Below are 56,599 nucleotides of genomic sequence, written 5' to 3' on the forward strand. Positions count from 1 at the left end.
CAGGAAGAATGTCGCGGGCCACCGCTTCGAGCACCGGCTCGCCAGGTGGACGCTCGTGGTCCAGCTTTTCGAGCGATTCGCGCCACCAGGCCAGCCGGATGCGGCTGATCATCGGCTCCCGACCGGTGGCGAGCACCGCGGCAAGCGCGGCATCAAGACGCCACAACGCCCCAAGCGCCGGACGCCGCGGTGCGGGGATGTAAGCGAGCGAAAGCTGCACCTCGGGATCGAGGTCCGGGATCATGGTTGCGAGAACACGGCCAGGCGATTCTCCCTGACTTTGTCATAGCGCGCAGGCCGGATCCCGACCGATCGGGCCCGTCCTTGTGCGCGGTGAGGTCGGAGAGAAGAGTCGGGAACGAAGACGCCCTGCGCCCTAGCGATAGCAGACCTTCTTCGCGGCCGCGACGACGTCCTCCGCCATGATCAGCGCCATCTTCTCGAGATTGGCGGCATAAGGCAGCGGCACGTCCTTGTCGGTGACCCTAAGGACCGGCGCATCCAGATCGTCGAAGCCTTCCTCCATTGCCACCGCCATCAGCTCCGAGGAGATCGAGCAGGCTGGCCAGCCTTCCTCCACGCAAACCATCCGGTTCGTCTTGGCGAGGCTTTTCAGCACCGTCGCCTTGTCGAGCGGCCGCAGAGTGCGAAGATCAATCACCTCGGCGTCGATGCCCTCTGCTGCGAGCGTCTCGGCGGCATCGAGCGCGACCCCGACACCGATCGAATAGCTGACCAGGGTCACGTCGCGGCCTTCGCGGGCGACCCGCGCCTTTCCGATCGGGAGGACATAGTCGTCGAGCTTCGGCACGTCGAAGCTCTGGCCGTAGAGCAATTCATTCTCGAGGAAGACGACCGGGTCCTCAGAGCGGATCGCCGCCTTGAGGAGCCCCTTTGCGTCCGCGGCCGAATAAGGCGCGATGACGACGAGGCCCGGGACCGAGGCATACCACGGACCGTAATTCTGGCTGTGCTGCGCGGCGACGCGAGCCGCTGCGCCGTTGGGGCCGCGGAAAACGATCGGGCAACGCATCTGGCCGCCCGACATGTAATTGGTCTTCGCCGCAGAATTGATGATGTGATCGATCGCCTGCATGGCGAAGTTGAAGGTCATGAATTCGACGATCGGCTTGAGCCCGCCCATTGCGGCGCCCGTGCCGACGCCGGCGAAGCCATATTCGGTGATCGGCGTATCGATGACACGGCGGTCGCCGAACTCGTCGAGGAGGCCCTGAGTCACCTTATAGGCGCCCTGATACTCGGCCACCTCCTCGCCCATCACGAAGACGCGTTCGTCGCGGCGCATCTCCTCGGCCATGGCATCGCGAAGCGCCTCGCGTACCGTCATTCGTACGAGTTCGGTGCCCTCGGGCACCTCCGGCTGGACTTGGCTATTCTCGGCAGAGGCGACGAGGTCGCGCGCACCGGTGTCCATCTGCTTCTGCGTCGCCTGCGACTCCGCCTCGGGCTCGGTCTTCTGATCGCTCGGCTGCTCGACCTTGCCGGTTTCGGCCTTCTCTTCCGACGGGGCGGCAGTGCCGTCCCCGTCAGTGGCCCCGGCGCTCTCGCCTTCTCCGGCGATGAGCGCGATGACGGTGCCGACCTTCACTTCGTCAGTGCCTTCGGGAACGAGGATCTTCGCGATCGTGCCTTCGTCGATCGACTCGAATTCCATGGTTGCCTTGTCGGTCTCGATCTCGGCCAGGATATCGCCGGAGGAGACGGTGTCCCCCTCCTTCACCAGCCATTTGGCGAGAGTCCCCTCCTCCATCGTCGGCGACAAAGCGGGCATCTTCAGTTCGATCGGCATCAGTAGCTCTCGACCAATACGTCGGTGTACAGTTCGGAAGGATCGGGCTCGGGCGCCTGCTCGGCGAAGTCGGCGGCCTCGGCGACGATCGCCTTGATCTCCTTGTCGATCGCCTTGAGCTCGTCCTCGCCCGCGCCCATCGCTTCCAGCTCGCGCTTGGCATGCTCGATCGGGTCCGACTTCTCGCGAACCGCCTGCACTTCCTCGCGCGACCGGTACTTAGCCGGATCAGACATGGAATGGCCGCGATAGCGGTAGGTCTTCAGCTCGAGCAGCACCGGGCCCTTGCCCGACCGAACCCAGTCGATCACGGTCTCGGCGGCACCGCGGACGGCAAGCACGTCCATGCCGTCGACCTGGATGCCGGGAATGCGGAAGCTCTCGCCGCGACGGTAGAGCTGGTCCTCGGCCGAGGAGCGGTTGACGCTCGTGCCCATCGCATATTGATTATTCTCGATCACGTAGATGATCGGCAGCTTCCAGAGCTCCGCCATGTTGAAGCTCTCATAGACCTGGCCCTGGTTGGCGGCGCCGTCGCCGAAATAGGCGAGGCAGACGCCTCCGTCATTCTCATATTTATGCTTGAAGGCGAGGCCGGTGCCGAGGCTGACCTGAGCCCCGACGATGCCGTGGCCGCCATAGAATTTATGGTCGACCGAGAACATGTGCATCGAGCCGCCCTTGCCTTTCGAGATTCCGGCGGCGCGCCCGGTCAGCTCGGCCATGATCACCTTGGGATCGAGCCCGTAAGCGAGCATGTGACCATGGTCGCGATAGCCGGTGATCACCGAATCCTTGTCGGTGTCGAGTGCCGACTGGAGCCCGACGGCGACTGCCTCCTGGCCGATATAGAGGTGGCAGAAGCCGCCGATCAGGCCGAGCCCGTAGAGCTGGCCGGCGCGTTCCTCGAAGCGGCGGATGAGCAGCATCTGCTTGTAGAGTTCAAGCAGTTCCTCGCGCGAGGCCTTGTAGCGCTCGGGCTCCGGCGGACGTTCGCGGTTCGGCCGGGCGGGCGTGGGCGCCGGGGCCGACTCCGTCTTCTTCCTGGGTGCGCGTGGGGACGCTGGCTTGGCCACTCTTCCCAACCCTTTCTTTTTGCGAGGCGACTGGCAGGCGGCTCTATGGCGGCAAACCGGCCGGGGTGCAACGGGGGCGGATCCTTCGGTCGTGAACGGTGAACTTGGGGCGTCCTTCGTCGTTTGCGGGAAGGAATCCGGCCCACCCTCATCGAGGGAAGGCTCGGGCTCGAGCCGGGCGAGCGGTCCCGATGTGCCGTAAATAGAACCAAACGGCCATTGGCGCAGCGAATGCAGAACGGCGCACGCCAGCGGCCGCGGCGAAAGCGGTCAGTGGCCTCCCGGCGGCGCCGGATCGTCGATTTCGATGATCACCTCGTCCGGCCGGACGAGCCCCAGCTCGCGCCGGACCAGCTCCTCGGCCAGGTCGGGATCGGCATGACGCGGATCGAGCAAGCTGGCGCGATGGGCGAGCCGCTCGCGCTCCGCCTCGAGCTGGGCCAGCTCGACCGCCCGCTCGGCCTTGATCCGGCGATAATCGCCCCAGGAAAGAACCCCGTTGTCGCCGACGATCGCATAACCCAGGAAGTTCGCGATCACGAGCAGGCCGAGCGCCGGCAGAGCCGCGCGCCGCATCAAGGCCAAAGGACTGTGAACCCCCGTCATCGCGCGCCGACAGAATCAGTAAAACAGCGGCGAATCAAGCCTTTTGCGCCGAGAGATGCAAAAATCCGGCAGTGCGCCCGCGCGATGCGACGGAAACTGCGACGGACCGTCAGCGCAGGGCGCCGCTGCCGGCGTAGCGGGCCACCTCGCCCAGCTCCTCCTCGATCCGCAGCAGCTGGTTGTATTTCGCCAGCCGGTCCGAACGCGCCAGGCTTCCGGTCTTGATCTGCCCGCAATTGGTGGCGACGGCGAGATCGGCGATCGTCGTGTCCTCGGTTTCGCCGGATCGGTGTGACATGACCGAGGTGTAACCGGCGCGATGGGCCGTTTCGACCGCCTCGAGCGTCTCTGACAGCGTCCCGATCTGGTTGACCTTGATCAGGATCGAGTTGGCAAGACCCCGTTCGATTCCCATCCGGAGCCGCTTCGGATTGGTGACGAAAAGATCGTCGCCGACCAGCTGGACCTTGCCGCCGATCCGGTCGGTCAGCGCCTTCCAGCCGTCGAGATCGTCCTCGGCCATGCCGTCTTCGATGGAACGGATCGGATATTCGCCGGCAAGCTGCGCCAGATAACTCGCCATCTCGTCCGGCGAGAGAGTGCGCCCCTCCCCCTCCATCCGATAAGCGCCGTCGCGATAGAATTCGGTCGCCGCGCAATCGAGGGCGAGGACAACCTCGTCGCCTGGCCGATAGCCGGCCTGCTCGACCGACTTCATGATGAAGTCCAGCGCATCGCGCGCCGAGGCGAGGTTGGGCGCGAAGCCGCCTTCGTCGCCGACCGCGGTCGACAGGCCGGCCTCGGCCAGTCCCTTCTTCAGCGTGTGGAAAATCTCGGCGCCGCAGCGCAGGGCCTCGGCGAAGGTCGGGGCGCCGATCGGCATCACCATGAATTCCTGGAAGTCGATCGGATTGTCGGCATGGGCGCCGCCATTGAGAATGTTCATCATCGGCACGGGCAAGGTGGCGGCCGCGACCCCGCCGACATAGCGATAGAGCGGCAGCCCGCGCGCCTCGGCGGCGGCCTTGGCCGCGGCCAGGCTCACGCCGAGAATAGCATTGGCCCCGAGGCGCGACTTGTTGTCGGTGCCGTCGAGCGCGATCAGGGCGGCGTCGATTTCGCTCTGGTCCTCGGCCTCCATGCCGACGATCGCCTCGGCGATTTCGCCGCGCACCGCCTCGACGGCTGCCTCTACACCTTTGCCGAGCCAGCGGGACTGGTCGCCGTCACGCTTTTCCACGGCCTCGTGGGCGCCGGTCGACGCGCCGGACGGGACGGCGGCGCGGCCAAGGCTACCGTCCTCGAGCAGGGCCTCGACCTCGACGGTGGGATTGCCGCGGCTGTCGAGAATCTGCCGTGCATGGAGGTGGACGATGGCGGTCATTTTGTTGCGGCCCCGATATGAGTTATGGGAAAGGTCACCGGCCGATTATCGGTCCCGGCAGGCGCATGCAACTTTCCCTTTCCGGCCTCGGAACGCATGCCGCAGGCCGGTGTTCTCGTCGGAGGAAGTTCATGTTTCCGACCAACAGTGGAGATGCATATGCCCCCGCGTGATCCCCAGCTGCCGGAAGGCACCGATACGATCGTCAATGGCGCTTCGGCCGAGGAAGGTGGCGGCGGCGAAAGCGGCGGCTTCGTCGGCAGTGGCAGCGGCGGCGGGAGCAGCCGCGGCAGCAGCACGTCGGGCGGAGCTGCGACGGACAAGCTGGTGAGCCAGGTCCGCGAGCATGCGGCGAGCCTTCGCGGCCAGGCAACCGACAAATTGCGCAGCGTCGCCGACGATGGCAAGGGCCGAGCGACCGGCCTGCTCGAAGAGATTGCCGGGATCATCGACGATGCCGCGCGCTCGATCGACGAGCGGCTCGGCGGAGAATATGGCGATTATGCGCATCGCGCGTCGGGCGCGGTCTCCTCTTTTGCCGGGCGGGTGCGCGAGAAGAGCGTCGAGGAGCTGGTCGACGACACGCGCGATCTCGTCCGCAAGAGCCCAACGGTGGCGCTCGCCGCCGCAGCGGTCGTCGGATTCGCGCTGATGCGGGTGGTCCGCACCGGCATGGAAGATGTCGGCGCATCCAATCGCACGAGCGACCGCGGGAACGGCGGCGCCCGGCGTAAGCCCAATGCGGACACGACCGCGGGCGGCGGGGCCTGACCCTTGGACTCACCGGCGCACGACCCGCGCGACGAAGCGATTGCCGATCTTCTGGGACGGCTGGTCGAGGATGGGCGCAACTATGCCCGGGCCGAAGTCGACCTTCTCAAGCGGATCGCCCGCCATCGCGCCGGCCGAGCCCGCAACGGACTGATCGTCGTTGCGGCAGGCGCCGTATTCCTTCTCTCCTCCCTTACGGCTCTGCTCCTCGGCCTGGTGCTCGGCCTCGCCGCGCTTATCGGCCCGGTGCTGGCCGGACTCGCCATCGCCGCCCTGCTGGCGGGGATCGGCTACTTGCTCATCCGCTCCGGCGCAGCAGGACTGCGTGCGCTTGGCGGCGACGAGGAGGAGCGACAGGCCCTATTGCGAGGCGAGACGATGCCATGAGCCTCGCGGAACTCGAGCAGGGCAAGCGCGAAGTCGCAGCGGCGCGGCGGCGGCTGGAGAGCACGCTCGGTGCGATTCAGCTTCGCCTTCAGCCCGCCAATCTCGCGGGTGAAGCCTGGGGCGGAGTCAAGGAGAAGGGCGCCGAGCTCGCCGACGGCGCGCTGACCGCGGTGAGGCAGCGGCCGGCCGCCGTCGGCGTGGCGCTCGGAGCGTTCGCGCTCTTCCTGGCGCGCGAGCCGCTCAAGCGGGCGATGACCCGACTGGTAGCGGGTGAGGAAGAGGATGCCGACGAAGGCATGATCGTCACCCGGATCGAAACCGATGATTCGAAGTTTACCGCGTCGGCGCCGATCGTCGATGCGGCCCTGACCGAAGGAGTGAAGTAATGGTTGCGAACAGTGAAACCGGCACCGCCACCGGCGACGGCGCGGCGCGCGGCGGCCGCGCCGCGGAAGCCTATCGGGCGGCGCGGGAACGGACCTACTCGGCTTATGAAACTGCGCGCGAGCGTGCAGCGGGAGTGACTCGCCAGGCGACCGACCAGATTGCGGTCTATCCGGTCGGCGCGGTTATCGGCGGGTTGGCAGTCGGCGCGCTGCTTGGATTCCTGCTTCCCGCGACCCGGCGGGAAGCTCAGCTTCTGGCGCCGACGGGGCGCAAGGTCACCGGCGCGGCGCGGGAGGCGGCGCAGCGCGGCCTCGATGCCGGAAAGCAGCAGATCGAAGAGATACGCAATCGCGCGACCCAGAAGGTCGGCGAGGCGGTCGTCGAGGCGGTCAGCGGCGGCGGCAAGGATTGAACGTGGTCGCGGCGCGTCCCTTCCGGGGGTTGCGCGCCGCGGCGATTCCCGCTTTGGGCAGGCGACGCCAGATCAGGAATATCGCCCGCTCATGACCAAATTGCATTTCGTTTTCGGCGGCCGCGTCAAGGATCCGCGCGGCCTCGAGTTCGACCTCTCGACCATCCACATGGTCGGCCTCTATCCGAATTATGCCAGCGCCTACGACGCCTGGCGCACCCATGCCCAGCGCACCGTCGACGATGCCGAGATGAAATATGTCGTCGTGCACCTTCATCGCCTGCTCGAGCCGGAGATGGACTCGGAGACGGAGTAAGGCTTGCAGGGATGGCCGCTGGAACGCGGTTGGTCCGTTCCGGGGTCTTCCAATCTCTATGCTTAACGAGGGCAGGCTGAGCGGCGAAGCCGACCATCGGTCATCCCGGTCGAGAACCCCGCTGGCGGCAACGGCGTCAGCGGGTCAAGCCCGCCTGTACCTCAGCAGCAGCAGCGGATTGGCGAGCAGCACGCCGACCAGGAAACCGCCGATATGGGCGCCGAAAGCGACCCCGATCGCCATGCTGGCGGCAGCGAAGCCCACGATAACGTTGAGCACGACCCAGGCGACCATCAGCCACAAGGCATTCAACCAGAGCGCCACCGTCGGGTGCGCAACCTTCACCTTGTTGCGGCCGAAAAGAATCGCATAGGCGCCGAGCACTGCGGAGATCGCGCCGCTCGCACCAACCATCGGCAGCACCGAGGCGGGAAAGAGAAGATAGTGGACCGCCGCCGCCGCATAGGCGCCCACGACATAAAGGATGCCGAATCCGACCGGCCCGACCACCGCCTCGGTCGGTCTCCCGCAGAACACCAGGATGATCAGATTGAAGATGACGTGGATCGGATTGCCGGCGTGAACCAGAGTGGCCGTGAGCGGTGTCAGCCAAACCGGCGCACCGGACGTATCTACCCCGGCGTCCACCCGCGCCGGGACGAAACCGGCCCAGACGATCGCCCAGTCGTTCAACCGGAGCAAGGCAAGCAGGATCCAAATCCCGCCCGTAACCAGCGTGAGAGCGAGCGTGACGCGCGCGGTGGCCCAGCTTTCGGGAGGACGCATGGGTCCAGCTACCCGACGGCCGGATTCAAATGAACTCGATCTTGGCGATCTCGAAATATTTGTCGCCCGACGGTGCCGAGAACTCCACCTCGTCGCCCACCGATCGGCCGATCAAGGCCCTACCCAGCGGCGAATTGTAGCTGATCCGGCCCGCCTTGGCATCGGCCTCGGTCTCACCGACGATCTGGTATTTGATGGGCTTGTCGTTCTCGTCCAGGAGGTGGACCGTCGCGCCGAACACGACCCGGTCTCCGGACAGCGTCGTCGGATCGATCACCATGGCGCGGCTCAGCCGGTCTTCGAGATCGGCGATCTGCGCTTCGACATGGCCCTGCCGCTCCTTTGCGGCATGGTATTCGGCATTTTCCGAAAGGTCGCCGTGGCCGCGGGCTTCCTCGATCGCGTCGATGATCGCCGGCCGCTCCACCATCTTCAGGTGGCGGACTTCGTTCTGAAGCTTCTGATAGCCTTCGGCCAGCATGGGGTGCTTGTCGACCGTCGCCATTCGCTTGTGCCTTTCGTCAAAACCCGGCTTGGGGCGATCCTCGCCGGGTCTCGCCTCACATCGTCTCGCGTTGTTCAGGATGGTGTTTCGGAAGCTGAGTAATAGTCCTGCAACGCCCGCACTTCAAGGCTGTGCTCCCTGCTGGCCGAGATGGCGCGCACCACGGCGGCGCTCGACGCCGCGGTCGTGAAGTAGGGAACCTTGAGGCTCACCGCCGAAGCACGGATCGAGGCGGAGTCGCGGTGGCTCTGCCAACCTTCGGTGGTGTTGAAGATAAGGTCGATCCCCCCGTCCTTGATCTTGTCGACGATATGCGGGCGGCCCTGTGCCACCTTGTTGACGCGCTCGACCTCCAGGCCCTGGGCGAGCAGATATTCGGCGGTGCCGCCGGTCGCGACGACCTTGTAGCCGAGGCCGAGCAGCACCCGGACGGGAGCGACGATCGCCGGCTTGTCGCTGTCCTTGACCGAGACGAACAGGCAGCCGCCTTCGGGCAATTCGACCCCGCCGCCTTGCTGTGACTTCAGGAATGCGGTGGCGAAGTCCTTCGCAATTCCCATTACTTCGCCGGTAGACTTCATCTCCGGTGACAATACCGGATCGATGCCGGGGAAGCGGGCGAAGGGGAAAACCGCTTCCTTGACGGCCACGTGCCCGAAGTCCCGCCGGATCGGCGGGAACGGAGCCTGCGCGGCGGCCAGCGTATCGCCCGCCATTACCCGGGCCGCGATCTTGGCGATCGGCGAGCCGATAGCCTTGGCAACGAACGGAACGGTTCGGCTGGCCCTCGGATTGACTTCGATCAAATAGACGACATCGTCCTTGACCGCGAACTGCACGTTCATCAGCCCCTTGACCTTCAGGGCCTTGGCGAGCGCCTTCGCCTGCCGCTCGATCTCGGCGATCGTCTCTTCTTCGAGGCTGTAGGGCGGAAGCGAGCAGGCGCTGTCGCCGGAATGGACGCCCGCCTCCTCAATATGCTGCATGACGCCGGCGATGACCACGTCCTTGCCGTCCGACAGGGCATCGACGTCGACTTCGATCGCATCCCTGAGATACTGATCGATGAGCACCGGGCTGTCGCCGGAGACCTGAACGGCGGTTTCGATATAATTTTCGAGCTGGCTCGGTGAATCGACGATTTCCATGGCCCGGCCGCCGAGCACGTAGCTCGGCCGCGTGAGCACCGGATAGCCGATCCGGTCGGCCACCGCGAGCGCTTCTTCCCGGCTGCGTGCAATGCCGTTGGCGGGCTGTCTCAGGCCCAGCCGGTCGACCAGGCCCGCGAAACGCTCGCGATCCTCGGCCAGGTCGATCGCGTCGGGCGAGGTGCCGAGGATCGGAATTCCGGCTTTCTCCAGCGCGGCGGCGAGCTTCAAGGGCGTCTGGCCGCCGAACTGGACGATGACTCCGACCAACTCGCCGCGCGACTTCTCGACATGCAGGATCTCGAGCACGTCCTCGACGGTCAACGGCTCGAAATAGAGCCGATCGGAGGTGTCGTAGTCGGTGCTCACCGTCTCCGGGTTGCAGTTGACCATGATCGTCTCGAATCCGGCATCGCCGAGCGCGAAGCAAGCGTGGCAGCAGCAATAGTCGAACTCGATCCCCTGGCCGATCCGGTTCGGGCCGCCGCCCAGGATGACGATCTTGCGGCGGTCGGAAGGCTGGCTCTCGTCCTCGGGCTCGCCGAACGACGGCGCCTCGTAGGTCGAGTACATATAGGGCGTCTTGGCTTCGAACTCGGCGGCGCAGGTATCGATCCGTTTGAACACGGGACGGACGCCGAGCCGATGGCGCAACGCCCTCACCTCCTCCTCCGTCGTGGCGCCGATCATCGCCTTCACGGCATCGTGGAGCAGACCGTGCGAGCGGGTCCGCATCTTGACCCCGCCGCCCGCGACGTTCGCGGACTTGAGCGCGAGCTCGGCGAGTCGGCGATCGGAGAATCCCATCGCCTTCAGCCGGCGCATGCCTTGCGCGTCGCGCGGCAGACCGTCGCGGCAAATCTCCTCCTCGACCTCGACAATCTCGCGAATCCGCTCGAGGAACCACGGGTCATAGCGGGTGATGGCGTGGATCTCGTCGACCGTGAGTCCTTCGCGCAGCGCCTGTGCGGCCACGAGCAGGCGATCGGGGCTGGGCCGGGCGAGCGCTTCCTCGATCTGGGCGCGCGGCGCCCCGTAGAGCGCTTTGATCCCGTCGAGGCCGATCAGGCCCGTTTCGAGGCCGCGTAGCGCCTTTTGCAGGCTCTCATGGAAGCTGCGGCCGATCGCCATCACCTCACCGACCGATTTCATTGCGGTGGTGAGCAGAGCCGGCGTGTCCTTGAACTTCTCGAAGGCGAAGCGCGGAATCTTGGTGACGACATAGTCGATCGTCGGCTCGAAGCTCGCCGGAGTGACGCCGGTAATGTCGTTCTGAATCTCGTCGAGCGTGTAGCCGACGGCCAGCTTCGCGGCGACCTTGGCGATCGGGAAGCCCGTCGCCTTCGACGCGAGCGCAGAGGAACGGCTTACGCGGGGATTCATCTCGATGACGACGAGGCGGCCGTCGTCGGGATTGACCGCGAACTGTACGTTGGATCCGCCCGTTTCCACGCCGATTTCACGCAGGCAAGCAATGCTTGCGTTGCGCATGATTTGATATTCCTTGTCGGTCAGGGTCAGCGCCGGCGCCACGGTGATCGAATCGCCCGTATGGATGCCCATCGGGTCGACATTCTCGATCGAGCAGATGATGATGCAATTGTCCGCTTTGTCGCGGACCACCTCCATCTCATATTCCTTCCACCCCAGCACCGATTCCTCGATCAGCACCTCGGTGGTCGGCGAGGCCTCGAGCCCGCCAGTGACGATGTCGAGGAATTCCTCGCGATTATAAGCGATGCCGCCGCCGGTTCCGCCGAGAGTGAAGCTCGGGCGGATGATCGCGGGCAGACCGATCGCATCGAGTGCCGCCATGGCGTCATCCACGCTGTGGGCGATCGCCGACCGCGGCGATTCGAGGCCGATCTTGTCCATCGCCTCGCGGAATTTGAGCCGGTCCTCGGCCTTTTCGATCGCCGCCGCGTCGGCGCCGATCATCTTTACCCCGAACTTTTCCAGGGTGCCGTCCTTGAAGAGGGCCAGCGCGGTGTTGAGCGCGGTCTGGCCGCCCATTGTCGGAAGCACGGCATCCGGCCGTTCCTTCTCGATGATCTTGGCGACATATTCGGGTGTGATCGGCTCGACATAGGTCGCGTCGGCCATCTCCGGATCGGTCATGATCGTCGCCGGATTGGAGTTGACCAAGACGATCCTATAGCCCTCCGCCTTGAGCGCCTTGGCCGCCTGCGTGCCCGAATAATCGAACTCCGCCGCTTGACCGATGACGATCGGGCCGGCGCCGATGATGAGGATGGAGGAGATGTCAGTACGCTTGGGCATGCTCAGTCCGAATCAGAGGGCGACGCAGCGAATCCAACCGGGGCTCCGGTGTGATCGGCCCAGTCGAGGAGACAACGAAACTGAGAATAGGTCGCACCCCTGTCGAGCAGGGTCGCACGGACGCCTCTATCGGTCTGAAAGGTCCATTCCAGATCCCGTTCCGGGTCGAGGCTGCAGGCCCGCGCCTTGGCGTCGACGACCTCCCGGCTCGCGCTGCGGCCATCGGGCCAGAGGAACAGGTGTCGGCTATTGGCCATCGCCCAGCGTTCCACGCAGTGGAGCCGCTCGGCGCCGAGACGTTCCTCGGTCCCATCGCGCATATGGATGAACGTGGTTCCCTCGATGTCGTGGGTCCAAAAAAAGTCGTCGAACGTGGCGCCGCATTGGCGCAGGCTTTGCTCGACCGGCGAGACTTCACCGACCGGCTGGGCTACGGCAGCAGCGGACCAGGCCAAAATGAGCGTGGCCGCCAGGCTGAACGCCTTCACCGGCTCTTCTCCAGCTGATCCACGAACTTTCCGAACAAGTAGACGCTGTCCTGCGGCCCCGGGCTCGCCTCGGGGTGGTATTGGACGCTGAACGCCGGCCGGTCGGTGAGCTCCATGCCGCAATTGCTGCCGTCGAACAGGCTGATATGGGTCTCGCGCACGTTCGCCGGCAGGCTCTCCTTCTCGACCGCGAAGCCGTGATTCATGCTGGTGATCTCGACATGGCCGTCCGCCAGCCGCTTGACCGGGTGGTTGGCGCCGCGATGCCCCTGGTGCATCTTCGAGGTCCGGCCGCCGACGGCGAGGCCGAGCAGCTGGTGGCCGAGGCATATCCCGAACAGGGGCTTGCCGGTGTCGAGCAGTTTGCGGATCACCGGCACCGCATATTCTCCGGTCGCCGCCGGATCGCCGGGGCCGTTGGACAGGAAGATCCCATCAGGCCGGTGCGCCATCACCTCGTCGAAGCTCGACGTCGCGGGAAGCACGGTGACCCGGGCACCGGCATCGGCGAGGTTGCGGAAGATGTTGCGCTTGGAGCCATAGTCGATCGCGACGACATGGGGCAGAGCCTCGTCATGCGGCCGCTCGGCATAGCCCTCGCCCAGGCTCCAGCGCCCACCCGACCAGCGGTACATCTGCCGGCAGGACACGTCTTTCGCCAGGTCCATGCCCTCGAGCCCGGGCCATTCGCGCGCCTTGCGCAGCAGCGCCTCGACGTCGAAGCGGCCCCGCGAATCGTAGGCGATCACGCCGTTCGGAGCACCTTCCGTACGAATCTTGCGGGTCAGCGCGCGCGTGTCGACGCCGGACAGGCCGACCCGATCGTTGGCCTGCATCCATTCGACGAAGGTCTGGACCGCGCGGAAATTGCTGGGCTCGGTGACATCCTGCCGGACGACGCAGCCCAGCGCCCAGGGATTGTCGGCCTCCAGATCCTCATAATTGGCGCCGACATTGCCGATGTGCGGGAAGGTGAAGGTGACGATCTGGCTCGCATAAGAGGGATCGGTCATGACTTCCTGATAGCCGGTCATCGAGGTGTTGAAGCAGACCTCGCCGACGGCTTCGCCCTCGGCGCCGAATCCCCTGCCCCAGATCACGCTCCCGTCGGCCAGGACCAATACGCCCGTCGCTCCATTCGGCGCGGGCGAGGCTTTGGCGTCGGCCATGTTGGCTGGCACTCCTTCGGGTGGTCTGGCGATGTCGCTAAGGCTCGTCCGCTAGTGCGCCGCCGAGGCACCGTCAATCTGTTAAAGACGCCGGCACGGCACTAAGTATCCCCGTTCCGGCAACGCCATCTCGTGAGAGCCCCATGATTCGCGACCAGATCAAGTCGGCGCTGACCGGCGCCATGAAGTCGGGCGACAAGCCCCGCACGGCCACCCTCAGGCTCGTCCAGTCGGCGATCAAGAATCGCGACATCGAGCTTCGTGGCGGCGCCGCGCCCAAGGACGACGACGCGATGGTGACCGAGGTGCTCCAGAAGATGATCAAGCAGCGCCGCGAGTCGATCGACATGTACAAGAAGGGCGGCCGCGAGGAGTTGGCCGCCGCCGAGGCGGCGGAAGTCGAAGTCATCGAGGAGTTCCTCCCCAGCCAGATGAGCGACGAGGAGATCGGCGCGGCGATCGACGCCCTGGTCACCGAGACGGGTGCCGATTCGGTCAAGGACATGGGCCGTGTCATGGCGCTGATGAAGGAGCGCCACTCCGGCCAGCTCGACATGAGCAGGGCCAGCCAGATGGTGAAGGCGAAGTTGAGCTGAAGCTTCCTCCTCCCGGCGGGGGCTTGGGGGTAGGAATCGCCAAGCGCCACGCAGACCGACGAAACCCACCCGGACCTTCGCAAAAATGCTACTGGCCGGGAGCGACGCTTGTGGCTGGAGCTTCGAAGCCGGCGGGGCGCAAGCTTGACCGTCAGTTCCAGTTGAGCTCCGTCCGGCGACGCCGGAAGCGCGTGATCGAACTGGACGATGGTCAGCATTCTGCCAATGTACGAGATGCGAGGGGACGCGGTTCATTGAAGCGGCAGGAAACCGGGTGATCCGATTCCGGAATCATGATGGAGAGGAGATTCTCGAGGCCCTGCTGCGGCTGCAGGCGATCGGTTCCGTGCCCGGGGCCTGCCCACCCCCCGATACCGTCTCTGTCGGGGGGCGAAAGCGGTGACCTTCTCCCCGGCCTTTCTCGACGAGCTCCGCGCCCGCACCTCCCTCTCGGCATTGATCTCGCGCTCGACCAAGCTTCAGCGGGCCGGGCGCGAGTGGAAGGCCTGCTGCCCATTCCACAAGGAGAATAGCCCGAGCTTCACGGTGAGCGACGAAAAGGGATTCTACCATTGTTTCGGCTGCAGTGCTCATGGCGATGCAATCCGGTGGCTGACGGATGCGCGCGGACTTTCCTTCATCGATGCCGTGAAGGAGCTGGCCGACGCGGCCGGAATGGAGCTGCCGGCGCCGGATCCGCGCGCTCGCGAAAGGTCCGAGCGGGCGGCGGGGCTGCATGAGGTTGCCGAGGCGGCACAGCGCTGGTTCGTCGAGCAGCTCGGCGGGATCGAGGGCGCCGCGGCACGCGCCTATCTCGACGGCCGCGGCATCGACGCGGCGACCAGGACCCGTTTCGGCTTCGGCTTCGCTCCCGATTCGCGCGGCAAGCTGCGCACCGCCCTGAAGGCGATCGGCAACGACAAGCTTGCGGAGGCCGGCCTGCTCATCGCGCCCGAAGAGGAGCAAGGCGCCAAACGTGAGCCTTATGATCGCTTCCGCGGGCGGCTGATGATCCCGATCCGGGACCCGCGCGGGCGGGTGATCGCCTTTGGCGGCCGGATCCTCGGCCCCGGTGAGCCGAAATATCTCAACTCCCCCGAGACCCCCCTGTTCGACAAGGGGCGCACCCTGTTCAATCTCGACCGGGCCGGCCCTGCCGCGCGCGAGGCGAAGAGGATAATCGTCGTCGAAGGCTATATGGACGTCGTCGCGCTCGACCAGGCCGGAATCGCGGAGACCGTGGCGCCGCTCGGCACCGCACTGACCGAAGGCCAGCTCGGCCTCCTCTGGCGCTTCTCGCCGGCACCCATCCTCTGCTTCGACGGCGATGCCGCGGGTCAGAAAGCGGCCGTGCGCGCGGCTCTGCGGGCACTGCCGCATGTCGGCCCCGGCCGGTCGCTCGGCTTCGTCACCTTGCCTCCGGGCGAGGATCCCGACGACCTCGTCCGCGCACGCGGCCCCGCGGCCTTCGAAGCGTTGCTCGAGGCGCCGGAACATCTCGTTGACCGGCTTTGGCGCCACGAAGTGGAGGCAGAATCTCTCGTCACCCCGGAGCAGCGCGCCGGCCTGCGCCGCCGGCTGCTCGACCATGTGTCGACGATCGCCGATCCCGACGTTCGCGACCAGTATCGCAGCGAGATGCTCAAGCGCTTCGATGCGCTGACGCGCCCGCAGCAGCCGGCACGCCGGCCTTGGACCGCACAGCGCCCCTGGTCCGGGACGGCCGGCCGCTTCGTTCCGCCGCCCCGCCCTGCTTCGGCCGAAGCCAGGGCCGTCGGGCGGAGCGGCCTGGACCCACAGCTCGGCCGGGCCGTCCTCCTCGGGCTTGTCCGATTTCCGGATCAGATCGGTGAGCATGCGGAGGCCGTCCACGATCTGCCGTTGACCGACCCGGATGCGGTCCGGTTGCGCGACCTGATGCTCGAAGCGGCGATGACCCACAGTCCGCTTGATCCTGACACGCTCCATACCATATTGGCGGCGAAGGGTGCGGCAGGTCTGCTCGAGGCGCTCGGCCTCAAGCGAGGGCTTGCATTTTCCTTCACGCGACGTGATGCCGATCCGGAGCGGGCATGTCGGGACCTCGTTCGGGTCATCGAGACTCTGGCGGCACGTCCCGGGCTCGACGCCGCACTGGAAGCGGCCACGGCGCGGCTGAAGGAGACTGGGGACGAAGCGGCGTTCCAGGAGCAACAGCGGCTCCGGACGGCTCGGGACGAGGCGGACAGGCAGCTAGCGACATTGATCGACGGCGAGACGGACTAATAGCCCGATCTTTTGGTATAAGGCGTTGGAATGGCGAAGACGAACACGGCGGAAAGCGAAGAGAAGAACGAGGCGGGCGATGCGCCGCTCATCGATCTCAACGAGGCGTCCATCAAGAAGCTGATCGCCCGTGCCAAGAAGCGCGGCGTGATCACCTATGACGAGCTCAACGAGGCTCTGCCGCAGGACCAGATGTCCTCCGAGCAGATCGAGGACATCATGTCCGCCCTGAACGACATGGGCGTGAACATCGTCGAGAGCGACGACGGAGACGAGGACGAACCGGAGGTCGACAACGGCCTCGAGGAGGCGGCCGAGGGCGGCGAGACCTTCGTCATCGAGAAGAAGAAGGAAACGGTCGATCGTACCGACGATCCCGTGCGCATGTACCTGCGCGAGATGGGCGCGGTCGAATTGCTCTCGCGCGAGGGCGAGATCGCGATTGCCAAACGGATCGAGGCCGGCCGCGACACGATGATCTGGGGGCTTTGCGAGAGCCCGATCACCTTCAACGCCATCATCCACTGGTCGAACGCGCTCAACAACGGCCACATGCAGCTTCGCGAGATCCTCGACCTCGAGGCGATGCTGTCCAAGGGCCCCACGCCCGAGCAGGTCGAAGGCGCCGAGTCCGAGACCGGCGACATCTCCGAATCCACCGCCGGACCCTCCTTCAAGGAGGAAGAGGATGTGGAGGAAGTCGCCGAGGAGGAGGACGAGGAAGATTCGATGGTCGAGCGGCGCACCCAGCGTCCGGTCGACGAGGATGACGAGGACAACACGCTCAGCCTCGCCCAGATGGAGGAGACGCTGAAGCCGGCGGCTCTGGAGAAGTTCGCCCGCATCACCGACCTCTACAAGAAGTTCGCGAAGCTCCAGGGCACGCGGATGGAGGCGATGAGCGCTGGCCAGGAATTCCCCAAGGCCGACGAGAACAAGTATCACAATCTGCGCGAGCAACTCACCGCCGAGGTGGAGAGCGTCCAGTTCCACGGCGCCAAAATCGAATATCTCGTCGACCAGCTCTACAGCTACAACCGCCGTCTCACCACTTTGGGCGGGCAGATGCTGCGCCTCGCGGAGCGCCACAAGGTGCCGCGCAAGGCCTTCCTCGACGCCTATATGGGCCACGAGCTCGACGAAGGCTGGGCCGAGCGCGTCTGCGGCCTGGACAAGAAGTGGGCGGCCTTCTGCGACAACGAGTCGGAAGCGATCGAGCGGATCCGTGCGGAGATCGCGGAGATCGCCCAGGCGACCGGCATGTCGCTCGGCGAGTTCCGGCGCATCGTCAACATGGTCCAGAAGGGCGAGCGCGAGGCACGAATCGCCAAGAAGGAGATGGTCGAAGCCAATCTCCGGCTCGTCATCTCGATCGCGAAGAAATATACCAATCGCGGGCTGCAGTTCCTGGATCTGATCCAGGAGGGCAATATCGGCCTGATGAAGGCGGTCGATAAGTTCGAATATCGGCGCGGCTACAAATTCTCGACCTATGCCACCTGGTGGATCCGGCAGGCGATCACCCGTTCGATCGCCGACCAGGCGCGGACTATCCGGATCCCGGTGCACATGATCGAGACGATCAACAAGCTGGTCCGAACCAGCCGCCAGATTCTCCACGAGATCGGCCGCGAGCCGACCCCCGAAGAGCTGGCCGAGCGACTGTCGATGCCGCTCGAGAAAGTTCGCAAGGTGATGAAGATCGCCAAGGAGCCGATCAGCCTCGAAACTCCGATCGGCGACGAGGAAGACAGCCATCTCGGCGACTTCATCGAGGACAAGAATGCCGTCATCCCGGTCGACGCCGCGATCCAGGCGAACCTCAAGGAAACGGTGACCCGAGTGCTCGCCAGCCTCACGCCTCGCGAGGAGCGCGTGCTGCGCATGCGCTTCGGCATCGGCATGAACACCGACCACACGCTAGAGGAGGTCGGCCAGCAGTTCAGCGTCACTCGCGAGCGAATCCGCCAGATCGAGGCCAAGGCGCTGAGGAAGCTGAAGCATCCCAGCCGCAGCCGGAAGATGCGCAGCTTCCTGGATCAGTAACCTCCCTCCCCTCCCTTCGGGGAAGAGGGAATTACGCGCCTAATTCTTCCTGAGGATCGGGTTCGGGCCGTTTTCGAAAGCGAAATCGGCCCTTTCCCCCAGGAACTCATCGACGGCCGTCCGGCAGCCGCCATAAGCGTGGTAGTCGTCGATCACCAGCAGGCCCCCGGGGCTCAGCCTGTCCGCCACCGCCTCGAGGCAGAAGCGCACCGGATCGTACCAGTCGCAGTCGAGGTGGGCGAAGGCGACCCGCTCTATCGCCACCTCGGGCCAGGTGGCCTCGAACAGCCCCTTGTGAAGGAAGCGGCTCCTGCCGTCGACCGGAAGACCGTGGCGAGCGAACGCCGCCTTCACGTCGCCGAGCAGGTCCGGGCGGTAGCCGTAATAGGTCTCTCCGGCGATCCCCGACGCCTGGCCCGAGCGGATGACCTCGAACCGCTCCTTGGACTTCACGTCATCCTTGTCCGACGTCGGCGGAGGAATCATCTCGAAAACGTCGAAGCCGTGAAAGTGCCGCCCCTCGGCCTGCGCGGCGATGACGATCGCGCTTCCCCCGAGCGCGACGCCGAACTCGAGGAAGTCGCCCGGCACGCCAGCGACGCTGCGGAGGGCCTGCTCGATTCGCTTCATCTTGTCGGGGCGGAGGTAGGTCAGCCCCTCCTTGCGGACCGAGTGCGCCAGTGACGGCCTGCCAAGAAGTGAGCGCACAGCGGAAATGACCATCTCGACGAAATAGATGAGCGGCTCGGCTATGATCAACTTCCGTTCGTCGCCCGGCGGAGGCGACACGGCTCGATGCCGCCCGGGAATCGATCCGAGCCTGCGTAAACCTCCTCTTTACGGCACCTGCTGTACGCCCGCCTTTCAGCACAGCGCCGCATCGCGGCGTCCGGAGGCAAGGGAATGGCATTTGTTACGGTCGTCAGGCCAGGCGGCAGCGGCACCGGTGACTTGCTCATCGGATGCGTCGCCGAACATGGCAGCGCGGCCCATCCTTACTTTTCCAGCGCGGCGCTGACCAGCGGGCCGGAGAGCGCCCGTAATCTCGCCGATGCCGTTCATTTCCTGTGCTCGCTCCACGGGCGGCATCCCGGCGTGGTGGACCACGCGGCCGGCCGGCCCATGGACGACACCGCGCGCGCATGGCTTATCGCCGCCGGCGAGGCGATGGCGACCGAGCGCCTCTGCCTTACCCAACTCGCGGTCGCGGTCGGACCGGTTCCGAGCACCCCCGGCGGCGGCGCAAGCGAAGCCGCTGTCATCGGCCAGCATAATGCCCTTACCACACTTGCGCAGTCGGAGCGCCGCGGCTGCGCTCTCGGCGCCTCGCTCGCCTTTGCGATCGACTGGTCGCCGGTTCGCGTGCTGCTGGAGGCCGTCGGGCGCCGGCTCGGCGTCGACCTTCCGCCTTGCCGGCTGAGCGACGAGGACGAGCTTCGCTCCGTCGCGGACCTGGCCGGCCAGTCGCCCGCGACCGAACGTGCCCTGCTATTCGGAGCCCAGCAGCTGTCGCTGCAGCATCGCGGCCTTTGGGACCTGCTCGAAGCGCGCCAGCAGGCACGGCTCGAAGGCTAACCTAGCTCACTCCCGGGAATCTCGCTCTCTCGCCGGGAGTAAATAAGCGCGCCATTGCTGCCTCCCCTCCTCCCCTCTAGGCAGCAGTCATGGTAGAAATCGTCGGCCGCGTGCTCGAGCTCAACCGCTTTCCGGTGAAGTCCATGGCGGCCGATCCGGTGACTTCGGCCGAAGTGGATTGGCAGGGGATCGAGGGAGACCGCCAATATGCCTTCTACCGCACCGAGGACCCATCGAGTTTCCCCTGGCTGACCGCGCGCGAATGGCCCGAAATGGTCCGTTTCGCGCCGCGGTTTCGCGACCCCGGCGAACCGAAGATCTCGCCAGTGGACGTTCGCGGCCCCGACGGTCGCTGGCAGCCGCTGCACGATCCCGAACTGCTCGCTCGCCTGGCCGCCGGAGCTGGCTGCGCCCTCGGGCTCCTCCAGCTCGGCCGCGGCACCCATGACGCGATGCCGGTCTCGATCGCGACCACTGCCACGCACGAGGCGCTCGATGCGGCCCACGGGACGCCGCTGGACCGCCGGCGATTTCGAACCAACATCGTCATCGAAAGCGACCTGCCGGAGAAGGATTGGGCCGGCCGTCGGCTCGGCTTCGGCGGCTGGGACGATTCGGCACAGCTGCTCGTCACCGACACCATTCCCCGCTGTGCCTTCATCACCATCGATCCCGACACAGGCGATCGCGATCCGACCGTGATGCGGACGGTCGCTCAGAAACTCGGCAACCGTATCGGCATCTACGCCACCGCGGCGCGGCAGGGACAGGTCAGGCTCGGTGACAAGGTGATGTTGCTCGACTGACCGATAGGCGTGGCGGCGGCCCCCCTGCCCCTGCTCTGCCTTGCCCCTGCCGATGCCTTTGGCTTATGGCCGGCCTGACGTTTACGTAAAGGGCCGGACATGCGTTTCGAGGGCACCAGCAATTATGTCGCGACCGAGGATCTCAAGGTTGCCGTCAATGCCGCCGTCACGTTGAGACGGCCGTTGCTGGTCAAGGGCGAGCCTGGAACCGGCAAGACCGTGCTCGCTCATGAAATTGCCGGAGCGCTCGGCGCGCCGCTGATCGAATGGCACGTCAAGTCGACCACCAAGGCGCACCAGGGCCTCTACGAATATGACGCGGTAGCGCGGCTGCGCGACGGACAACTCGGTGATCCGCGGGTCCACGAGATCGCCAATTACATCAAACGGGGTAAATTGTGGGAGGCGTTCACCAGCCCCGAACTCCCGGTCCTGCTCATCGACGAGGTCGACAAGGCCGACATAGAGTTCCCGAACGACCTTCTCCAGGAGCTCGATCGAATGGAGTTCCACGTCTACGAAACCCGCGAGACGATTGTTGCGAAGGAGAGGCCGATCGTCGTCATCACCTCGAACAACGAGAAGGAGCTGCCTGACGCTTTCCTGCGCCGGTGCTTCTTCCACTACATCAAATTCCCCGACCGGGAGACGATGCAGGCCATCGTCGACGTTCACTTTCCCGGCATCCAGACGACGCTCGTTCAGAAGGCGCTCGACATCTTCTACCAGGTTCGGGACGTGCCCGGCCTCAAGAAGAAGCCGTCCACCAGCGAGCTCATCGACTGGCTGAAGCTGCTCCTCCACGAGGACATGCCCCTGGAAATCCTGCAGTCCCGTGATCCCGCCAAGGCTATCCCGCCCCTGCACGGCGCCTTGCTCAAGAACGAGCAGGACGTGATGCTGTTCGAGCGACTTGCCTTCATGAGCCGGCGAGGACAATAGCCGGCGCTCCTCGAGGAAAGAGAGCGGCTCTATTCGTCCCGGTAGGCCAGCTCGAAATTGCCCCAGCGGCGGCCGCCGAAATAGAGCGGCACGAACACGTTCTTGACCGCAAGATAGCGGCCGTTGCCCAGCTCCATTCCGTAGGTGGCGAGCATCGCCTCCTTGTCGCTCGCGATGGCGCGGCGGGTGATGTCGTCGATGAAGTTGCGGCGATTGCGGCAATGCTCCGCATTCCATTCCGGATCGTCGCGCTGCGGCTGGGAGCGCGCGGTGATATGGGTCGGGAGATAGCCGTTCACGTCGGTGATCGCGCAGGCGATCAGCCGGGGCTCTTCGCTCATCGCCCGGTCCAGGATGGGCCGGATCCAGCTGTCGGCGAAGTCGCAAAAGCGGGTCTCGTACTGGATCGGGTTGGTGCCCGGCATCGGCACGTAATTTGTGTCGAAAACGGATTCCATGTCGATCTCACCGCGCTGAACGGCGCGCTCGACTAGGGTCTGCACTTCGACCATTCCCGCCTTGGCGAACTCGATGAACGGCGTATCGTCGATCCTGACGCCGCAGCTCGCCAGCAGGTCGAGCATCTCGTTCGACCGCAGTTCCAGCCGGCTGAGGCGCTCGCGCGTCGTTCGCAATTCCCCACCATTGGCGCGCGCATCGGCGGCGAAGGAGGAAAGGCCGCTCTTCACGCTGTCGACGCTCTGCTCGATCAAACTGGTGGCCTGCGCGATCCCGTCGGTCTGGCGGTCGACCAGGGCCACGATATCGGCGACGTCGCGGACGGTTTCATTGATCGTCGAGAAGCTCGACTGGGCCACACGGCTCTTCTCGACGCCGACCTTGATCTCGGAGGTCACCGCTTCGGCTTCGCGGGTGAGCGAGGCGATGGTGCCCGCGATCTCGCTGGTCGCCGCTCGGGTATCGTGGGCGAGCTTCTTCACCTCGGCCGCGACGACGGCAAAGGAGCGCCCGGCCTCGCCGGCGCGAGCCGCCTCGATCGTCGCGTTGAGGGCGAGCATGTTGGTCTTGTTGGCGATGGTCTCGATGCTGGCGGAGACGTTCTGGACTCGCGTCATCGCCTCGGCGAAGCCGGCCATCCGGTCACCGAGCTGGACGACCAGGTCGGTAAGGCCCGAAAAGACCCGGATCGTGTCCTCGATAGCGCCGCGGCCCTGGTCGAGCTTGCCGCGCGCCTGCTCCGCCAGGACCCGCGCTTCGTCGGTGGAGTCCGACACCCGGGCCTGGTCGGCGAGCAAGCGCGTCGTCACCTCCTCCAAGGAATCCAGCATCTTGAGGTTGGCGGAGATCCGCTCGTTGACGCCGGCGACGTAACCGGCGACGTCGCTGCACTCGATTGCCAGCGAACCGCAGTTGCGTGCGACCTCGTTGATCGCCGCCCCGTCAGTCCTTTCGACGGCCGAACTTGCCACCGCTTATCCCTCTTCACCTTTGCGCTCGGGAAAGCGCTACGCCTCATTGGTTGAAACGATGTTAAGTACCGGCGGCGGGGGGCCGCGCCAGGGCCTCGGCCCCCTGCGGCTTCAGCCTTTCCATCGGCACTTCGGCGAACATCCGCTTCGCCGCCAGCCGAGATACTCGCAGATCACCGTGGATCCGGTGATCACCCGGCCGCCGTCGACCAGCGCCGGCGCCTGGCCGTTGGGGTTGATCGCCTCGAACCAAACCTCATGATGTTCAAATTGTGCAGGATCGAGGCTTATGCCTTTGACTTCCCGCCCTTCCGATAGAGCGTGAGCAAAGGCTTCAAGGCATTGGCGCCCGGGCCGAGACTGTAGAGTGTCAGCATCCCGTCCTCCGTCCTTTGTATGTGTTGCATCCCGCCCCTGAGCGCTCGATCAAGGTGGCGCGAAGGCGGCGGACAAGGTAGACCGGAGCGATGTTCTTCTCCTTCGTCGACGAGCTTCGCGCCGCGGGGATTCCGGCCTCCCTGAAGGAACATCTGACGCTTCTCGAGGCCCTGGATTCCGACGTGATCGCGGCCCGGCCGGAGGAATTCTACTATCTCGCCCGAGCTACCTTCGTGAAGGATGAAGGTCTGCTCGACCGGTTCGACCGGGTGTTCGGTAAGGTGTTCAAGGGCATCGAGGCCGTCTACGGCACCGACGCCGCGCCGATACCCGAGGATTGGTTGCGCAAGATCGCCGAGCTCTATCTGACGCCCGAGCAGATGGAGGAAATCAAGTCGCTCGGCTCGTGGGAAGATATCATGGAGGCGTTGAAGAAGCGGCTCGAGGAGCAGAAGGAGCGGCACCAGGGCGGCAGCAAATGGATCGGCACCGCCGGCACCTCCCCCTTCGGCGCCTATGGCTACAATCCCGAAGGCGTGCGGATTGGCCAGGAAGGCGGCCGGAATCGCAGCGCGATCAAGGTGTGGGACAAGCGCCAGTTCCGCAATCTCGACAGCAACGTCGAGCTCGGCACCCGGAACATCAAGGTCGCGCTGAGACGTCTGCGCCGCTTCGCGCGCGAAGGCGCGGCCGAGGAGCTCGACCTCGACGGCACGATCGATGGCACCGCTCGCAAGGGCTGGCTCGACATCCGGATGCGTCCCGAACGCCACAATGCCGTGAAATTGCTGCTGTTCCTCGACGTGGGCGGATCGATGGACCCCCATATCAAGCTGATGGAGGAATTATTCTCGGCCGCCACGAGCGAGTTCAAGAATCTCGAATTCTTCTATTTCCACAACTGCCCCTACGAAGCAGTCTGGAAAGACAATCACCGCCGCTTCCAAGAGCGTACCCCGACCTGGGAGGTGCTCCACAAGTTCGGTCATGACTATAAGGTCATTTTCGTCGGCGACGCGTCGATGAGCCCCTACGAAATCACCCATGCCGGCGGCTCGGTGGAACATCATAATGACGAAGCGGGTGCGGTTTGGCTGAAGCGCATGACAGCTACCTACCCGGCGGCCGTCTGGCTAAACCCGGTGCCGGAGCCCTATTGGAGCCATACCGGATCGATCCAGATCGTCCGCGCGCTGATGCAAGACCGCATGTACCCGCTGACCCTGGCGGGGCTCGATGACGCGATGCGGATCTTGAGCCGCAAGAACTGAAATTCCCGAAGGACGGGTGACGTGGACCGAACGGGTTTGTGGTTGACGACGCACATGCTAACCGCCCGGCCATGACCGCCTACCAGTCCGATCTCCTCCGCCTGCTCGACGAGCGCGGCTACATCCACCAGGTCACCGATCCGGAGGGCCTGGACGGCCTGGCGGCGCGCGAGATCGTGCCCGGCTATATCGGCTTCGATGCGACGGCGCCGTCGCTCCATGTCGGCAGCCTGGTCCAGATCATGATGCTGCGCCGGCTCCAGCAGGCCGGACACAAGCCGATCGTGCTGATGGGCGGCGGAACGTCGAAGATCGGCGACCCCAGCTTCAAGGACGAGGCGCGAAAGCTGCTCAGCGCCGAGACGATCGACGCCAATATCGCTTCGATCAAGCGGGTGTTCGAGCGGTTCCTGACCTTCGGCACCGGGCCGACCGACGCGATCATGGTCGACAATGCCGACTGGCTCGACAGGCTGGAACATATTCCGTTCCTGCGCGAGATCGGCCAGCATTTCTCGGTCAACAGGATGCTGAGTTTCGACAGCGTGAAGCTGCGGCTCGACCGCGAGCAGTCGCTGAGCTTCCTCGAATTCAACTACATGATTCTCCAGGGATATGACTTCCTCGAGCTGTCGCGTCGTCTCGGCTGCCGGTTCCAGATGGGCGGCTCCGATCAGTGGGGGAATATCGTCAACGGCATCGAGCTCGCGCGGCGGGTGGACGGTACCCAGGTGTACGGGCTTACGACGCCGCTGATCACCACTGCGGACGGCGGCAAGATGGGCAAAACGGCGCAGGGGGCGGTCTGGCTCAATGGCGACCAGCTCAGCCCTTATGATTACTGGCAGTTCTGGCGGAACACCCAGGATGCCGATGTCGGTCGCTTCTTGAGGCTGTTCACCGACCTTCCGCTGAGCGAGATCGCACGGCTCGAGGAGCTTCAAGGCGCCGAGATAAACGATGCCAAGAAGATCCTCGCCGATGCCGCCACCGCCATGGCGCATGGCGTCGAGGCGACGTTCGAGGCGGCCGAAACGGCCCGTCGCACCTTCGAAGAAGGCGCGGCCGGCGAGGCATTGCCGACGCTGAAGATCGAGGGCGGCACCACCCTGGTCGAGGCTTTGGTCGGTCTCGGCCTCGTCGCCTCGAAGAACGAGGCTCGCCGCCTGATCGCTCAGGGCGGGGCGCGGATCGACAATCGCCGCGTGGACGAAGACGTGCCGATCGCAGTCACCTGCGACGTGCGGATATCAGCCGGCAGGAAGAAGCATGGCCTGCTGACGCCCTGAAGGCCGAGCGACTGCGGCTCGTGCGCGCCGGAATCGTGCCGCTGGCGCGCCTAGAAGATCAGCGCGACGATGATGATGACGAGTATGAGTCCGCCCAGGCTGATGCTGATCGTCCGGTTCATCCGATACCTCCTCTTTCCGGCGACCAACTCATTCGGGAACGGGTCCGTTCCAATACGCGCCGCGGCCTATAGCCTTGGAGAAGAAAATGCAGTCTGTGGCCAGGCCGTCCGCAAATCCCGATCAGGCTGCGACCGGCAGCGCCTCCGCATTGTCATTGTCCCGGGCCGGCTCGGCCTCTCCGCTCTTGGCGGCTTGCTCGGGGGCCGTCGCCGGACGAGGGTTCGGAACGATCAGGCGGCTGACCATGACGATCGCTCCAAGGCCGAGATAGGCAGCGACGACGGCGGCGGGATTCCACAGCAGCGAAACCGAGAATGCGACCCGGAAAAAGGTAGGATTGATCCCAAAATCCTCCCCGAGGCCCTCGCAGACTCCCAGGAACGTGTCGTCGCGGGCGATGAGCCAAGTCCGGCCATTCTGCATCGATCTACTCCTCTGGCGCGGCGGGCCATCTCCCGCCTGGACACCTGCCGCTCAGCACGATGCGTGCCAGACCACAGGGATCGTGGATTTTCAGGGAGTTAGCGGCCGGGTAGCCGTGATTTTGCCGGCCTCGGCGTGGACGATTCACCAGAAGTTGGGAAAAGCCACCAGGGGTAGAGCCCGCGACGGAGGCCGACGGGTCCATCGAGGGGGCTCGCATTTCGAGCGGTCGATGTGCCGCCTGCATCGGCATTCACCTCAACGCGCTTGCCGCCACCCGCCGCCATCGTCCAAAGCTCTGCCATGACAGCCAGAATCGACATGGGCACCGACAGCGGCGGCAGCCCCGTCCTTATGGACCTCGAAGAGCTGCTCGCCACGCGCCTCCTCGTTCAGGGCAATTCGGGATCGGGCAAGTCGCATCTTCTGCGCCGCCTGCTCGAAGGCAGTGCAGGCCTCGTCCAGCAGGTCGTCATCGATCCCGAGGGTGACTTCGTCTCCTTGTCCGAAGCATTCGGCCACGTGTCGATTGATGCCGCCGAATATAGTCTGCCCGACGTCGCCCGCCTCGCCGTCAGGATTCGCGAGCATCGCGCTTCGGTCGTGCTCAACCTCGAAGGGCTCGAACTGGAGGAGCAGATGCGCTGCGCCGCCGCCTTGCTCGGCGGTCTGTTCGAGGCACCGCGCGAGCTCTGGTATCCCGCTTTGGTCGTCGTCGACGAAGCCCAGGTCTTCGCACCGGCGGGCGCCGGTGACGTTTCGGACGACGCCCGGCGGGCATCGCTGGGGGCGATGACGAACCTCATGTGCCGCGGCCGCAAGCGCGGGCTCGCCGGAGTGATCGCCACCCAGCGCCTCGCCAAGCTCGCCAAGAATGTCGCCGCCGAAGCCTCCAACTTTCTCATGGGCCGCACCTTCCTCGACATCGACATGCTCCGCGCCGCCGACCTGCTCGGGATGGAACGGCGCCAAGCCGAGGTGATCCGGGACCTTGAACGTGGTCAGTTCCTCGCGCTCGGTCCGGCCATCTCGCGCCGCCCGATCAGCGTCCGCATCGGCGCGGTGAAAACCGCTGCGAAGAGCGGCAGCCCAATGCTCATCCCCCTGCCCTCCGCGCCGGCCGCAGACATGGAGGATCTGCTGTTCGCGCCGGGCACGAATGAGCCGCCGCCTCCGCCGCCTCCCCCGCCGCCGGCAGTCCCTGCCGACGACATCATCCGCAATCTCGCCGCGCCGGCGCCGCCCCCGGTGCCGCAGACGCCGGTCATCGGTCCGGAGGAGCAGGAGACGGTCGTTGCCGAGATCTTCGCCGAGATCGTCGCCGAGGGCGGGCAGCACCCGCCGGCCTCGCTCTACCAGGATTTCCAGCTTCGCTGCCGCATGCGTGGAGCCAGCGCTGCCTTGGATATGACGGAGTTCGGGCGCCGACTCGCGATGGCCCGCGCCGGAATCGCCGATCCGGACGACTATGAGGAGTCGATCGCGCTCGGCGCCTGCCTACCCGACGAGATGCTCGCGCCCTTTCTCGCCATCGCCGTCGCGGCGCGCCAGGGCGCGGACTGTCCGTCAGACGCGGCACTCGCCGCACTCTATGGCACCAGTTCGGCCGGCCGGGCCCGAAGGATGCTGGCCTTCATCGAGGAGAAGGGCCTGATCGTCTGCCGTACCGACCTTTCCGGCCGGCGCTCGATCACCCTGCCCCATTTGGGCTGGACCACCGCCGCTGCCCCTCCCGACCCGTCCACCCCGTCGCGCCTCGCACGGATCGACGCCCGGCCGCGCCGATCGGCGACCGGAAGATAGGCTGCATGCGTCGCGGTGATGCATTAACGATGAAAAAAGCTTGAAATTATTTCGTCATTGACCAGATAGGAATCAGGTCGCCGCTTCCTCTGAGCGACATCCATCCATAACAGCTAAAGTCATATGGCCACCTTACCCTGCCCGTCCGATTTCACGGATCACGCACCCATAAAGACCAATCGCCAGCTCGCCGAGAAATATGGCGTCGGCGAGAAGACGATCACGCGCTGGCGCAAGGAGACGGGCTGCACGGCCTCGATCCGGCCGTTCGCGAGCGCCGCTTTGCCCAAGCAGCACGTGCCGGCGATCAGTCCGGGCGTCGCGAGCGAGGCGGCCCAGTTCCTCCGCAAGACCCATCGTCCGGTCTACCACCGGATCATCGAGGGCAAGGAGTTCCGCGGACAATATGTCGTCGGGACCCAGGTGCTCAGCGAGGAAGAGATCGTCGCGCTCGCCGAGGAAAAGGGCTTCCAGCCCTATAACAGCCTCTTCGACCTGGCGAGCTGAGCCCTTCAGCGATTCATTCTGTGCGATCGTCCCCTTCCTGCGCGCAGGGAGGGGAAAGGTCGCTTAGGAGCCATCGCCGGGACGCGATCCCTAGCGTCGCCTTACCCCGCCCGTAGCAGCCCCACCGCCGCGTCCCGCTCCATCAGATAGAGCAGGATTCGCGCCGCCTGGCCGCGCGGGCCTTCGAGGCCGCCGTCCCGGTCGACGAGCAAGCGGGCATCGTCCATCGCCGGCTGGGCCAAAGCGGCCGTCTGCTCCGGGCCGGCGAGCCGGAACGCAGCCTCGCCCGACTGGCGGGTGCCGAGTATCTCTCCGGCGCCGCGCAGGCGCAGATCCTCCTCGGCTATTCGAAATCCGTCGTTGGTCTCGCGCATCAAGGCGAGTCGCGCCCGCGCCGTTTCGCTGAGCGCGCCGCCGCGCAGAAGCAGGCAGATGCTGTGCTGCTCGCCGCGGCCGACGCGTCCGCGCAGCTGGTGAAGCTGGGCGAGGCCGAACCGGTCGGCATGCTCGACGACCATCAGCGAGGCATTGGGCACGTCGACGCCGACCTCGATCACCGTCGTCGCGACCAGAACGGCGAGGTCGCCGCGCTGGAATGCCGCCATAACGGCATCCTTTTCGGGGCCCTTCATCCGCCCATGGACGACCCCGACCTTGTCGCCGAACCGGCGGCGAAGCGTCTCCGCCCTGTCCTCCGCCGCGGCAAGATCGCTGGTCTCGCTCTCCTCGACCAGGGGACAGACCCAATAAGCCTGCTTGCCGGCGGCGATATGGCGGCCGAGCCCGTCGACTACCTCGGCCAGTCGCTCGTCGCTGACGACGCGCGTCTCGATCGGCTGGCGCCCGGGTGGCATCTCGTCGAGCCGGCTGACGTCCATCTCGCCATAGTGCGTGAGCGTCAGCGTTCGCGGGATCGGAGTCGCGGTCATCACCAGCAGGTGGGGCGGCCGCTCGGCCTTGGCGGCCAGCATCATCCGTTGCGCGACTCCGAAGCGGTGCTGCTCGTCGACCACCGCCAGGCCGAGCCTCTTATAGGTCACCGCCTGCTGGAAGATGGCGTGCGTGCCGACCAGGATATGGATCGACCCGTCAGCCAGCCCCATCAGGCAGGATTCGCGCACCTTCCCTTTCTCGCGCCCGGTCAGGACGGCGACGTTGACCGGCAGCCCGGCAAGCTGACGCGAGAGCGTCTGGTGGTGCTGCCGGGCGAGGATCTCGGTCGGGGCGAGCAGGGCTGCCTGCGCGCCCGCCTCGACTGCAATCAGCATCGCCATCAGCGCCACCAGCGTCTTGCCCGATCCGACGTCGCCCTGGAGCAGGCGCAGCATCGGCATCTCCTGCTGGAGGTCGCCCTCGATCTCGGCTACCGCCCTGTTCTGGGCGCCGGTCGGGCTGTAGGGCAGCTTGAGCTGGTCGCGCAGCCGGCCGTCGCCGTGCAGCGGCACACCCTTGCGGCGGCGGGAGGAGGCACGGACCAGGCTCAGCGCCAGCTGGTTGGCGAACAGCTCGTCATAAGCGAGCCGGTCGCGCGCCGCTGTCGCGGCCGGATCGCGATGCGCCGTCGCCAGCGCGTCGGCCCAGTCGGGCCAGCCGCGGCTCGCCTTCAGGCTCGGCTCGATCCATTCGTCGAACTCGGGGCGCCGGTCCAGCGCCTGGGCCACGAAGTCGGCCAGCCTCTTGTTCGAAAGCCCTTCCGACAGCGGATAGACGGGCTCGCGCTCGGGGATCGCTGCCGCTTCCTCGAGCGGCAGCACATGGTCCGGATGGACGATCTGCAGCTCCTGACCATAGCGGTCGAGCTTGCCCGATACGATGCGCGCCGTGCCGAGCGGCAGCTGCTGCCTCGCCCAGCCCGGATTGCGGAAATAGATCAGGGAAACCTGGCCGCCGTCGCCGTCCTCGGCATGAACCCGGAACGGGCCGCGCGCGCCACCCTGGCGATAATCGCGCGGCGTCAGGACGACGGTGATCGCCCGGCCGACGTCGACCGGATCGAGCCGATCCACCCGCTTCCGGTCGATCCACCCGGCGGGCAGGTGAAAGAGGATGTCGATCACCCGGTCGAGCCCGAGCCGGTGCAGCGGCTTGGCGAGCTGGGGACCGACGCCCTTCAGCACCTCTATCTCGGCGAACAGGGAATTGAGAGTGTCTGGACGCATGCCGGCCATGTCTAGCCGCGCGCCGAACCGCCGCACAGTCTCCCATTCATGTTCGCCGCTCCGGCGGAAGCGGTGCGGCTGATCCGCGCGCATTTTCGCCCACTCCGGCTCCCCGACAGCTCGCTGGATGGATGAAGGTCGATATCGTCGCGCCTACATTCCCCGCTTCAATGTTCCGGTGGCTCGCACTACATAGCCCGAACCCCCACCGCCGACGGGATTGAGCAAGCCCGCCGGCCCATTGCCTATGGATCCATGGACCGGTCAGCCCGCCTCAAGCGCCTCCGTTTCCGCGCCTGGCATCGCGGCACCCGTGAAGCCGACCTGCTGATCGGCGGCTTTTTCGATCGCCACCACAAAATGTGGAGCGAGGAGGAAATCGGCTGGTTCGAGCGCCTGCTCGAGGAGCAGGACGTCGACATCATGGCCTGGGCGATCGGAACCGCCGAGCCTCCGGCGCGCTTTCAGGGCCCCCTGATGGCGGGACTCAGGCAGCTGAACTATATAGAACGACCGGAATAAGTCCTTGAGCGAACTTCAGAAGATCCTCTCAGCCAGCCGACCGACGACCCTCGCCGGAATACCTGCGGGCTTCCTGCCATGGCTCGCTGCCGACCTCGCGCGCGCCGCTGACCGCCGTGACGGGCGTGCGGTCTTCATCGCGTCGGACGAAGTGGCAATGCGCGCCATCGTCGACGCCGCCCATTATTTCGCCCCGGAGCTCGAGACCCTCGCCTTCCCCGCTTGGGACTGCCTGCCTTACGACCGCGCTTCGCCGTCGCTGCGTTCGACCTCCGAGCGGCTGGCGACGCTTCATGCGCTGCAGCGCAAGCGCGACAAGCCGCAACTGCTCGTCACCACCGTCAACGCAGCTCTGCAGCGGACGCTGACTCCGTTTCGGATCCGGCAACTCGTGGCCCGCCTCGCGCCGGGTGAACGCATCGACCTCGACCGGCTCGCCGCCTTGCTCCAGGCGAACGGCTATTCTCGCACCGATACGGTCGCCGATGCCGGCGAATATGCGGTGCGCGGCGGAATAGTCGATCTCTTCCCCGCCGACGCCGGCCTCGCCGCACAGGCGGATCTGGGCGAACATGCCGGCGAGTTGGCGCTGCGGCTCGATTTCTTCGGCGACGAGGTAGAGAGCGTCCGCCTGTTCGATCCCGCGAGCCAGCGCAGCGTTGGACGGATCGACGGCTTCACGCTCCTGCCCGCCTCCGAGACCCTGCTCGACGAGGCCAGCGTCAAGCGCTTCCGATCGGCCTATCGTGAGATGTTCGGCGCTACGGCTACGGGTGACCCGCTCTATCAGGCGGTCTCCGAGGGCCGCCGGATCGCCGGGATAGACCATTGGCTGCCTCTGTTCGAGGAACGCCTGGTTCCCTTGTTCGACCATCTCTCCGACGGCGATGTCATCGTCCGCGATTCGGGTGCGACCGGCGCGGCGCAAGGCCGGTTCGAGGCGATTGACGACTATTACGAGAATCGCCGCAGGGCGCAGACTTCGGACACCGGCAGCTACAAACCGCTGGCGCCGGGGACGCTCTATCTCGCAAGCGACGAGTGGGAAAAGATCGTGGAGGCGCGCCCACTCCACCTCGTCACGCCGTTTCACGAGCCCGACAGCGCCACTGTGATCGACTTCGAGATCGAGCCGGCTCGCGATTTCGCGCCCGAGCGGACTCAGGGCGGCAACGTCTATGAGGCGGTCGTCAACCACATCGCCGACCTGCGCCGCGCCAAACGCAAGATCGTGCTCGCCAGCTATTCGGGCGGCGCGCGCGAGCGGTTGAAGGGACTGCTTGCCGACCACGGCCTCCGAAAGATCGAAACCGTGGACGATTGGCAGGAAGCGCTTGGCGCCGCTGCCCGAGAGCAGGTCGCCTTGGCCGTCATCCAGCTCGATCACGGCTTCTCGACCCCGGACGTCGCCCTGCTCACCGAACAGGACATGCTCGGCGACCGGCTGGTGCGCCGACGCAAGCGCAAGAAGAGCGCGGAGGCGTTCCTCAGCGAGCTCGCCACCCTCACGCCGGGCGACCTCGTCGTCCATGCCGACCACGGAATCGGCCGCTATGAGGGCCTGACCCAGATACCGGTTCAGAAGGCGCCACACGATTGCGTCGCGCTCGAATATGCGGGGGGCGACAAGCTCTACGTTCCGGTCGAGAATATCGACATATTGTCGCGCTACGGCAGCGAGAGCGACGGCGTTGCGCTCGACCGGCTCGGCGGCGAAGGCTGGCAACGCCGCAAGTCGCGGATGAAGGAGCGCATTCGCGAGATTGCCGGCGAGCTCATCAAGATCGCCGCCGAGCGAGCGCTGCGCCCAGGCGCGGTAGCGGAACCGGACACCGGCTATGCCGCCTTCGCCGACCGGTTCCCCTTCGAGGAGACCGAGGATCAGGATCGGGCGATCGCCGACGTCATCGCCGATCTGGGCGGAGGCAAGCCGATGGACCGGCTGGTCTGCGGCGACGTGGGCTTCGGCAAGACGGAGGTGGCGCTGCGTGCCGCGTTCATCGCCGCCATGTCGGGGCTCCAGGTCGCTCTGATCGCGCCCACGACCCTGCTCGCCCGCCAGCATTTCCAGAACTTCAGGGAACGCTTTCAGGGCTTTCCGATCGAGATCGGCCGCCTCTCCCGGCTGGTGCCCGCCCGCGAGGCGAAGGAGACCAAGGAGGGCGTCAAGGCCGGCAAGATCGACATCGTCATCGGCACCCATGCTCTCCTTGCCAAGGGCGTCGAGTTCAAGAAGCTGGGTCTTGTCATCGTCGACGAGGAGCAGAGGTTCGGAGTCACCCACAAGGAGCGGTTGAAGGCGCTGCGCGCCGACGTTCACGTCCTCACGCTCACCGCCACGCCCATCCCGCGCACCCTGCAGATGGCGATGTCGGGGCTTCGCGAGCTCAGCGTGATCCAGACCCCGCCCGTCGACCGGCTGGCGGTGCGCACCTATGTCATGCCCTGGGATCCGGTCGTGGTCCGCGAGGCCCTGCTGCGGGAGCATTATCGCGGCGGCCAAAGCTTCTTCGTCGTCCCCCGAATCGCCGACCTGCCCGACATCGAGCAATTCCTGCGCGAGGAGGTGCCGGAGGTGCGCTTCGTGGTCGCCCACGGCCAGATGGCGCCGACCGAGGTCGAGGAGCGGATGAGCGCCTTCTACGATCGCAGGTATGAGGTCCTGCTCTCGACGACGATCATCGAGAGCGGGCTCGACATCCCGACCGCCAACACCCTGATCGTGCATCGCGCCGATCGTTTCGGCCTCGCTCAGCTTTACCAGCTCCGCGGCCGGGTAGGCCGAGCGAAGACCCGGGCTTATGCCTATTTCACAACGCCAGCCGACCGGCTGATCACCGAAACCGCCGAAAAGCGGCTGAAGGTGCTCGCCAGCCTGGAGAGCCTCGGGGCCGGTTTCGAGCTCGCCACCCACGACCTGGACATCCGGGGCGCCGGCAACCTGCTCGGCGACGAGCAATCGGGCCATATCAAGGAGGTCGGCTTCGAACTCTACCAGTCGATGCTGGAGGAGGCGATCGTGGAGGCCAAGTCGGGCGGGCTGGCGCAACCGCGGGACCATTTCTCCCCGCAGATCACCGTTGATGCGCCGATCCTCATTCCGGAAGCCTATGTTCCGGACCTCGATCTTCGAATGGGCCTCTACCGTCGGCTCAACGAGCTTGAAAACAAGCAGGAAATCGATTCGTTCGCGGCGGAGATGATCGATCGGTTCGGCAAGCTCTCGACCGAGATGGAGAACCTCCTAAAAGTCATTGAGATCAAACTGAATTGTCGAACAGCCTGCGTCGCCAAGCTCGACGTCGGACCGAAGGGGGCGCTAGTCCACTTCCACAATGACCAGTTTCCCAATCTCGACGCCCTGCTCGCCTATGTCGAGCGGCTGAAGGGCACTGCCAAGCTGCGACCCGACAGCAAGCTCGTCATCAGCCGCGGCTGGGACGATCCGCAGGCACGCCTCAACGGCGCGCTCCAGCTATCCAAGGGGCTCGCCAAACTGCTGTCATGATGGAAGGGACGGGGCGCCATGGCGTCATGCCCACGGACATGAGCCGAACATCCCCGCCCGAGGGCTCGGCATCGCCCCGCGCTAGCTCTCGATGAGCGTCGCAAGGGCCTCGCGGTCCAGCGGCGGGGCGCACAGGAAGCCCTGATAGAGAGTGCAGCCTTCGGCGGCGAGCAAGGCGAGTTGCTCCTCGGTTTCGACCCCTTCGGCGATGACGTCGAGGCCAAGCGAGCGGGCCATGTCGATGACGCTGCGGACCACGATTCGGTCGCGCGTAGATCCGGCAATATCCTGGCTCAACCTCTTGTCGATCTTGAGATAATCGAGCGGAAGCGCCTTCAGGTACGCCAGGCTGGAATAGCCCGTGCCGAAATCGTCGATCGCGACCCTCAGGCCGCCGCCGCGCAGCTGCGCGAGCAAAGCCGCCGCCCCGGCCAGATCCTCGATCAGCCCGCTCTCGGTCACTTCGACCGTCAATCGCTCGGGGGCGAAACCGCTTTCCTCGACCAGGCCGAGGAATATTTGGGCGAAACCCGGTCGGACGATGTCGGCCGCCGTGATGTTCACCGCGAGGCGCAGATGGGCGAGCGCATCGGGCCAGGCGGCCGCGGCGCCGATTGCCCGGCGCTGCACATGGTCGGAGAGCTGGACGATGTAATCGGAGCGCTCGGCGACGCTGAACAGGGTCGAGGCGCCGATCTCGCCATAAGCGGGATGATTCCAGCGCGCCAGTGCCTCGACTCCGACGATCTCGCCGCTGGCGACCGCCACTTGCGGCTGGAACCGTATCTGGATCTCGTCGCGGTCGAGGGCACGGCGCAGGTCGACTTCGAGCCGTTCGCCGCGCGCCGTCTCGCTCTCCGCGCCCTCTTCGAGCACCCGCACCGGTGCGCTTTCCGAGCCCTTCGCCTCGGCGAGCGCGACGCTGGCCCGGCGCAACAGCGCGGCGTCATCGTCCCCCGGCTGGGAGACGGCGACCCCGGCCCGGCTGCCCAAAGTAATGACATGGTCGCCCGACATGAAGGGCCGACCGATGGCCTCCACCAGCTCGCCGGCAAGGAAACGCCCGTCGTCGAGGGTCGCCGGCGCGGAGAGCAGCACTGCAAACTCGGCGCCGGCCATGCGCGCCACGAGGATACGTCGTCCGTCCGGATCGGCGTGGCGCTCGATTCGCCGCGCAGCCGCCTGCAGCACCGCGTCTCCAACGGGCCGGCCGAACGCCGCGTTGATCGCGTCGTAGCGGCTGACCGAGAGGAGGAGGACGACGACCGGGGTGCCGGTCCCGCCCGAAGCGAGCTGCCGGCCGAGCCAGGCGCGCGCGGCGCGGCCGTCGGCGAGGCCGGTGAGCGAGTCACGTCCGCCCGGTCCTCGGCTCCCATCCGGCGCGATCGTCTCGGCTTGGCCGACGATCTCGCCTTGAGGCCGTGCCCGGACATGGTGCGCCATCCGGACCCCGTCCGATTCCAGGTCGGCATGGGCGAAGGCGGTCGCTTCGCCAGTCTTCATCACGCGCGCGACGGCACCACGAGCGGCCCGTCGGCCCTCCGGATCGAGCTTGCGGAACAGCTCCATAAGGCTGATGCGCCGGCCCTCGGTCTCGCCCAGACCCGCCTTCCGGGCCAGCGCCGGACTGAGCTCCACGGTGCGCGAGCCGGGCTGCCAGCGCCAGCTTGCCCCCTCCCCTTTTCCCTCTCCGCCGCTACGCCGCGACGGGCTGCGGCCCACCCGCTCGGCATGGCGCAGCGCGAACTTGAAGGCGTGGATCAATTGCGCCTCGGTGAAGGGGCTGACCAGGAAATGGGTCGCGCCGAACCGGTGCAGCGCCTCGAGCGCGGCGGCATCCTTGCGCGACACCAGGACGAGCAAGGCGGCGGCATTGGCCTCGGCGGCGTCAGCGATTGCCCGCGTCGCCTCGAGGCCCTCCTCCAGCGCGCCGCGCGCGTCGACGACCGCCACCGCGGCGCCCGAGGCGACGAAGCGCGCCTCGGCATGGTCGGCGCGGCGCGCCGCGATGGGTTGCCAGCCGGCGCCTTCGCCGATGCGCGTGAGTTCGTCGCGGTGACGGAAGGAGAGAATGAACAAAGGTGCGGCCATCATCCGGGTCTTGCCCGAACCGCACGCCGACGCCAATCGCCTTCGCTGCGGCTTCCCGTCCTGGTACATTGACGCCCTCATGCCCTGAGCCGTACGCATGGGTCATGAGCGAATGGGCAAACCGACCGATGGCGCTTGTCGCCTCCTCCACCGCGAACGGGCAGGAGGCCGAAGCGCTGCTTCGGTCGCATTACGAATTCGTACCGATCGAGGAGGCGGACCTGATCGTCGCATTGGGGGGCGACGGGTTCATGCTCTACACGCTTCACCGCATGCTCAATCGCGGCCGGGTCTGTCCCGTCTTCGGCATGAACCGAGGCACGGTCGGCTTCCTCATGAACGAGTGGCGCGAGCACGGGTTGGTCGAGCGTGTCGCGCGAGCCCGCGCCTTCACCGTCGCGCCGCTCGAAATGACGGCCGAAACCGTGTCAGGGGCGATCATCAAGCATCACGCCATCAACGAGGTGTCGCTGCTCAGGGAAACCCGGCAGACCGCCAAGATCGAGGTGACGGTCAACAATCGCGTCGTCCTTCCCGAACTCACCTGCGACGGCGTGCTGGTGGCGACGCCGGCCGGTTCGACCGCCTACAACCTGTCCGCCCAGGGCCCGATCCTGCCGCTGAGCTCCAAGCTGGTCGCCCTGACGCCGATCAGCCCGTTCCGGCCGCGACGCTGGCGCGGCGCGCTGATCCCGGATTCCTTGAACATCGGCTTCAGGGTCCTAGATGCCGTCAAGCGGCCGGTCTCGGCCGTGGCGGACCAGCATGAGGTGCGCGACGTGGCCACGGTAGAGGTCTGCGTCGACCGAACCGACACGCTGACCTTGCTGTTCGATCCCGAGCATTCGCTCGACGACCGGATAGCCGCGGAGCAGTTCACGGTTTGAAGCGACTCCCGCAAAAGTCGGAAGCTGCGCGTAGACGCTGCAGCGCTTGCATGGTGCGACAGGGCTGCTATAGGCCCGCCCTGCCTTGGCACGAGGCTGCTCCCCGGTAGCTCAGCGGTAGAGCAACCGGCTGTTAACCGGTTGGTCGATGGTTCGAATCCGTCCCGGGGAGCCACTCTCCTTTTGCAGGCCAGGACGCGGTTCGACGCGCCAACACGCGGTTTTCCCCGAGCAACGATCCGCTCTCATGGCTGACCCCATCGGATGCAGGCGCGCTGCCTAATGCGCCACGGGGGACCAATTCTGCCCGAAGGCCTCAGGGATGGAAAAGCCGGGTTCGAAGCCATTCGGTCCTTACTTCAGCAGACCGCGAATTCGGTTGCGCTGACGGTATTGCGCCGGGGTCACGCCGGCGCGGCGCTTGAACAGCCGCCTGAAGAAGGTCGGATCTTGGTAGCCCACCGCGACGGACACCTCCTCGATGGCTGTGTCCTCGCTTTCGAGCATCTGTTTGGCCTCTTCGATCCTGAGGGCCTGCACATACTCGACCGGCGTATATCCCGTGGCCGCCGAGAAGCGACGCTTGAAGCTGCGCTCTGACAGGCCGGACCGATCAACCATGACGGAGACGGGATTCGGTGTGGAATAATTGTCCACCAGCCACGCCTGAATTCTCGATATGACGGCGTCGCTGTGTTGGCGCGGCCGCGCCATCGACGCGAACGGCAATTGTCCATAGCCACGGTCGCCGAGCAGGAACAGGCGCGCGACCCGGACCGCCTCTTCCTCGCCACAGAAACGGCCGATCAGATACAGGGCCAAGTCCTGCCAAGAAGACGCGCCGCCGGTCGTAATCAGCTGGCCGGCGCGTCCACTGTCGCATAGTATCCGCTCAGGTCGAAACTTGATACTCGGGTAGCGGTCGCGAAAAAGGTCGGCCATGGACCAATGTGATGCCGCTTCGACGCCGTCCAACAAGCCAGCTTCGGCCAGTAGCACGGACCCACTACAGGTCGAGCATACCAGGGAACCATGATCGACGTGGCGGCGTACCCATTCGATTTCCTCAGGCCAACGTCCCTCCGGCGAATCGTTTCGGTTCAGATGGACATCGCAGACGATGACCACATCGGCGCAGTCTCCGCTCAGATCCTGGTCCGGCGTGACACGCAGCCCGTTGCTCGACCGGTACGCTTCGCCATGGCGGGAGACCAGAGACGGGTGAATCGGGCGCGACGATGCCTGGCCATTCCTCCCCGTGTCCCCCAGTACTTCGTGCAGGCCAAAGGCCGCCATCGTTCCGCTTTCCGGCAAGCTTAAGATCGACACACGAAGCGGTAAGGTAGAGGTCGGTCGTCCCGGCATCTTCACCCTTTGGCATAAATGCCCCGAAATCGTCGAGTTGAACTCTACGCCTCGCAAGCGGCTCACGTCATCTTTCGGACGAACTCTCGAAAGCGAAAGGATGGCAGCATGAGCATCGTAGAGGGAACCGTCGATCTGACGAGACATTTCGCCCTGCCCGTCGAGACCGTATTTGCGGCCTGGGCACGTGAACAGGCCCAACTTACCTGGGGTGATCCAGGCGAGGGATGGGAAATGACGTTCGACCAGTTCCGCTTCGCCGTTGGGCACTCCGACGTTTGCCGCTTCGGTCCCGTCGGTGGTCAGCAGTACATCAACGAAGTTCGATATCTCGCAATCGAACCCAGCAAACGAATTGTCTGTACCACCTCGCTCAGTTGCAACGGCCGGGTCAATTTCGCTGGCACGCTCGCCGTAGCGTTCGAAGAAGTGGGTGGCGGGACGCGCATGCGGCTCATGGAGCACGGCCTCTACTTCGACGGCCGGGACGATGTCGCGGGCCATCGTTCCGGCTGGGAAAGTATGCTCGATGCCTTGGGCGAATACCTGACAGCCGACAGTGAACGGTCGTCAGGTGCGCTGGTGGGCGACTGAGCGGCTCGGCGCCGTCTCGCCCGCGTCACGCCTGATCGCCTCGCGACCGCGATGACGGGAACCGCCGGGCCTGCCGCCGCTTTCCTGACGGCGAGGAGAGAGCGTCGTGCATCAGCGCAGCTTTGCGATCGTGGAGGCCCCGTCGATTCTCGGCCTCAGGCCCAGCGGAGTAGAGCATTTGCCGCAGGCGCTGCTGCGGCACGGCCTTGCCCGCAAGCTCGACGCGCGACTGGCGGCGCGGCTCGGCACGCCGCCTTATGACCCGGAGATCGATGCGGAGACGCTCACCCTCAACCCGAGGGCGATCGCCCGATGGTCGCCGCAACTTGCCGACGCGATCGAGGATGTACTCGAACGCAACGAGTTTCCACTGGTCCTTGGCGGCGACTGCTCGATTCTGCTCGGCTCCGCCTTGGCCTTGCGCCGGCGCGGCCGCTATGGGCTGTTGTTCATCGACGGCCATGCCGACTTCTATCAGCCGGAGGCCAACCCCAATGGCGAAGCGGCTTCGATGGAATTGGCCTTCGCGACCGGGAATGGCCCCGCCCTGCTGACGGACCTCGAAGGGCTTGCACCGCTCGTTCGCGAGGAGGACGCCGTCGCGTTCGGCTTCCGCGACATGGAGGAGCAGGCGCAATATGACAGCCAGCCCCTCCCCGACACCCTGAAGGCCTTCGACCTGCCGGCTGTCCGCCGCATGGGGGCAGCCGCTGCGGCGAGGGCCGCGGTGGCCCATCTCACCCGTTCGGAGCTCGACGGCTTCTTCATTCATCTCGACGCCGATTGCCTCGACGACGCCGTCATGCCCGCCGTGGACTATCGGATGCCCGATGGCCTCACGTCCGACGAGTTGTGCAGCATTCTGAGGATCGCGGTCGCCAGCGGAAAGGTGATCGGACTCGAAGTGACGATCTACAATCCGAGCCTCGACGAGGACGGGCAGGCCGGGCGCGTTCTCGAACAAATCCTCGTCGAATGCCTGCGTGACAGCGGGCCATCAGCCTGACCGCTGGTCCAAGTCACTGGGCTGGAACCGGCTCCCCTTCCCGCGCTTCCTGCCTCCCGCCGCGGCCGCCTGCCGCCGGGCTGCGACTCTTGGGAAAGCCGCTCCGGTCGGAATAATCGCGCTGCTCCCCTTTGGCCCGACTCCGCTCGGAGCCGAGACGCGCCGCGATCACCGTATCGACGGCTAGGAATCCCACCAATGCTGCGAGGCCGATGGCGACATTACGCCTTCGGCCCTCGTCCGGGCTCCGAAGAGCAGTGGCCAGGGTGCCGATATGGACGACATCGCCCGCCGCGCGCGACCACATGGCCGGAGCGGCGTCGACCGACAGGCTTCCCATACCCGCGAGCAGTTCCTGGGCACCGAAGGCGCGGATGAGGTTCTCCTTGCCTTCGAGACCAAAGGTCCGCGCGATCCGCTCAGGCGCCAACACAAAGGCGGCGGCAAGCCCGAAGCTCGCCCAACCCATCATCCGCGCACCGCGCATGCCCCAGGTCATGCTCCGATCGGCGCGTCCGCCGGACAAAGTCGCTGGATTCATGCCTTCCTCCCTGTTGCTCATGGCTTCAGCACCACCTTGACGCAGCTGTCCTGCTTGTTCCGGAAGGTCCGATACAAGCCGGGTCCCTCCTCGAGCGGCGCGCTGTGGGTGATGACGAAGGAGGGGTCGATCTCGCCCTCCTCGATGCGGCGCGTGAGATCGTCCGTCCAGCGCCGGACGTGGGTCTGTCCCATGCGGAAGGTCAGGCCCTTGTTCATGGCGATGCCGAACGGCACCTTGTCGATGAGGCCGCTATAGACGCCCGGAATGGAGAGGGTGCCGCCACCGCGGCAGACGTAGATCATCTCGCGCAGGACGTGAGCGCGGTCGTTCGCGGTCATCGTCATCTGCTTCATTCGATCCATTACCGAGTCGATATGCGAGGCGGCGTGCGCCTCGAGTCCGACCGCGTCGATGCACTTGTCGGGCCCCTTGCCGCCGGTCAACGCGTCGAGCCGCTCGACCACGCTCTCCTCCTCGAAGTTGATCGTCTCCGCACCGGCGGCCGCGGCCATGCTCAGCCGCTCCTGCAGCCGGTCGATGACGACGACCTGGCGCGCGCCGAGGATGATCGCGCTGCGCACCGCCATCTGGCCGACCGGACCCGCCCCCCACACGGCAACCGTGTCGCTGCGCTCGATCTCGCACTGGACCGCGGCTTGCCAGCCGGTGGGGAAGATGTCGCCGAGGAAGAGCACCTGCTCGTCGGTCAGGCTGTCGGGCACCTTGATGTGGGTGCCGTCGGCGAAGGGGACTCGCAGATATTCGGCCTGTCCGCCCGGATAGCCGCCGGTCAGGTGAGTATAGCCGAACAGGCCGGCGGGCGCGTGGCCGTATAGCTTGTCGGCCATTTCCTTGTTGCGGTTCGACCGCTCGCACAGCGAGAAATTGCCGCGGCGGCATTGGTCGCATTCGTCGCAGTTGATGGTGAACGGGATGACGATCCTGTCGCCCTTGCTGAGCTTGCTGACGCCGCGACCGACCTCCACCACCTCGCCCATCATCTCGTGGCCCACGATGTCGCCGGGCATCATCGCCGGGATGAGATTATGAAAGAGATGGAGATCGGAACCGCAGATCGCGCAACTCGTCACCTTTATGATCGCGTCGCGATCATCCTCGATCTCGGGATCGGGAACGGTCTCATGGCGTATGTCTTCCTTGCCGTGCCATACGAGCGCTTTCACGATCCTCTCTCCCTGTGTTGGAATTCCGATCGACCCCGAACGCGCGAAAGGGGTGCGTCGGCCCGCAGCTTTTCAGTCATCGGACGCAGCGCCCGCACGGCTGGGCGCAGCCATTTGTTGCGTCAGAGAAACAGTTTCTTTTTCAATCGCTTGCCGGAGCCGAAACAGGTTGTGCCGCTGGAACATTTGAAGCCTCCGAACGGTTTGGGAGCGAAACGTTGAAGGAGGCAAAGGATGGCCACGACCAAGGGACGTTCCAGGACAAATCAGAAGCAGACCGGCGGCGAAGCGAACGGCGCGAACCGCTCCGCCTTCCATTGGGGCGGCGGCCAGACTGGCGCGCTAGCGGCGGCCGCCGTGGCCGGAGCGGCGGTTGGGCTGGCGGCCAATTACGGCCGCAAGTTCCTCGTTCAGGGAATGGGCGGCCACGACTGGATCGACGCGCTCAAGACCGAGCATCAGATGGTGCTCGCCATCTTCGACAAGATCGAGGCGACCAGCGACGAGCAAACCAGCGCGCGCACGCATCTGCTGATGAAGCTGAAATATGCGCTCGACAAGCATGCGGTCGAGGAGGAGAACGTCATCTATCCGGCATTGCGAGAAGCCAATAGCGCGCACGATGCCGACGCGCTCAATGCCGAACATGGCTATGTGAAGACCTACCTATATGAACTCGAAACGATGCCAAAGGACAGCCCCGACTGGCTGGCGCGGGTTCGCGATTTCCGCTCGATGATTCAAGAGCATATGCGCATGGAGGAGGAAGAGGTCTTCCCCAAGTTCCGCAATGCGCTGTCCGAGGACCAGAACGCGAAGCTCAGCGCGAGAATGAACAAGGAAGGCCTCAAGATGGCCTGATCCGCTCGGATCTCACGCAAGAAAACGGCGCCGCTCTCCATGGGAGCGGCGCCGTTTCTCATTCTTCCTTCCCCTCGCCATCGGCGAGGCGCTCAGGCCACCGCGCCGTGGCAGTGCTTGTACTTTCGACCGGAACCGCACGGACAGGGCGCATTGCGGCTCGCCGGCGGCGGCACCTCGTCCTGAGAGGTCGCCGTGGCCGGCATCTCGCCGGTGAGCAACGGCGGGAGGCGCGATAGGATGGTCCCTGTCGCGGCGTCGACGTCCGCGGTGTCGTCGTCACCGGTGAACGGATCGATGTGCTGCGTGACGAAGTCCGGCATCGGCGGAAGCTCGTCGGGCATCGCGAAGCGTGCCCGGGCGAGCGTCCCGGTCACGTCCTCACGGATCGCGCCGAGCATCCGCTCGAACATCACGAACGCCTCCCGTTTGTATTCGTCGATCGGCTTCTTCTGCGCATAAGCGCGCAGATGCACGACCTGGCGCAGAGCATCGAGCATCGACAGATGCTCCTTCCAGTGATGGTCGAGCGACTGGAGCAGGATGCTCTTTTCGATCTGGATCCACTCTTCCTGCGAGACCTGGGTGACCTTCTCCGCGATCTGCTCGTCGGCCAGCGTCTGGAGCCGCTCGACGAACATCTCCGGATCGACCGCTTCCTCCTTGACCCAGTCGTCGAATGGCGGGGACAGGCCGAAAACCGCCTCGACCCGCTCCTTGAGAAGCGGAATGTCCCACTGCTCGGGATAGGAATTGGGCGGGATCGCCTCCCCCACCAGGGCGTTCACCGTTTCCGTCCGCATGTCCTCTACGACGTCGCCGACCGTCTCGGCATCCATGATGTCGGCGCGCTGCTCGTATATGACCTTGCGCTGGTCGTTCATCACGTCATCATATTCGACGACCTGCTTGCGGACGTCGTAGTTGCGCGCCTCGACCTTCTTCTGGGCCGTTTCGATCGCCTTGGAGATCCACGGGCTGATGATCGCCTCGCCGTCGGCGAGATTCTTGTTCATGAGCCGCGAGAACATGGTCTGCGGTCCGAAGATGCGCAGCAGGTCGTCGTCGAGGCTGAGGTAGAAGCGCGACAGCCCAGGGTCGCCCTGGCGGCCCGAGCGGCCGCGCAGCTGGTTGTCGATGCGCCGGCTCTCGTGGCGTTCGGTGCCTAGGACGAAAAGGCCGCCGGCGGCGATCACCTTCTCCCGCTCTTCGGCGACCTCGTGGCGGATTCGCTCGATCGCGGCGTCCTTCTCAGGACCTTCCTCCATTCCTCCAAGTTCGTCCTGAATGCGGAATTCGGCATTGCCGCCAAGCTGGATGTCGGTGCCCCGGCCCGCCATGTTGGTGGCGATGGTGACGGCGCCGAGCCGGCCCGCCTGAGCCACGATATGGGCCTCCTGCTCGTGATAGCGGGCGTTCAGCACCTCGTGCCTGACCTTCGAGCGCTTGAGATATTCGGAAAGGAGCTCCGATTTCTCGATGGACACGGTGCCGACCAGGACCGGCTGCCCGATCGCCTGCTTCTCCTCGATTCCCTTCACGATCGCGGCGAACTTGTCCTCCTGGTTCTTGTAGAACTCGTCATCCTCGTCGATGCGGCTCACCGGCTTGTGGGTCGGAATCGTGACCACGTTCATCTTGTAGATGTCGAAGAATTCGGCCGCCTCGGTGGCCGCCGTTCCGGTCATGCCCGAAAGCTTCGGATACATGCGGAAGTAGTTCTGGAAGGTGATCGAGGCGAGGGTCTGGTTCTCCGGCTCGATATCGACGCCTTCTTTTGCCTCCACGGCCTGGTGCAGACCTTCTGACCAGCGCCGGCCTTCCATCATGCGTCCCGTGAAGGGGTCGATGATGATCACCTTCCCCTCCTTGACGATGTAATCGATGTCCGCGCGATAGGCGACGTTCGCCCTCAGCGCCTGGTTGAGGTGGTGAACCACCTGCGTATTCTCGTAATCGTAGAGGTTCGAACCGAAGAGCAGCCCTTCCGCCTCGAGAAGGCGCTCCATCCGCTCCGTCCCATCCTCGGTGAGGAGGACGCGCTTGTCCTTCTCGTCATACTCGTAATCGTCGGGAGAGATCTCCTTCACGATCCGGTCGAGGGCGAGATAGAGCTCGGACTTGTCGTCAGTCGGACCCGAGATGATCAGTGGCGTGCGGGCCTCGTCGATCAGGATCGAGTCCACCTCGTCGACGATGGCGAAGTTGAAAGGCCGCTGCACCATGTGGCCGCGGTCATACTTCATGTTGTCGCGCAGATAGTCGAAGCCGAACTCGTTGTTCGTGCCGTAGGTGATGTCGGAATGATAGGCGGCACGGCGCTGCGCATCGGCCAGGTTGGGAATGATGACCCCGACGCTGAGACCGAGGAAGCGATAGACCTGGCCCATCCAATCGGCATCGCGACGGGCGAGATAATCGTTGACGGTGACGACATGGACGCCCTTGCCGCCCAGAGCGTTCAAATAGACCGCGAGGGTTGCGACAAGCGTCTTGCCCTCGCCGGTTCGCATCTCCGCGATCTCGCCGCGATGGAGGACGATGCCGCCGATGAGCTGCACGTCATAATGGCGTTGCCCGAGGGTGCGCACCGCCGCCTCGCGCACCGTGGCGAAGGCTTCGGGGAGGATGTCGTCCAGGCTCGCCCCGTTCTCAAGCCGATTCTTGAAGATCGCGGTCTGGTTCCTGAGCTCGTCGTCGGTCATTGCCGAGATGGTCGCCTCGAGCCCGTTGATCTGCTCGACGATCTTCCTGAGCGAACGGACGTAGCGATCGTTGGACGATCCGAAGATGGTTTTGGCAAATCCGCCGAACATGTTGGATTCCTGATCTTAAATGGGAGCGCCGGCCAGGAGCCGGAGCCGTGAAACGGGCGTGCGGGCGGCCGACCGGATCCCGGCCAGCCAGTGCCTCACTCGATCAGCCGGTCCGCATAGAGGGGAATTGCGTCCGCGAGCGCGAAGTCGGGGAGCGGAGGAAGATCGTTCCCCGGCGCCGCATTCTCCGGAACGTACACGGCTGTCGGCGCTGCCCGCTCCTCGACGACGGCGGCGGCGAGATGCGCGCCCACCGTCGTTTCGGCTCCATGAATCCGCCCCTCGGGCCCGCTCGCCGAAAAAGCGCCGGTGACGGCGCTCAGCATAGCGGAGAGGATGAGCAGCAATTCCATGGTCAGTGGGACATAGTGAGCGCAGCCGCGCAGGTCCATGCCCCCCGCCCCGGCGCGTTGAATATTCCGCCCGGCCGGCCTAGGGCTCGGCCATGGACAGGCAGGGTTGCGGCGGCTGCGCTTGCGGCGCCGTGCGCTACGAACTGAAGAGCGACCCGTTCGACGCCGGCTGGTGCCACTGCCGCATCTGCCAACTCAATTCGGGCGCGCCCGCAATGGCTTTCGCCAGCGTTCCGATCGGCGACTTCGCATTCGTGACCGGAGAGGATCAGGTCAGGACCTTCAAGTCGAGCGACTTCGGCCGCCGCCTTTTCTGCGGTGCATGCGGCACGCCGATCCTCATGCGCGTCGACCATCAGCCCGAGACGGTGGACTTCAGCATTGCGACTTTGGACGATCCAGATGCCGTGCCGCCCGGTTTCCACATATTCCATGCCAGCCGCATCGCCTGGTTCGAGACGAAGGACGACCGCCCGCGCCACGAGCGTTTTCGCCCGGATACCAGGGGATTGGAGGGAACGGACCCGCCAGGTTAGGAAGACCCCGCGAAGCGTCAGGCCTCAGAGCTGCTCTTCAAGCCAGCCCTGAATGCGGCTCTTCGGCTCCGCGCCCACCTTGGTCGCGGCAGGCTGGCCGTTCTTGAACAGGATCATCGTCGGAATGCCTCGCACGCCATATTTGGTCGGGGCATCGGGATTCTCGTCGATGTTGAGCTTGACGATGGAGACTCTCTCGCCGAGTTCGTCGCTCAGCTCCTCCAGTGCCGGAGCAATCATCCGGCACGGGCCGCACCATTCCGCCCAGAAGTCGACCAGGACCGGCTGGGAAGCGCTGAGAACCTCCTGCTGAAAGGAGGCGTCGGTGACGGACTTGGTGGCCATGAGCTGCTCCGCTGAAAGTGTCTAGGGCGATGTAGGGCGCGCCGGTCGGACGCTCAACCTCCGGGTTGCGTGGAAAAGCCGATCACAGTCATCGCCCCCGCGCGTCAGGCGCCGGTCGGCCGGTGCGCATCGAGCAGGGCGTCGGGCAGCAGGTGCAGCGCCGGCCCAGCGGTGTAGAGCAAGGCGGCCTCCACTCTCCGGCCGGGGAAGATGACCCGCAGCGCTTCTCGATAGGCCGACATCTGGCGCAGGTGCGCAGCGGGGATCTGTTCCGGCCCGTCCGGAACGCTCCGGCCCGTCTTGAAGTCGGCCACCATGATCCGATCGTCGTCGACGAGCAGCCGGTCCACCGTTCCGGAAACCACGATGCCGCTCGCGATCACCGCGGCCAGAGGGGCTTCGGCGAGCGCGCCGGGACCGAACAAGGCGGCAAAACGGGGATCCTCGACGATCAGGCAAGCATCTTCGACGAGCGCCCGCCGCAGGTCCGGCTCGGCGACGCCGGCGGAATGCTCCAGCCAGCGATCGGCGAGTTCCCGGCGCCGGGCCGGCTCGGTAACGGGCAGCCGCTCGAACAAGGCATGGAGCAGCCGGCCGCGGCGGGCTGCGTCGCGTTGATCCGGTCTGGGCGGAGGATAAGGAACATCGTCATCGCCGGGAGCGGAAGGTGCCAATGGACGCGGCGGGCGCTCCTCGGCCGGCGCCGGCCGAATGAGCCATGAAGGAAGGACCACATTGTCGGCCGGAGCCGCCGCGCCGGATATTCCGGCGCCTTCCACGAGGCCGAAACGCATTTCTCGCGTCCAGCGGGCGCCAAGATCCCAGTCGCAGCCCAAGCCGACGAGCGCATTCTCGACGGCGCGAAACCAGCTCGCCGCCGGCGGCCCTTCCCGATCGCGCGCGCCGAGCGTGCCGCCGACGTAGAGCCTTTCCTCGGCCCGGGTCAGCGCGACGTAGAGCAGGCGCCAATGCTCCTCCCGATCGAGCCGATCCTGGGCCTCCACCTGCGATTTGAGCGGCTCCACGAGCTCGTCCTTGCGCGGACGGAAGACCGGGATGGGCGGCCCCTCCTCGGCCAGCGACAGAGTCGTGAAGCGGCCGCCCGGCCCGTTGCGCGAGCGGTCCGGATCGGCGCACGCATCGGCAAGGACGACGACCGGCGACTGGAGCCCCTTGGAACCGTGGACGGTCATGACACGCACGGCATCCTGCGGCCCGGACGGGTCGCGGACGATCTCGACATCGCCGCGCGCAAACCAGTCCAGGAAGGCTTGGAGCGACGACGTGCCGGTGCTTTCATAGTCCAGCACGGACGAGAGCAGCTCCTCGATCGGGTCGCGCGCCTCGACTCCGAGCCGCTCGAGGAGCCGCCTGCGGCCATCGAGCGGTCCCGACAGCAGCGTCTCGAAGAAGGCGTGCGGCGTCGCGAAATCGGCCATGGCGAGGATCGACTGAAGACCGGCGAGCGTCTCGCGTGGAGTGGCCGGATCCTGGCGCAGCCGGGGCCAGAGTGGCCCGGTCCGTCCGGCGGCTGCTGCGTGAAGCTGGTCCTGGCTCCACCCGAACAGCGGCGAAACCAGCAAGGCAGCCAGATTGAGATCGTCGAGCGGCTGGACAGCGAAGCGCGCTGCGGCCAGCAGGTCCTGGACGGCGAGCGGTGCGGAAAGGAGCAAGCGGTCCACACCCGCCACCGGGACGCCCTCGGCATGGAGCCGGGCCACGAGCAAGGAGGCCAGATCTCCCCGGCGCCGGACCAGGATCAATATGTCCTCGGGCCGCACCGGGCGCCCGCGGCAATGAAGGTGGAAGGGTCGATCGAGCCAGGCCTTTACCTGCTGCGCCAGGCGGCTCGCATAGCGGCGAACCGTATCGCTGACCCAGCCTTCCTCCCCAAGTTCCTCCTCGTCGCCTGCTTCGTCGGAAAAGGGCAGCCACAAGGTCACGGAGCCGGCACGTCCGGCATGATGGCTCTCGTGCGGATTGGGCGGGCGCGGAAGACCGAGCGCCCGGTGGCCGAGGTCGGCGAGTATCCGGTCCACGACCGCCAGGATCTGCGGCGAGGAGCGAAAGCTTCGGTCGACCGACAGATCGAGGAAATCGCGCTGCACAGCTTTCGCTTCGCGGACGAACCAGGCCCGCGCGAGGTCGAAGCTCTCCGGATCGGTGCCTTGGAAGCCGAAGATCGCCTGCTTGTAGTCGCCGACGGTGAAGATGCTGCGCCGGCTGGACCGGGCTCCTTCGCCGGCGAAATATTCGAGGCTGATGGCCCGGACGATGTTCCACTGACGCTCGTTCGTGTCTTGCGCCTCGTCGACCAGGATGTGGTCGGTCTGTTGGTCGAGCTTGTAACGCACCCATTCGCTGATGCCGGACGTGAGCAGCAATGCCTCGGCCCGACGGATGAGGTCGTCAAAGTCGACCACGCCGGCGGCCCGCTTCGCCTCCCCATAAGTGCGCGCGAAGGCCTGGCCGGCGCGAAGCCCGGCGGCAAGCCCCCCCACCATCGCGGCGGCGGCGCGCATCGACGTGAGGCGCCGGCAGCAGGCGATCAAACGTTCGGCAAGCGCCTGATAGTCCGGCGCCACCTTGAGCAGGCCGGGCTGGGGCTTGCGCGGGTCGCCGGCCCGGGTGAGCAGGATTGCGGAAAGATCTGCCAGGGTCTCGCCGCGCCCGGCTTCGTCGCGTGCCAGCCAGGCGGCGATCGTGTCGCAAGCCTTGAGGCCCGTCGCAGTTCCCCAGGCTCGGTTGGCGCCGGCGAGGCGGCGCAGAGCGTCCATCTCGAACAGGGCGTCGCCGCACGAGCGCGCGATGGACTCCTCGATATCGCCGACCGGGAGACCGAATGCCTGGCGCAGGCGTGCCTCGATGCCTTCCCGAGGCCCGAGCGATTCCAAAGCCACCGGCGCCCTTGCGCAGGCCATGAGGAAGGCCTCGGCGCCCCCCTCCCCCAATCTGAGGCTCAGCGCCTGTACGTCGCGCACCAGCCCCAGATCGCCCTGCCGCTCCGCCCCGACGAGCAGGTCGGCGAGCGTGGAACGGGCGAGCAACTGCTCCTCGCGCCCCTCCAGCGGCCGGAAGCCGGGCATCAGCCCGGCCTCGGCGGGAAAGGCGGCGAGAAGGCTTTGCGCGAAGGCGTGGATGGTCTGGATGCGCAGGCCGCCGCCCGTCGCCTCCAGTACCGCGGCAAACAGGGTCCGGGCCCGAGCCCGCATATCGGGTCCCGGATCCTCGTCGAGAGCAAGCAGCTCGCGGCCGAGCTCGGCATCCTTCAGCCTCACCCAATGTGCGAGCCGGGCGTGGATTCGCTCGGCCATTTCGGCGGCGCCCGCCTTGGTGAAGGTGAGGCAGAGGATCGAGGCGGGATCGACGCCGGCGAGCAGCAGCCGCAACACGCGCGCGGTGAGAACGTGGGTCTTGCCGGTGCCGGCCGAGGCCGACAGCGCCGCATGCTCACGCGGGCTGGAGGCACGGAGCTGATCGCCCTGGAGCGGAGCGAGCGGGCGAAGGCGGCGGGTCATTCTGGCGAAACCGGCACGGCGCTCAGCCGTCCCGCGCCCGATCGGCTTCGGCGGCGAGGAATCCCGGCTCGCGCTCGGGCACCATGCAGCGACTCTCGTAAATTTCGACCGAGTCGAAGATCGGGCGGGTGAAATAGGGGTCGCCGCTCAGATAATCGTCGAGCACCTGCCGATCGGGGACATCGAAGACGAACAGGCTGCCGATCATCCTATCGCCCTCGACCAGGGCCCGGCATAGACGATCAGGTGCTGATAGCCGGCGACGTAGTCGAGATGCGCCGCCCGTTCCTCGAGCCGCAAGCTGCCCCCGCCTTTGTCCTTGCCGATTACCACGAAATTCATGTGCGCCTCCCCTCCCGGAATGCCTCAATCGGAGGGCGGCGGCAATCCGCCGTCCGGCGGCGGGTCAGGCTTCACGCCCAACCGGACGGGATTCGTTTGCACGATCGCGCGCCCGGAGCCGGCGCGCCTCAGAAGATGATTGCCCCCATGACGAAGGCGGCGGCCGCGATCATCCAGTCGCGCGGCTGTACGTTCCTCAGGAAATCCATTCCGTCCTCCAGGGCCGGTGATCGGCCATCTGTATTATGCATGTAATACACGCATGAAGGCGCTTCAAGCGCCGCTCGACCCTGCAGCCCCGCGCTTGTCGGAGGTGGTCGCCTAGACCGGAGCCCGGAAGAGCGGCAGCGTCTCCGCCGCAAGGGCACCTTCGATCTCCAGCAGTTTCAGCTTCGTTGCCGTACCGCCGGGTGCCGAGAAGCCGCCGGTCCGGCCGGCCGACGCCGTCACCCGATGACAGGGAATCACGATCGGCCACGGGTTGCGGCCCAGCGCCTGTCCGACAGCACGTGCCTGGTTGCGATCGCCGAGCCTCGAGGCCAGCTCGCCATAGCTCAGCGTGCTTCCCGCAGGAATGCGCCGCGCCTCACGATAGACGGAAGCCTCGAAAGGCGGGACTGCGGAATAATCCAGCTCTATGCCCGAGAGATCGACCCGGCCGCTGGCCAGATGCGCCCGGATCGAAGCGACGGCCTGGGCAACCCAGGCTGGTGGTTCGCCCGGCTCCAGGTCGCGAAACTGCTTGAGCCGCTCCAGTCCTTTGCCATCGCTTGCCTCCGGCAGTTGAACCGCCTTCAAGCCAGCCGGGGACCAGGCAAGGCCACACCGGCCGATGGCCGTATCGAACAGGATGAAACCAGATTCGGTCATGGCAGGCATTCTAGCAGGGGCGCGTGACAATAGCGCCCCCCTCGAGCAGCGGCGAAGTGGAGTCTCATAGGCGGGCTTGCGGCTTCGTACAGACCTTCGTAAGCCCTGCACGGGCGGGAAAACAGCTGGGATGACAATGGCCGAACCTGCCAGCCTCGATCTGTACGAAGTAGATCAGCGTTTCGAGCTCCTCGTAAATTCGGTCGTCGACTACGCCCTTTACATGCTGGACACGGACGGTCGGATTGCGACTTGGAATGCGGGTGCCCGCCGTTTCAAGGGCTATGAGGCAGAAGAGATAATCGGCCAGCATTTCTCGCGTTTCTTTACCGAGGAGGACCGAAGTTCGGGACTGCCGGCGCGGGCTCTGCGCATCGCGGCCGAAGAGGGTAAGTTCGAGACGGAGGGCTGGCGCGTCCGAAAGGACGGAACGCGATTCTGGGCAAGCGTCGTTATCGATCCGGTCCGCAACACCGACGGGAAACTGGTCGGCTTTGCCAAGATCACCCGGGACATCACGGCCAAGCGCGACGCCGAGCAGGCACTGTTCGAGACCGAGCAGAAGTTCAGAATGCTCGTCCAGGGGGTCCGCGATTACGCGATCTACATGCTGGACGAGAACGGCCTCATCACCAACTGGAATACCGGCGCCGCGACGATCAAGGGCTATTCGGCGGACGAGATCGTCGGTCAGCATTTCTCCCGCTTCTACACACCCGAGGATCGCGCCCGCGGCGAGCCGCAACGCGCACTCGAAACAGCCCTCAAGCATGGCAAGTACGAGAATGAGGCGTGGCGGGTCCGCAAGGACGGCACTCGCTTCTGGGCCAGCGTCCTGATCGACCCGATCTACGACGATGACGGTCGGTTCGTCGGCTTTGCCAAGGTTACGCGCGACATGACCGACCGCCGCCTAGCACAGCAGGCGCTGGAGGAAGCCCGCGCGGCGCTGGCGCAGTCGCAGAAGCTGCAGGCGCTTGGCGAGCTTACCGGCGGAATTGCGCACGACTTCAACAATCTCATGACGGTCATTCGCGGATCGGCGGATCTGCTCCGTCGCGGCGGCCTGAGCGAGGAGAAGAGCGCGCGATATCTCGACGCCATCATCGAAACTTCAGAGCGCGCCGCCACGCTGACCAGCCACTTGCTGGCGTTCAGCCGGCGTCAGGCGCTGAAGCCGCAGGTGATGGACGTCAACATCCGTCTGGACGCGATCGGAGAAGTGTTGTCGCGGACGCTCGACAGCCATATCGAAGTCGTGCTGGATCTCGATCCGGATCTGTGGCCGGCGGAGGTCGATCCGGCCGAGCTGGAGACGGCATTGCTCAACGCCGCCTTCAACGCGCGAGATGCGATGCCGCAGGGCGGCCGACTCACGCTTTCGACGGCCAACAGCCCGTCAGACGAGGGCGACTCGATCTGCATCACGGTCGCCGACACCGGCGAAGGAATGAACGAGGAGGTGCTGAGCCGGGTCTTCGAGCCATTCTTCACGACCAAGCCAGTTGGCAAGGGGACCGGACTGGGCCTGTCGCAGATCCACGGCTTCGCTGCCCAGTCGGGAGGCCGTGCCGAAATATCGTCTCGGCTGGGTGAAGGAACGGCCGTCCGCATCATCCTGCCCAGATCCGGCAAGGCGCCGGCGACCGCCCGCCTCGGTGACGCAAGCCCGAGGCTTCAGTCCGGCCTGAAAGTCCTGCTTGTCGAGGACAATGCGCATGTCCTGGCTTTCGCCGAGCAGCTCCTTGGGGAACTCGAATGCCGCGTGACCGCGGTCGACTCGGCGGAACGCGCTCTCTCCCTTGTCGAGCAGAATAGGGACTACGACCTGCTGTTCAGCGACGTGGTCATGCCAGGAATGAGCGGAGTCGAGCTCGCACTGGCCGTGCGCAAGAAGATGGCCGATCTGCCGGTCGTCCTGGCTACCGGCTATAGCGACGAAGTGATCGACGGGGCCGGAGCCCAGTTCGAGATACTGCGCAAGCCTTACGATAGCCAGTCGCTCGGGTCCGCCATGCTGGCAGCTCTCGAGAGGGTCGACCAGGCCCCTGCGGCCGCGCGCCAATAGGCGGCCGATCCGCGGGCTGTCGATATTTCACTTCGCTGCCGGGATTCGATAAAGACTGGTCAACCCATAAGTAACGAGCGAGGATTCATGGCCGCCGAACCCACCTACCCCGAAGATGCGCCGGTCGGCGGTGCGGCTGGCAAGAAGGATGCCGCCGACGAAGCGGACACCCGAAAGCCCAAGGCGGAAAAGCCGGCTGCCGAGCAGATAGACGCCGAGAAAAGCGCCGAGGCCAAGCGCGGCCGGCAGATCGTCACCGGAGCTGCGATCGGGGTCGGATCGGCCGCCCTTGTCGCGGCACTGCTCTACGCGAATCGCTCGCGCGGCGCGAAGAAGCGGGAAGACAGATAGGGCGAATGAGCGCAGGCCGGTTGAAACGAAGCGGCCCCGACTCGATACGCGCCGAATCGATCCCTGCTGCGGCTGCGACAGTGCATTATGCAACGGCGGTCGGCCTTCCTCGTTGAGGGGGTGCGATGCTGGAATATTTGCCCTCGACTCCCGCCGTGATCGCCGTGCGCTGCGGCGGCAGCCTTACGCGACCCGAGATCGAAGGCTTCATGGACCGGCTGGAGGCGGCCCTTGCGCAACACGAGCGGACCCACTTCTTTGTCGAGATCGTCGATTTCGGCGGACTCGAGATGGAGGGGCTCGGCGATCTGATGAAGCGCAGCGCCACGTGGTTCCGCAACCTCGACCGAGTTGGCCGGGTCGCGGTAGTCGCCGATCAAGGGTGGATCCGATGGGCAGCCAAGCTGGAAAGCGCGCTGCTGCCGCACGTAGCCTACGAAACTTTTGAGCCCGCCGAACGGGATCGCGCGTGGGCCTGGGTGCAGGGCGAGTTGAAACATCCCCACGCCCCCGCCCTCAAGGTAATCGACACGGACCGCCCGGATGCTCTGGCCTTCGAGATCGATGGGCATATCGACAGAACCGAGATGGAGGCCATTACCGCCCATTTCCTTCGCGCGGCCGAGGGACTTGATAAGGTTCGCATGCTCGGCCGAATCCGCCGGCTAGGAGGATTGGACTCGAGCGGCCTCGTTTCGGGTGACTTCTTCGCGATGAAGCGCAGCTTCCTCGAACATCTGGACCGTTATGCGATCGTCGGCGGCCCGGTGTGGATCAGGACGACCCTGTACGCGCTCGCGCCTCTGCTCCGGGTCGAGATTCGCCATTTCGAGGCCGAGGACGAAGCCGCTGCCTGGGCGTGGATCGGCGCGAAGCCGGTCTCTGAACGTCCAATGTTCGACTGATGCCCAACGGGCGACGCCCGATTCAGGCCGGTACCGACTGTGCGAGGATCCGCTCCAGCACCGCCGGATGGAGCGGCTGGGTAAATTCGCAGGTGAAGCGATAACCGTCGATACCGACGATCCGCGCCGGCCAGCCTTCCAGACCCGGCAGCACGATCCACAGCAGCGATCCGAGACGCAGAGCCGCGAAACAGTCGAACTCGACCGTGCGGGAGGTGAGCGCGGTAACGTCGATGCTCCACCGGCGCGTGCCCTCCCGAACGCGGGCAGGGAGGTTCATCTGGACACTGCCGCTGTCGACCGAACGCGAGGTTCGGGTGGATTCGGGCTCTGGCGGGGCCGGAGCCGCCGGCGGCAACAACGGTGCGTCGCGACGCGAGCGCAGCCACGGCATCAGGGCCTGCCAGTCGAGCTCGGGCTCGAACGAGACACCCGCGACGCAGCCATCGACCCAAACGGTGCGGCCGGTGAGCGGCTGAAGCCTCTCCGGCGAGAGGACGATGTCCCGATCGACTTCGAGCGGGAAAGGGGTTTCGATCTTCGCACCGCCTTGAGAGATATCGTGGACCGTCACCAGCAGGTTGCGCGGTCCCATCTCGAGCCGTGCCGGGCATGAGACCTCGACCCGCGGCATCCGCCGCCTCTCACCCGGCTGGCTAACGAGATTGTGCGCCAGGATCGGTAGCACGTCGATCGCTTCGTCGAAGCGCAGACCGAGCTCCGATCCCCGCTGCCAGACGATCCGCCCGTCGAGGTGTTCGCCCGTCTCCAGCTCGAGTTCGAGACGCCTGCCCT

General features: G+C 65.7%; 53 protein-coding genes and 1 tRNA gene (2 of these 54 only partly in view). 26 read left to right on the forward strand and 28 right to left on the reverse strand.

Annotated elements, in window-relative coordinates; translation table 11 throughout:
• From EKM57_RS10470 to eno, 5 genes are all read right to left on the reverse strand, one after another.
• A protein-coding gene (locus EKM57_RS10470; protein ID WP_129792451.1) for a squalene/phytoene synthase family protein crosses the window boundary here: on the reverse strand, positions 1–244 show its beginning. Its footprint begins 410 nt before the window's first position; 244 of the gene's 654 nt are visible here — the first part of the coding sequence; it begins with the start codon at positions 242–244; its stop codon lies off the left edge, out of view.
• A gap of 132 nt (positions 245–376) precedes the next feature.
• A complete protein-coding gene (locus EKM57_RS10475) occupies positions 377–1,810 on the reverse strand; it encodes a pyruvate dehydrogenase complex E1 component subunit beta (protein WP_129792452.1) in 1,434 nt (477 codons plus the stop codon).
• On the reverse strand, positions 1,810–2,886 hold the full coding sequence (pdhA, locus tag EKM57_RS10480; RefSeq protein WP_129792453.1) for a pyruvate dehydrogenase (acetyl-transferring) E1 component subunit alpha: 1,077 nt from the start codon (positions 2,884–2,886) through the stop codon (positions 1,810–1,812). Before pdhA ends, EKM57_RS10475 begins: the two co-directional genes overlap by 1 nt.
• Before the next feature lie 270 nt (positions 2,887–3,156).
• Positions 3,157–3,462 carry a septum formation initiator family protein gene (locus EKM57_RS10485; RefSeq protein ID WP_243450989.1) on the reverse strand — a complete coding sequence of 102 codons (306 nt, stop codon included), beginning with the start codon at positions 3,460–3,462 and terminating at the stop codon, positions 3,157–3,159.
• A 139-nt stretch (positions 3,463–3,601) separates the two neighbouring features.
• Positions 3,602–4,876 carry a phosphopyruvate hydratase gene (eno, locus tag EKM57_RS10490; protein ID WP_129792455.1) on the reverse strand — a complete coding sequence of 425 codons (1,275 nt, stop codon included), beginning with the start codon at positions 4,874–4,876 and terminating at the stop codon, positions 3,602–3,604.
• Positions 4,877–5,035: 159 nt separating this feature from the next.
• On the opposite strand from eno, the gene EKM57_RS10495 reads away from it, so the two are divergent.
• From EKM57_RS10495 to EKM57_RS10515, 5 genes are all read left to right on the forward strand, one after another.
• A complete protein-coding gene (locus EKM57_RS10495) occupies positions 5,036–5,647 on the forward strand; it encodes a hypothetical protein (protein WP_129792456.1) in 612 nt (203 codons plus the stop codon).
• Positions 5,648–5,650: 3 nt separating this feature from the next.
• Entirely contained in the window at positions 5,651–6,034 is a 384-nt protein-coding gene (locus EKM57_RS10500; protein WP_129792457.1) for a phage holin family protein, read from the forward strand.
• A complete protein-coding gene (locus EKM57_RS10505; protein ID WP_129792458.1) occupies positions 6,031–6,420 on the forward strand; it encodes a DUF3618 domain-containing protein in 390 nt (129 codons plus the stop codon). Before EKM57_RS10500 ends, EKM57_RS10505 begins: the two co-directional genes overlap by 4 nt.
• Positions 6,420–6,833 carry a hypothetical protein gene (locus EKM57_RS10510; RefSeq protein ID WP_129792459.1) on the forward strand — a complete coding sequence of 138 codons (414 nt, stop codon included), beginning with the start codon at positions 6,420–6,422 and terminating at the stop codon, positions 6,831–6,833. Before EKM57_RS10505 ends, EKM57_RS10510 begins: the two co-directional genes overlap by 1 nt.
• A gap of 91 nt (positions 6,834–6,924) precedes the next feature.
• Positions 6,925–7,149 carry a DUF4170 domain-containing protein gene (locus EKM57_RS10515; protein ID WP_129792460.1) on the forward strand — a complete coding sequence of 75 codons (225 nt, stop codon included), beginning with the start codon at positions 6,925–6,927 and terminating at the stop codon, positions 7,147–7,149.
• A 144-nt stretch (positions 7,150–7,293) separates the two neighbouring features.
• On the opposite strand, the gene EKM57_RS10520 is transcribed toward EKM57_RS10515, so the two are convergent.
• The 5 genes from EKM57_RS10520 to carA all read right to left on the reverse strand — a co-directional run bounded on the left by EKM57_RS10520 (position 7,294) and on the right by carA (position 13,525).
• On the reverse strand, positions 7,294–7,935 hold the full coding sequence (locus EKM57_RS10520; RefSeq protein WP_129792461.1) for a rhomboid family intramembrane serine protease: 642 nt from the start codon (positions 7,933–7,935) through the stop codon (positions 7,294–7,296).
• Between the two features lie 25 nt (positions 7,936–7,960).
• Positions 7,961–8,440 (reverse strand): transcription elongation factor GreA, encoded by a 480-nt coding sequence (gene greA / locus EKM57_RS10525; protein WP_129792462.1) that lies wholly within the window; start codon positions 8,438–8,440, stop codon positions 7,961–7,963.
• A 74-nt stretch (positions 8,441–8,514) separates the two neighbouring features.
• A complete protein-coding gene (gene carB / locus EKM57_RS10530) occupies positions 8,515–11,868 on the reverse strand; it encodes a carbamoyl-phosphate synthase large subunit (RefSeq protein WP_129792463.1) in 3,354 nt (1,117 codons plus the stop codon).
• A gap of 2 nt (positions 11,869–11,870) precedes the next feature.
• Positions 11,871–12,356, reverse strand: coding sequence for a hypothetical protein (locus EKM57_RS10535; RefSeq protein WP_129792464.1), 486 nt, complete (start codon positions 12,354–12,356; stop codon positions 11,871–11,873).
• Positions 12,353–13,525 (reverse strand): glutamine-hydrolyzing carbamoyl-phosphate synthase small subunit, encoded by a 1,173-nt coding sequence (carA, locus tag EKM57_RS10540; protein ID WP_129792465.1) that lies wholly within the window; start codon positions 13,523–13,525, stop codon positions 12,353–12,355. Before carA ends, EKM57_RS10535 begins: the two co-directional genes overlap by 4 nt.
• Positions 13,526–13,668: 143 nt before the next feature.
• Here carA and EKM57_RS10545 point away from each other — a divergent pair, with 143 nt between their 5' ends.
• The 3 genes from EKM57_RS10545 (at position 13,669) to rpoD (ending at position 18,432) form a co-directional block, all read left to right on the forward strand.
• On the forward strand, positions 13,669–14,121 hold the full coding sequence (locus EKM57_RS10545; RefSeq protein ID WP_129792466.1) for a GatB/YqeY domain-containing protein: 453 nt from the start codon (positions 13,669–13,671) through the stop codon (positions 14,119–14,121).
• Positions 14,122–14,520: 399 nt separating this feature from the next.
• Positions 14,521–16,386 carry a DNA primase gene (gene dnaG, locus EKM57_RS10550; protein WP_129792467.1) on the forward strand — a complete coding sequence of 622 codons (1,866 nt, stop codon included), beginning with the start codon at positions 14,521–14,523 and terminating at the stop codon, positions 16,384–16,386.
• 30 nt (positions 16,387–16,416) lie between these two features.
• Positions 16,417–18,432 carry an RNA polymerase sigma factor RpoD gene (rpoD, locus tag EKM57_RS10555; RefSeq protein ID WP_129792468.1) on the forward strand — a complete coding sequence of 672 codons (2,016 nt, stop codon included), beginning with the start codon at positions 16,417–16,419 and terminating at the stop codon, positions 18,430–18,432.
• A 39-nt stretch (positions 18,433–18,471) separates the two neighbouring features.
• On the opposite strand, the gene EKM57_RS10560 is transcribed toward rpoD, so the two are convergent.
• Complete coding sequence (locus EKM57_RS10560) at positions 18,472–19,191, reverse strand: TylF/MycF/NovP-related O-methyltransferase (RefSeq protein WP_165357339.1); 720 nt, start codon at positions 19,189–19,191, stop codon at positions 18,472–18,474.
• A gap of 144 nt (positions 19,192–19,335) precedes the next feature.
• Here EKM57_RS10560 and EKM57_RS10565 point away from each other — a divergent pair, with 144 nt between their 5' ends.
• The 3 genes from EKM57_RS10565 (at position 19,336) to EKM57_RS10575 (ending at position 21,755) form a co-directional block, all read left to right on the forward strand.
• On the forward strand, positions 19,336–20,007 hold the full coding sequence (locus EKM57_RS10565) for a hypothetical protein (RefSeq protein WP_243450990.1): 672 nt from the start codon (positions 19,336–19,338) through the stop codon (positions 20,005–20,007).
• An 89-nt stretch (positions 20,008–20,096) separates the two neighbouring features.
• A complete protein-coding gene (locus EKM57_RS10570; RefSeq protein ID WP_129792470.1) occupies positions 20,097–20,813 on the forward strand; it encodes an MOSC domain-containing protein in 717 nt (238 codons plus the stop codon).
• 99 nt (positions 20,814–20,912) lie between these two features.
• Entirely contained in the window at positions 20,913–21,755 is an 843-nt protein-coding gene (locus EKM57_RS10575; protein ID WP_129792471.1) for a MoxR family ATPase, read from the forward strand.
• Between the two features lie 29 nt (positions 21,756–21,784).
• Here the strand turns inward: EKM57_RS10575 and EKM57_RS10580 are convergent, their stop codons facing one another.
• Both EKM57_RS10580 and EKM57_RS10585 read right to left on the reverse strand, forming a co-directional pair.
• The gene (locus EKM57_RS10580; protein WP_129792472.1) at positions 21,785–23,185 is read right to left on the reverse strand and encodes a methyl-accepting chemotaxis protein; all 1,401 of its coding nucleotides are present in this window, start codon (positions 23,183–23,185) and stop codon (positions 21,785–21,787) included.
• A 111-nt stretch (positions 23,186–23,296) separates the two neighbouring features.
• Positions 23,297–23,476, reverse strand: coding sequence for a glutathione S-transferase family protein (locus EKM57_RS10585; RefSeq protein WP_243451004.1), 180 nt, complete (start codon positions 23,474–23,476; stop codon positions 23,297–23,299).
• Between the two features lie 176 nt (positions 23,477–23,652).
• Here EKM57_RS10585 and EKM57_RS10590 point away from each other — a divergent pair, with 176 nt between their 5' ends.
• Positions 23,653–24,834 carry a VWA domain-containing protein gene (locus tag EKM57_RS10590; protein ID WP_129792473.1) on the forward strand — a complete coding sequence of 394 codons (1,182 nt, stop codon included), beginning with the start codon at positions 23,653–23,655 and terminating at the stop codon, positions 24,832–24,834.
• Between the two features lie 71 nt (positions 24,835–24,905).
• Entirely contained in the window at positions 24,906–26,123 is a 1,218-nt protein-coding gene (tyrS, locus tag EKM57_RS10595) for a tyrosine--tRNA ligase (protein ID WP_129792474.1), read from the forward strand.
• A gap of 243 nt (positions 26,124–26,366) precedes the next feature.
• On the opposite strand, the gene EKM57_RS10600 is transcribed toward tyrS, so the two are convergent.
• The gene (locus tag EKM57_RS10600) at positions 26,367–26,669 is read right to left on the reverse strand and encodes a PspC domain-containing protein (protein ID WP_129792475.1); all 303 of its coding nucleotides are present in this window, start codon (positions 26,667–26,669) and stop codon (positions 26,367–26,369) included.
• Positions 26,670–26,972: 303 nt separating this feature from the next.
• On the opposite strand from EKM57_RS10600, the gene EKM57_RS10605 reads away from it, so the two are divergent.
• Positions 26,973–28,472, forward strand: coding sequence for an ATP-binding protein (locus EKM57_RS10605; RefSeq protein WP_129792476.1), 1,500 nt, complete (start codon positions 26,973–26,975; stop codon positions 28,470–28,472).
• A 123-nt stretch (positions 28,473–28,595) separates the two neighbouring features.
• A complete protein-coding gene (locus EKM57_RS10610) occupies positions 28,596–28,979 on the forward strand; it encodes a hypothetical protein (protein WP_129792477.1) in 384 nt (127 codons plus the stop codon).
• 101 nt (positions 28,980–29,080) lie between these two features.
• On the opposite strand, the gene recG is transcribed toward EKM57_RS10610, so the two are convergent.
• Positions 29,081–31,138 (reverse strand): ATP-dependent DNA helicase RecG, encoded by a 2,058-nt coding sequence (gene recG, locus EKM57_RS10615; protein ID WP_129792478.1) that lies wholly within the window; start codon positions 31,136–31,138, stop codon positions 29,081–29,083.
• A gap of 255 nt (positions 31,139–31,393) precedes the next feature.
• On the opposite strand from recG, the gene EKM57_RS10620 reads away from it, so the two are divergent.
• Positions 31,394–31,660 (forward strand): succinate dehydrogenase assembly factor 2, encoded by a 267-nt coding sequence (locus EKM57_RS10620; protein WP_129792479.1) that lies wholly within the window; start codon positions 31,394–31,396, stop codon positions 31,658–31,660.
• A gap of 4 nt (positions 31,661–31,664) precedes the next feature.
• On the forward strand, positions 31,665–35,168 hold the full coding sequence (gene mfd / locus EKM57_RS10625) for a transcription-repair coupling factor (RefSeq protein WP_129792480.1): 3,504 nt from the start codon (positions 31,665–31,667) through the stop codon (positions 35,166–35,168).
• A gap of 81 nt (positions 35,169–35,249) precedes the next feature.
• Here the strand turns inward: mfd and EKM57_RS10630 are convergent, their stop codons facing one another.
• Positions 35,250–37,259 (reverse strand): putative bifunctional diguanylate cyclase/phosphodiesterase, encoded by a 2,010-nt coding sequence (locus EKM57_RS10630; protein WP_371414134.1) that lies wholly within the window; start codon positions 37,257–37,259, stop codon positions 35,250–35,252.
• Positions 37,260–37,363: 104 nt separating this feature from the next.
• Here EKM57_RS10630 and EKM57_RS10635 point away from each other — a divergent pair, with 104 nt between their 5' ends.
• Both EKM57_RS10635 and EKM57_RS10640 read left to right on the forward strand, forming a co-directional pair.
• Entirely contained in the window at positions 37,364–38,146 is a 783-nt protein-coding gene (locus tag EKM57_RS10635) for an NAD kinase (RefSeq protein WP_129792482.1), read from the forward strand.
• A gap of 100 nt (positions 38,147–38,246) precedes the next feature.
• Positions 38,247–38,321 (forward strand) — tRNA-Asn (locus EKM57_RS10640).
• A gap of 179 nt (positions 38,322–38,500) precedes the next feature.
• Here the strand turns inward: EKM57_RS10640 and EKM57_RS10645 are convergent.
• Positions 38,501–39,658: a GlxA family transcriptional regulator gene (locus tag EKM57_RS10645; protein WP_371414135.1), complete on the reverse strand. Its 1,158-nt coding sequence runs from the start codon at positions 39,656–39,658 to the stop codon at positions 38,501–38,503.
• Here EKM57_RS10645 and EKM57_RS22790 point away from each other — a divergent pair.
• Both EKM57_RS22790 and EKM57_RS10655 read left to right on the forward strand, forming a co-directional pair.
• Positions 39,620–40,105, forward strand: coding sequence for an SRPBCC domain-containing protein (locus tag EKM57_RS22790; RefSeq protein ID WP_129792484.1), 486 nt, complete (start codon positions 39,620–39,622; stop codon positions 40,103–40,105). The genes EKM57_RS10645 and EKM57_RS22790 overlap by 39 nt on opposite strands.
• A gap of 106 nt (positions 40,106–40,211) precedes the next feature.
• Positions 40,212–41,111 (forward strand): arginase family protein, encoded by a 900-nt coding sequence (locus EKM57_RS10655; RefSeq protein WP_129792485.1) that lies wholly within the window; start codon positions 40,212–40,214, stop codon positions 41,109–41,111.
• Between the two features lie 13 nt (positions 41,112–41,124).
• On the opposite strand, the gene EKM57_RS10660 is transcribed toward EKM57_RS10655, so the two are convergent.
• Together EKM57_RS10660 and EKM57_RS10665 are read right to left on the reverse strand one after the other, a co-directional pair.
• Positions 41,125–41,652, reverse strand: coding sequence for a hypothetical protein (locus tag EKM57_RS10660; RefSeq protein ID WP_129792486.1), 528 nt, complete (start codon positions 41,650–41,652; stop codon positions 41,125–41,127).
• Between the two features lie 17 nt (positions 41,653–41,669).
• Positions 41,670–42,839, reverse strand: coding sequence for a zinc-dependent alcohol dehydrogenase (locus EKM57_RS10665; RefSeq protein WP_129792487.1), 1,170 nt, complete (start codon positions 42,837–42,839; stop codon positions 41,670–41,672).
• Positions 42,840–43,073: 234 nt separating this feature from the next.
• Here EKM57_RS10665 and EKM57_RS10670 point away from each other — a divergent pair, with 234 nt between their 5' ends.
• The gene (locus tag EKM57_RS10670; RefSeq protein ID WP_129792488.1) at positions 43,074–43,700 is read left to right on the forward strand and encodes a hemerythrin domain-containing protein; all 627 of its coding nucleotides are present in this window, start codon (positions 43,074–43,076) and stop codon (positions 43,698–43,700) included.
• 92 nt (positions 43,701–43,792) lie between these two features.
• Here the strand turns inward: EKM57_RS10670 and secA are convergent, their stop codons facing one another.
• On the reverse strand, positions 43,793–46,516 hold the full coding sequence (gene secA / locus EKM57_RS10675; RefSeq protein ID WP_129792489.1) for a preprotein translocase subunit SecA: 2,724 nt from the start codon (positions 46,514–46,516) through the stop codon (positions 43,793–43,795).
• Positions 46,517–46,611: 95 nt separating this feature from the next.
• Complete coding sequence (locus tag EKM57_RS10680) at positions 46,612–46,908, reverse strand: hypothetical protein (protein ID WP_129792490.1); 297 nt, start codon at positions 46,906–46,908, stop codon at positions 46,612–46,614.
• A 53-nt stretch (positions 46,909–46,961) separates the two neighbouring features.
• On the opposite strand from EKM57_RS10680, the gene EKM57_RS10685 reads away from it, so the two are divergent.
• Entirely contained in the window at positions 46,962–47,405 is a 444-nt protein-coding gene (locus tag EKM57_RS10685; protein ID WP_129792491.1) for a GFA family protein, read from the forward strand.
• Between the two features lie 24 nt (positions 47,406–47,429).
• Here EKM57_RS10685 and trxA read toward each other — a convergent pair whose 3' ends face one another.
• The 6 genes from trxA to EKM57_RS10705 all read right to left on the reverse strand — a co-directional run bounded on the left by trxA (position 47,430) and on the right by EKM57_RS10705 (position 52,480).
• Positions 47,430–47,750: a thioredoxin gene (gene trxA / locus EKM57_RS10690; protein ID WP_129792492.1), complete on the reverse strand. Its 321-nt coding sequence runs from the start codon at positions 47,748–47,750 to the stop codon at positions 47,430–47,432.
• Positions 47,751–47,854: 104 nt separating this feature from the next.
• Complete coding sequence (gene addA, locus EKM57_RS10695) at positions 47,855–51,268, reverse strand: double-strand break repair helicase AddA (RefSeq protein ID WP_129792493.1); 3,414 nt, start codon at positions 51,266–51,268, stop codon at positions 47,855–47,857.
• 22 nt (positions 51,269–51,290) lie between these two features.
• Positions 51,291–51,476 (reverse strand): hypothetical protein, encoded by a 186-nt coding sequence (locus EKM57_RS10700; protein WP_129792494.1) that lies wholly within the window; start codon positions 51,474–51,476, stop codon positions 51,291–51,293.
• On the reverse strand, positions 51,473–51,610 hold the full coding sequence (locus EKM57_RS21850; RefSeq protein ID WP_165357341.1) for a hypothetical protein: 138 nt from the start codon (positions 51,608–51,610) through the stop codon (positions 51,473–51,475). Before EKM57_RS21850 ends, EKM57_RS10700 begins: the two co-directional genes overlap by 4 nt.
• 128 nt (positions 51,611–51,738) lie before the next feature.
• A complete protein-coding gene (locus EKM57_RS22670) occupies positions 51,739–51,861 on the reverse strand; it encodes a hypothetical protein (protein WP_256386881.1) in 123 nt (40 codons plus the stop codon).
• 70 nt (positions 51,862–51,931) lie between these two features.
• The gene (locus EKM57_RS10705) at positions 51,932–52,480 is read right to left on the reverse strand and encodes a methylated-DNA--[protein]-cysteine S-methyltransferase (protein ID WP_129792495.1); all 549 of its coding nucleotides are present in this window, start codon (positions 52,478–52,480) and stop codon (positions 51,932–51,934) included.
• 136 nt (positions 52,481–52,616) lie between these two features.
• Here EKM57_RS10705 and EKM57_RS10710 point away from each other — a divergent pair, with 136 nt between their 5' ends.
• The 3 genes from EKM57_RS10710 (at position 52,617) to EKM57_RS10720 (ending at position 55,804) form a co-directional block, all read left to right on the forward strand.
• Positions 52,617–54,548 (forward strand): PAS domain-containing sensor histidine kinase, encoded by a 1,932-nt coding sequence (locus EKM57_RS10710; protein ID WP_129792496.1) that lies wholly within the window; start codon positions 52,617–52,619, stop codon positions 54,546–54,548.
• An 87-nt stretch (positions 54,549–54,635) separates the two neighbouring features.
• Positions 54,636–54,899 (forward strand): hypothetical protein, encoded by a 264-nt coding sequence (locus EKM57_RS10715; RefSeq protein WP_129792497.1) that lies wholly within the window; start codon positions 54,636–54,638, stop codon positions 54,897–54,899.
• 125 nt (positions 54,900–55,024) lie between these two features.
• Complete coding sequence (locus EKM57_RS10720) at positions 55,025–55,804, forward strand: STAS/SEC14 domain-containing protein (protein ID WP_129792498.1); 780 nt, start codon at positions 55,025–55,027, stop codon at positions 55,802–55,804.
• A gap of 22 nt (positions 55,805–55,826) precedes the next feature.
• Here the strand turns inward: EKM57_RS10720 and EKM57_RS10725 are convergent, their stop codons facing one another.
• Positions 55,827–56,599: the 3' portion of a PilZ domain-containing protein gene (locus EKM57_RS10725; protein WP_165357343.1), read on the reverse strand. It continues 259 nt past the right edge of the window; the window shows 773 of its 1,032 coding nt (coding positions 260–1,032); its start codon lies off the right edge, out of view; its stop codon occupies positions 55,827–55,829.

The organism is Sphingosinicella sp. CPCC 101087 (genome assembly GCF_004151485.1).
Taxonomy (GTDB): domain Bacteria; phylum Pseudomonadota; class Alphaproteobacteria; order Sphingomonadales; family Sphingomonadaceae; genus Allosphingosinicella.

Bases quoted from the DNA above. Each gene is read 5' to 3' on its own strand.
- EKM57_RS10660 (WP_129792486.1), bottom strand. From the start codon at position 41,652: ATGAATCCAGCGACTTTGTCCGGCGGACGCGCCGATCGGAGCATGACC.
- EKM57_RS10705 (WP_129792495.1), bottom strand. From the start codon at position 52,480: ATGACCGAATCTGGTTTCATCCTGTTCGATACGGCCATCGGCCGGTGT.
- EKM57_RS10600 (WP_129792475.1), bottom strand. From the start codon at position 26,669: ATGCAGAATGGCCGGACTTGGCTCATCGCCCGCGACGACACGTTCCTG.
- addA (WP_129792493.1), bottom strand. From the start codon at position 51,268: ATGACCCGCCGCCTTCGCCCGCTCGCTCCGCTCCAGGGCGATCAGCTC.
- greA (WP_129792462.1), bottom strand. From the start codon at position 8,440: ATGGCGACGGTCGACAAGCACCCCATGCTGGCCGAAGGCTATCAGAAG.
- tyrS (WP_129792474.1), top strand. From the start codon at position 24,906: ATGACCGCCTACCAGTCCGATCTCCTCCGCCTGCTCGACGAGCGCGGC.
- carA (WP_129792465.1), bottom strand. From the start codon at position 13,525: ATGGCCGACGCCAAAGCCTCGCCCGCGCCGAATGGAGCGACGGGCGTA.
- EKM57_RS10565 (WP_243450990.1), top strand. From the start codon at position 19,336: ATGGCATTTGTTACGGTCGTCAGGCCAGGCGGCAGCGGCACCGGTGAC.
- EKM57_RS10475 (WP_129792452.1), bottom strand. From the start codon at position 1,810: ATGCCGATCGAACTGAAGATGCCCGCTTTGTCGCCGACGATGGAGGAG.
- EKM57_RS10685 (WP_129792491.1), top strand. From the start codon at position 46,962: ATGGACAGGCAGGGTTGCGGCGGCTGCGCTTGCGGCGCCGTGCGCTAC.
- EKM57_RS10505 (WP_129792458.1), top strand. From the start codon at position 6,031: ATGAGCCTCGCGGAACTCGAGCAGGGCAAGCGCGAAGTCGCAGCGGCG.
- secA (WP_129792489.1), bottom strand. From the start codon at position 46,516: ATGTTCGGCGGATTTGCCAAAACCATCTTCGGATCGTCCAACGATCGC.
- EKM57_RS10520 (WP_129792461.1), bottom strand. From the start codon at position 7,935: ATGCGTCCTCCCGAAAGCTGGGCCACCGCGCGCGTCACGCTCGCTCTC.
- EKM57_RS10510 (WP_129792459.1), top strand. From the start codon at position 6,420: ATGGTTGCGAACAGTGAAACCGGCACCGCCACCGGCGACGGCGCGGCG.
- EKM57_RS10605 (WP_129792476.1), top strand. From the start codon at position 26,973: ATGACAGCCAGAATCGACATGGGCACCGACAGCGGCGGCAGCCCCGTC.
- EKM57_RS10590 (WP_129792473.1), top strand. From the start codon at position 23,653: ATGTTCTTCTCCTTCGTCGACGAGCTTCGCGCCGCGGGGATTCCGGCC.
- EKM57_RS10720 (WP_129792498.1), top strand. From the start codon at position 55,025: ATGCTGGAATATTTGCCCTCGACTCCCGCCGTGATCGCCGTGCGCTGC.
- EKM57_RS10495 (WP_129792456.1), top strand. From the start codon at position 5,036: ATGCCCCCGCGTGATCCCCAGCTGCCGGAAGGCACCGATACGATCGTC.
- EKM57_RS10715 (WP_129792497.1), top strand. From the start codon at position 54,636: ATGGCCGCCGAACCCACCTACCCCGAAGATGCGCCGGTCGGCGGTGCG.
- EKM57_RS10710 (WP_129792496.1), top strand. From the start codon at position 52,617: ATGGCCGAACCTGCCAGCCTCGATCTGTACGAAGTAGATCAGCGTTTC.
- EKM57_RS10635 (WP_129792482.1), top strand. From the start codon at position 37,364: ATGAGCGAATGGGCAAACCGACCGATGGCGCTTGTCGCCTCCTCCACC.
- EKM57_RS10575 (WP_129792471.1), top strand. From the start codon at position 20,913: ATGCGTTTCGAGGGCACCAGCAATTATGTCGCGACCGAGGATCTCAAG.
- rpoD (WP_129792468.1), top strand. From the start codon at position 16,417: ATGGCGAAGACGAACACGGCGGAAAGCGAAGAGAAGAACGAGGCGGGC.
- recG (WP_129792478.1), bottom strand. From the start codon at position 31,138: ATGCGTCCAGACACTCTCAATTCCCTGTTCGCCGAGATAGAGGTGCTG.
- EKM57_RS10620 (WP_129792479.1), top strand. From the start codon at position 31,394: ATGGACCGGTCAGCCCGCCTCAAGCGCCTCCGTTTCCGCGCCTGGCAT.
- EKM57_RS10485 (WP_243450989.1), bottom strand. From the start codon at position 3,462: ATGCGGCGCGCGGCTCTGCCGGCGCTCGGCCTGCTCGTGATCGCGAAC.
- EKM57_RS21850 (WP_165357341.1), bottom strand. From the start codon at position 51,610: ATGAATTTCGTGGTAATCGGCAAGGACAAAGGCGGGGGCAGCTTGCGG.
- EKM57_RS10515 (WP_129792460.1), top strand. From the start codon at position 6,925: ATGACCAAATTGCATTTCGTTTTCGGCGGCCGCGTCAAGGATCCGCGC.
- EKM57_RS10610 (WP_129792477.1), top strand. From the start codon at position 28,596: ATGGCCACCTTACCCTGCCCGTCCGATTTCACGGATCACGCACCCATA.
- EKM57_RS10700 (WP_129792494.1), bottom strand. From the start codon at position 51,476: ATGATCGGCAGCCTGTTCGTCTTCGATGTCCCCGATCGGCAGGTGCTC.
- EKM57_RS10630 (WP_371414134.1), bottom strand. From the start codon at position 37,259: ATGGCCGCACCTTTGTTCATTCTCTCCTTCCGTCACCGCGACGAACTC.
- EKM57_RS10670 (WP_129792488.1), top strand. From the start codon at position 43,074: ATGGCCACGACCAAGGGACGTTCCAGGACAAATCAGAAGCAGACCGGC.
- EKM57_RS10545 (WP_129792466.1), top strand. From the start codon at position 13,669: ATGATTCGCGACCAGATCAAGTCGGCGCTGACCGGCGCCATGAAGTCG.
- EKM57_RS10680 (WP_129792490.1), bottom strand. From the start codon at position 46,908: ATGGACCTGCGCGGCTGCGCTCACTATGTCCCACTGACCATGGAATTG.
- EKM57_RS22670 (WP_256386881.1), bottom strand. From the start codon at position 51,861: ATGCATAATACAGATGGCCGATCACCGGCCCTGGAGGACGGAATGGAT.
- EKM57_RS10570 (WP_129792470.1), top strand. From the start codon at position 20,097: ATGGTAGAAATCGTCGGCCGCGTGCTCGAGCTCAACCGCTTTCCGGTG.
- trxA (WP_129792492.1), bottom strand. From the start codon at position 47,750: ATGGCCACCAAGTCCGTCACCGACGCCTCCTTTCAGCAGGAGGTTCTC.
- carB (WP_129792463.1), bottom strand. From the start codon at position 11,868: ATGCCCAAGCGTACTGACATCTCCTCCATCCTCATCATCGGCGCCGGC.
- eno (WP_129792455.1), bottom strand. From the start codon at position 4,876: ATGACCGCCATCGTCCACCTCCATGCACGGCAGATTCTCGACAGCCGC.
- EKM57_RS22790 (WP_129792484.1), top strand. From the start codon at position 39,620: ATGAGCATCGTAGAGGGAACCGTCGATCTGACGAGACATTTCGCCCTG.
- EKM57_RS10645 (WP_371414135.1), bottom strand. From the start codon at position 39,658: ATGTCTCGTCAGATCGACGGTTCCCTCTACGATGCTCATGCTGCCATC.